Annotated in this window: 58 protein-coding genes (2 of these 58 cut by a window edge); 16 read left to right on the top strand and 42 right to left on the bottom strand. The window is 75.0% G+C overall.

Annotated elements, in window-relative coordinates; genetic code table 11:
- Both IG69_RS0109865 and rlmN read right to left on the bottom strand, forming a co-directional pair.
- A protein-coding gene (locus IG69_RS0109865) for a monooxygenase (protein WP_030527995.1) crosses the window boundary here: on the bottom strand, positions 1-901 show its 5' portion. It extends 281 nt beyond the left edge of the window; only the first 901 of its 1,182 coding nucleotides appear in the window; it begins with the start codon at positions 899-901; its stop codon lies off the left edge, out of view.
- 32 nt (positions 902-933) lie between these two features.
- Positions 934-2,136 carry a 23S rRNA (adenine(2503)-C(2))-methyltransferase RlmN gene (gene rlmN / locus IG69_RS0109860; RefSeq protein WP_030527994.1) on the bottom strand — a complete coding sequence of 401 codons (1,203 nt, stop codon included), beginning with the start codon at positions 2,134-2,136 and terminating at the stop codon, positions 934-936.
- A gap of 175 nt (positions 2,137-2,311) precedes the next feature.
- Here rlmN and IG69_RS0109855 point away from each other — a divergent pair, with 175 nt between their 5' ends.
- Entirely contained in the window at positions 2,312-3,148 is an 837-nt protein-coding gene (locus IG69_RS0109855) for a hypothetical protein (protein ID WP_030527993.1), read from the top strand.
- Between the two features lie 23 nt (positions 3,149-3,171).
- Here the strand turns inward: IG69_RS0109855 and IG69_RS0109850 are convergent, their stop codons facing one another.
- The 3 genes from IG69_RS0109850 to pyrH all read right to left on the bottom strand — a co-directional run bounded on the left by IG69_RS0109850 (position 3,172) and on the right by pyrH (position 5,406).
- Positions 3,172-4,038 carry a phosphatidate cytidylyltransferase gene (locus tag IG69_RS0109850; RefSeq protein WP_030527992.1) on the bottom strand — a complete coding sequence of 289 codons (867 nt, stop codon included), beginning with the start codon at positions 4,036-4,038 and terminating at the stop codon, positions 3,172-3,174.
- A 7-nt stretch (positions 4,039-4,045) separates the two neighbouring features.
- Positions 4,046-4,603 (bottom strand): ribosome recycling factor, encoded by a 558-nt coding sequence (frr, locus tag IG69_RS0109845; protein ID WP_030527991.1) that lies wholly within the window; start codon positions 4,601-4,603, stop codon positions 4,046-4,048.
- A gap of 86 nt (positions 4,604-4,689) precedes the next feature.
- Positions 4,690-5,406: a UMP kinase gene (gene pyrH, locus IG69_RS0109840; protein ID WP_030527990.1), complete on the bottom strand. Its 717-nt coding sequence runs from the start codon at positions 5,404-5,406 to the stop codon at positions 4,690-4,692.
- 189 nt (positions 5,407-5,595) lie between these two features.
- Between pyrH and IG69_RS0109835 the strand changes: the two genes are divergently transcribed.
- Complete coding sequence (locus tag IG69_RS0109835; protein WP_030527989.1) at positions 5,596-6,084, top strand: phosphoribosyltransferase; 489 nt, start codon at positions 5,596-5,598, stop codon at positions 6,082-6,084.
- A gap of 3 nt (positions 6,085-6,087) precedes the next feature.
- On the top strand, positions 6,088-6,621 hold the full coding sequence (locus IG69_RS0109830; RefSeq protein ID WP_030527988.1) for an NUDIX domain-containing protein: 534 nt from the start codon (positions 6,088-6,090) through the stop codon (positions 6,619-6,621).
- A 19-nt stretch (positions 6,622-6,640) separates the two neighbouring features.
- Here the strand turns inward: IG69_RS0109830 and IG69_RS0109825 are convergent, their stop codons facing one another.
- Complete coding sequence (locus IG69_RS0109825; RefSeq protein ID WP_030527987.1) at positions 6,641-6,820, bottom strand: hypothetical protein; 180 nt, start codon at positions 6,818-6,820, stop codon at positions 6,641-6,643.
- 89 nt (positions 6,821-6,909) lie between these two features.
- On the opposite strand from IG69_RS0109825, the gene IG69_RS0109820 reads away from it, so the two are divergent.
- A complete protein-coding gene (locus IG69_RS0109820) occupies positions 6,910-7,290 on the top strand; it encodes a nuclear transport factor 2 family protein (RefSeq protein WP_030527986.1) in 381 nt (126 codons plus the stop codon).
- Between the two features lie 63 nt (positions 7,291-7,353).
- Here IG69_RS0109820 and tsf read toward each other — a convergent pair whose 3' ends face one another.
- Positions 7,354-8,184: a translation elongation factor Ts gene (gene tsf, locus IG69_RS0109815; RefSeq protein ID WP_030527985.1), complete on the bottom strand. Its 831-nt coding sequence runs from the start codon at positions 8,182-8,184 to the stop codon at positions 7,354-7,356.
- Between the two features lie 45 nt (positions 8,185-8,229).
- Complete coding sequence (gene rpsB / locus IG69_RS0109810) at positions 8,230-9,129, bottom strand: 30S ribosomal protein S2 (protein ID WP_030527984.1); 900 nt, start codon at positions 9,127-9,129, stop codon at positions 8,230-8,232.
- A gap of 295 nt (positions 9,130-9,424) precedes the next feature.
- Between rpsB and IG69_RS0109805 the strand changes: the two genes are divergently transcribed.
- The 3 genes from IG69_RS0109805 (at position 9,425) to IG69_RS0109795 (ending at position 12,586) form a co-directional block, all read left to right on the top strand.
- Positions 9,425-10,678, top strand: coding sequence for an MFS transporter (locus tag IG69_RS0109805; RefSeq protein WP_030527983.1), 1,254 nt, complete (start codon positions 9,425-9,427; stop codon positions 10,676-10,678).
- A 10-nt stretch (positions 10,679-10,688) separates the two neighbouring features.
- Positions 10,689-11,855, top strand: coding sequence for a pyridoxal phosphate-dependent aminotransferase (locus tag IG69_RS0109800; RefSeq protein WP_030527982.1), 1,167 nt, complete (start codon positions 10,689-10,691; stop codon positions 11,853-11,855).
- 104 nt (positions 11,856-11,959) lie between these two features.
- Positions 11,960-12,586: a murein hydrolase activator EnvC family protein gene (locus IG69_RS0109795; RefSeq protein ID WP_084696710.1), complete on the top strand. Its 627-nt coding sequence runs from the start codon at positions 11,960-11,962 to the stop codon at positions 12,584-12,586.
- Here the strand turns inward: IG69_RS0109795 and IG69_RS20150 are convergent.
- From IG69_RS20150 to IG69_RS0109770, 5 genes are all read right to left on the bottom strand, one after another.
- Positions 12,573-13,841 (bottom strand): hypothetical protein, encoded by a 1,269-nt coding sequence (locus tag IG69_RS20150; RefSeq protein WP_036829654.1) that lies wholly within the window; start codon positions 13,839-13,841, stop codon positions 12,573-12,575. The genes IG69_RS0109795 and IG69_RS20150 overlap by 14 nt on opposite strands.
- Complete coding sequence (locus IG69_RS0109785) at positions 13,834-14,745, bottom strand: tyrosine recombinase XerC (protein WP_030527980.1); 912 nt, start codon at positions 14,743-14,745, stop codon at positions 13,834-13,836. Before IG69_RS0109785 ends, IG69_RS20150 begins: the two co-directional genes overlap by 8 nt.
- A gap of 88 nt (positions 14,746-14,833) precedes the next feature.
- On the bottom strand, positions 14,834-15,970 hold the full coding sequence (dprA, locus tag IG69_RS0109780; RefSeq protein WP_036829653.1) for a DNA-processing protein DprA: 1,137 nt from the start codon (positions 15,968-15,970) through the stop codon (positions 14,834-14,836).
- Positions 15,967-17,508, bottom strand: a complete 1,542-nt coding sequence (locus tag IG69_RS0109775; RefSeq protein WP_030527978.1) for a YifB family Mg chelatase-like AAA ATPase — start codon at positions 17,506-17,508, stop codon at positions 15,967-15,969. Before IG69_RS0109775 ends, dprA begins: the two co-directional genes overlap by 4 nt.
- Positions 17,505-17,909: a YraN family protein gene (locus tag IG69_RS0109770; RefSeq protein WP_051750406.1), complete on the bottom strand. Its 405-nt coding sequence runs from the start codon at positions 17,907-17,909 to the stop codon at positions 17,505-17,507. The genes IG69_RS0109775 and IG69_RS0109770 overlap by 4 nt, the downstream gene beginning before the upstream one ends.
- A 180-nt stretch (positions 17,910-18,089) precedes the next feature.
- Here IG69_RS0109770 and IG69_RS0109765 point away from each other — a divergent pair, with 180 nt between their 5' ends.
- On the top strand, positions 18,090-19,472 hold the full coding sequence (locus IG69_RS0109765) for an NAD-dependent succinate-semialdehyde dehydrogenase (protein ID WP_030527976.1): 1,383 nt from the start codon (positions 18,090-18,092) through the stop codon (positions 19,470-19,472).
- Positions 19,473-19,488: 16 nt separating this feature from the next.
- On the opposite strand, the gene IG69_RS0109760 is transcribed toward IG69_RS0109765, so the two are convergent.
- Genes IG69_RS0109760 through rplS form a run of 5 tightly spaced genes read right to left on the bottom strand, consistent with a single transcriptional unit; the run spans position 19,489 to position 22,094 of the window.
- Positions 19,489-19,803: a DUF2469 domain-containing protein gene (locus IG69_RS0109760; protein WP_030527975.1), complete on the bottom strand. Its 315-nt coding sequence runs from the start codon at positions 19,801-19,803 to the stop codon at positions 19,489-19,491.
- A complete protein-coding gene (locus tag IG69_RS0109755; protein ID WP_036829650.1) occupies positions 19,800-20,540 on the bottom strand; it encodes a ribonuclease HII in 741 nt (246 codons plus the stop codon). The genes IG69_RS0109760 and IG69_RS0109755 overlap by 4 nt, the downstream gene beginning before the upstream one ends.
- On the bottom strand, positions 20,537-21,301 hold the full coding sequence (gene lepB / locus IG69_RS0109750; RefSeq protein ID WP_242525814.1) for a signal peptidase I: 765 nt from the start codon (positions 21,299-21,301) through the stop codon (positions 20,537-20,539). The genes IG69_RS0109755 and lepB (IG69_RS0109750) overlap by 4 nt, the downstream gene beginning before the upstream one ends.
- Positions 21,298-21,678, bottom strand: coding sequence for a S26 family signal peptidase (locus tag IG69_RS0109745; protein ID WP_030527972.1), 381 nt, complete (start codon positions 21,676-21,678; stop codon positions 21,298-21,300). Before IG69_RS0109745 ends, lepB (IG69_RS0109750) begins: the two co-directional genes overlap by 4 nt.
- Before the next feature lie 56 nt (positions 21,679-21,734).
- Complete coding sequence (gene rplS / locus IG69_RS0109740; RefSeq protein ID WP_030527971.1) at positions 21,735-22,094, bottom strand: 50S ribosomal protein L19; 360 nt, start codon at positions 22,092-22,094, stop codon at positions 21,735-21,737.
- A gap of 226 nt (positions 22,095-22,320) precedes the next feature.
- Between rplS and IG69_RS0109735 the strand changes: the two genes are divergently transcribed.
- Positions 22,321-23,079: an ABC transporter permease gene (locus IG69_RS0109735; protein ID WP_030527970.1), complete on the top strand. Its 759-nt coding sequence runs from the start codon at positions 22,321-22,323 to the stop codon at positions 23,077-23,079.
- A gap of 99 nt (positions 23,080-23,178) precedes the next feature.
- On the opposite strand, the gene trmD is transcribed toward IG69_RS0109735, so the two are convergent.
- From trmD to IG69_RS0109710, 5 genes are all read right to left on the bottom strand, one after another.
- Entirely contained in the window at positions 23,179-24,393 is a 1,215-nt protein-coding gene (gene trmD, locus IG69_RS0109730) for a tRNA (guanosine(37)-N1)-methyltransferase TrmD (protein ID WP_030527969.1), read from the bottom strand.
- A 5-nt stretch (positions 24,394-24,398) separates the two neighbouring features.
- On the bottom strand, positions 24,399-24,938 hold the full coding sequence (gene rimM / locus IG69_RS0109725; RefSeq protein WP_030527968.1) for a ribosome maturation factor RimM: 540 nt from the start codon (positions 24,936-24,938) through the stop codon (positions 24,399-24,401).
- A 94-nt stretch (positions 24,939-25,032) separates the two neighbouring features.
- Positions 25,033-25,275 carry an RNA-binding protein gene (locus IG69_RS0109720; protein WP_030527967.1) on the bottom strand — a complete coding sequence of 81 codons (243 nt, stop codon included), beginning with the start codon at positions 25,273-25,275 and terminating at the stop codon, positions 25,033-25,035.
- A gap of 2 nt (positions 25,276-25,277) precedes the next feature.
- Positions 25,278-25,742, bottom strand: coding sequence for a 30S ribosomal protein S16 (gene rpsP / locus IG69_RS0109715; protein ID WP_030527966.1), 465 nt, complete (start codon positions 25,740-25,742; stop codon positions 25,278-25,280).
- A gap of 172 nt (positions 25,743-25,914) precedes the next feature.
- Complete coding sequence (locus IG69_RS0109710; RefSeq protein ID WP_030527965.1) at positions 25,915-26,376, bottom strand: RrF2 family transcriptional regulator; 462 nt, start codon at positions 26,374-26,376, stop codon at positions 25,915-25,917.
- A 122-nt stretch (positions 26,377-26,498) separates the two neighbouring features.
- Here IG69_RS0109710 and IG69_RS0109705 point away from each other — a divergent pair, with 122 nt between their 5' ends.
- Positions 26,499-27,452 (top strand): sulfite exporter TauE/SafE family protein, encoded by a 954-nt coding sequence (locus IG69_RS0109705; protein ID WP_051750405.1) that lies wholly within the window; start codon positions 26,499-26,501, stop codon positions 27,450-27,452.
- A gap of 7 nt (positions 27,453-27,459) precedes the next feature.
- On the opposite strand, the gene IG69_RS0109700 is transcribed toward IG69_RS0109705, so the two are convergent.
- Positions 27,460-28,545 (bottom strand): amidohydrolase family protein, encoded by a 1,086-nt coding sequence (locus IG69_RS0109700; RefSeq protein ID WP_030527963.1) that lies wholly within the window; start codon positions 28,543-28,545, stop codon positions 27,460-27,462.
- Positions 28,546-28,630: 85 nt separating this feature from the next.
- On the opposite strand from IG69_RS0109700, the gene IG69_RS0109695 reads away from it, so the two are divergent.
- Both IG69_RS0109695 and IG69_RS0109690 read left to right on the top strand, forming a co-directional pair.
- Complete coding sequence (locus IG69_RS0109695) at positions 28,631-29,203, top strand: winged helix-turn-helix domain-containing protein (protein WP_030527962.1); 573 nt, start codon at positions 28,631-28,633, stop codon at positions 29,201-29,203.
- A 2-nt stretch (positions 29,204-29,205) separates the two neighbouring features.
- Positions 29,206-30,489: an MFS transporter gene (locus IG69_RS0109690; protein WP_030527961.1), complete on the top strand. Its 1,284-nt coding sequence runs from the start codon at positions 29,206-29,208 to the stop codon at positions 30,487-30,489.
- On the opposite strand, the gene IG69_RS0109685 is transcribed toward IG69_RS0109690, so the two are convergent.
- From IG69_RS0109685 to IG69_RS0109665, 5 genes are read right to left on the bottom strand one after another with little or no spacing between them, the layout of a single operon-like run.
- On the bottom strand, positions 30,479-31,294 hold the full coding sequence (locus IG69_RS0109685; protein ID WP_030527960.1) for an alpha/beta fold hydrolase: 816 nt from the start codon (positions 31,292-31,294) through the stop codon (positions 30,479-30,481). The genes IG69_RS0109690 and IG69_RS0109685 overlap by 11 nt on opposite strands.
- Positions 31,291-32,889 carry a signal recognition particle protein gene (ffh, locus tag IG69_RS0109680; protein WP_030527959.1) on the bottom strand — a complete coding sequence of 533 codons (1,599 nt, stop codon included), beginning with the start codon at positions 32,887-32,889 and terminating at the stop codon, positions 31,291-31,293. The genes IG69_RS0109685 and ffh overlap by 4 nt, the downstream gene beginning before the upstream one ends.
- A 56-nt stretch (positions 32,890-32,945) precedes the next feature.
- Positions 32,946-35,342: a [protein-PII] uridylyltransferase gene (locus IG69_RS0109675; protein WP_030527958.1), complete on the bottom strand. Its 2,397-nt coding sequence runs from the start codon at positions 35,340-35,342 to the stop codon at positions 32,946-32,948.
- Between the two features lie 3 nt (positions 35,343-35,345).
- Entirely contained in the window at positions 35,346-35,684 is a 339-nt protein-coding gene (locus IG69_RS0109670) for a P-II family nitrogen regulator (protein ID WP_030527957.1), read from the bottom strand.
- On the bottom strand, positions 35,684-37,081 hold the full coding sequence (locus IG69_RS0109665; RefSeq protein ID WP_030527956.1) for an ammonium transporter: 1,398 nt from the start codon (positions 37,079-37,081) through the stop codon (positions 35,684-35,686). The genes IG69_RS0109670 and IG69_RS0109665 overlap by 1 nt, the downstream gene beginning before the upstream one ends.
- Before the next feature lie 141 nt (positions 37,082-37,222).
- Here IG69_RS0109665 and IG69_RS0109660 point away from each other — a divergent pair, with 141 nt between their 5' ends.
- Positions 37,223-37,609, top strand: a complete 387-nt coding sequence (locus IG69_RS0109660) for a thiol-disulfide oxidoreductase DCC family protein (RefSeq protein ID WP_211250989.1) — start codon at positions 37,223-37,225, stop codon at positions 37,607-37,609.
- 31 nt (positions 37,610-37,640) lie between these two features.
- On the opposite strand, the gene ftsY is transcribed toward IG69_RS0109660, so the two are convergent.
- From ftsY to IG69_RS20145, 3 genes are all read right to left on the bottom strand, one after another.
- Positions 37,641-38,843 (bottom strand): signal recognition particle-docking protein FtsY, encoded by a 1,203-nt coding sequence (gene ftsY, locus IG69_RS0109655; RefSeq protein WP_051750404.1) that lies wholly within the window; start codon positions 38,841-38,843, stop codon positions 37,641-37,643.
- Positions 38,844-38,898: 55 nt separating this feature from the next.
- Entirely contained in the window at positions 38,899-40,851 is a 1,953-nt protein-coding gene (locus tag IG69_RS0109650) for a M13 family metallopeptidase (protein WP_030527953.1), read from the bottom strand.
- Between the two features lie 79 nt (positions 40,852-40,930).
- On the bottom strand, positions 40,931-41,134 hold the full coding sequence (locus IG69_RS20145; RefSeq protein WP_036829647.1) for a hypothetical protein: 204 nt from the start codon (positions 41,132-41,134) through the stop codon (positions 40,931-40,933).
- Between the two features lie 74 nt (positions 41,135-41,208).
- Between IG69_RS20145 and lepB (IG69_RS0109640) the strand changes: the two genes are divergently transcribed.
- Together lepB (IG69_RS0109640) and IG69_RS0109635 are read left to right on the top strand one after the other, a co-directional pair.
- Entirely contained in the window at positions 41,209-41,925 is a 717-nt protein-coding gene (gene lepB, locus IG69_RS0109640) for a signal peptidase I (protein ID WP_030527952.1), read from the top strand.
- Positions 41,926-42,108: 183 nt separating this feature from the next.
- Positions 42,109-43,140, top strand: coding sequence for an NAD-dependent epimerase/dehydratase family protein (locus tag IG69_RS0109635; RefSeq protein ID WP_030527951.1), 1,032 nt, complete (start codon positions 42,109-42,111; stop codon positions 43,138-43,140).
- 230 nt (positions 43,141-43,370) lie between these two features.
- Here the strand turns inward: IG69_RS0109635 and smc are convergent, their stop codons facing one another.
- The 3 genes from smc to IG69_RS0109615 form a co-directional block, all read right to left on the bottom strand.
- Positions 43,371-46,943, bottom strand: coding sequence for a chromosome segregation protein SMC (gene smc / locus IG69_RS0109625; RefSeq protein WP_030527950.1), 3,573 nt, complete (start codon positions 46,941-46,943; stop codon positions 43,371-43,373).
- A 295-nt stretch (positions 46,944-47,238) separates the two neighbouring features.
- Positions 47,239-47,553 (bottom strand): chorismate mutase, encoded by a 315-nt coding sequence (locus tag IG69_RS0109620; protein ID WP_030527949.1) that lies wholly within the window; start codon positions 47,551-47,553, stop codon positions 47,239-47,241.
- A gap of 39 nt (positions 47,554-47,592) precedes the next feature.
- On the bottom strand, positions 47,593-47,907 hold the full coding sequence (locus IG69_RS0109615; RefSeq protein ID WP_051750403.1) for an acylphosphatase: 315 nt from the start codon (positions 47,905-47,907) through the stop codon (positions 47,593-47,595).
- A 93-nt stretch (positions 47,908-48,000) separates the two neighbouring features.
- Between IG69_RS0109615 and IG69_RS0109610 the strand changes: the two genes are divergently transcribed.
- A complete protein-coding gene (locus tag IG69_RS0109610) occupies positions 48,001-49,944 on the top strand; it encodes an acyltransferase family protein (RefSeq protein WP_051750402.1) in 1,944 nt (647 codons plus the stop codon).
- Here the strand turns inward: IG69_RS0109610 and mutM are convergent.
- The 7 genes from mutM to IG69_RS0109575 form a co-directional block, all read right to left on the bottom strand.
- Positions 49,922-50,791, bottom strand: coding sequence for a bifunctional DNA-formamidopyrimidine glycosylase/DNA-(apurinic or apyrimidinic site) lyase (mutM, locus tag IG69_RS0109605; RefSeq protein ID WP_030527946.1), 870 nt, complete (start codon positions 50,789-50,791; stop codon positions 49,922-49,924). The two genes, IG69_RS0109610 and mutM, sit on opposite strands and share 23 nt — an antisense overlap.
- Positions 50,784-51,548 (bottom strand): ribonuclease III, encoded by a 765-nt coding sequence (rnc, locus tag IG69_RS0109600; RefSeq protein ID WP_036829643.1) that lies wholly within the window; start codon positions 51,546-51,548, stop codon positions 50,784-50,786. The genes mutM and rnc overlap by 8 nt, the downstream gene beginning before the upstream one ends.
- Before the next feature lie 11 nt (positions 51,549-51,559).
- A complete protein-coding gene (gene rpmF, locus IG69_RS0109595; RefSeq protein ID WP_030527944.1) occupies positions 51,560-51,754 on the bottom strand; it encodes a 50S ribosomal protein L32 in 195 nt (64 codons plus the stop codon).
- Position 51,755: 1 nt separating this feature from the next.
- Positions 51,756-52,334 (bottom strand): YceD family protein, encoded by a 579-nt coding sequence (locus IG69_RS0109590; protein ID WP_030527943.1) that lies wholly within the window; start codon positions 52,332-52,334, stop codon positions 51,756-51,758.
- Positions 52,335-52,435: 101 nt separating this feature from the next.
- Positions 52,436-54,556: an acyltransferase family protein gene (locus IG69_RS0109585; RefSeq protein WP_051750401.1), complete on the bottom strand. Its 2,121-nt coding sequence runs from the start codon at positions 54,554-54,556 to the stop codon at positions 52,436-52,438.
- Positions 54,546-55,049, bottom strand: coding sequence for a pantetheine-phosphate adenylyltransferase (coaD, locus tag IG69_RS0109580; protein WP_030527941.1), 504 nt, complete (start codon positions 55,047-55,049; stop codon positions 54,546-54,548). The genes IG69_RS0109585 and coaD overlap by 11 nt, the downstream gene beginning before the upstream one ends.
- Positions 55,050-55,084: 35 nt before the next feature.
- Positions 55,085-55,360, bottom strand: partial view of a hemerythrin domain-containing protein gene (locus IG69_RS0109575; protein WP_030527940.1) — the final stretch only. 354 nt of this gene lie beyond the right edge of the window; only the last 276 of its 630 coding nucleotides appear in the window; the start codon falls outside the window, past its right edge; its stop codon occupies positions 55,085-55,087.

Raw genomic sequence — 55,360 nt, 5'->3', positions numbered from 1 at the left:
GGTGCATGTGCCCGGCGACGGCCCGGATCGTGCCCTTCTCCCGGACCGTGCGGGTGCAGCTCTGGACCGGGCCGGGCACGACCGGGCCGCAGAGCAGGTGCAGCAGGTCGGCGGTCGCCGGGCGCTCCTCGAAGCGGCGCGAGACGTCGGCCACCGAGACGACGCGCGCGCACAGCCCGGCCGTGCGGTTCTCGCGGCACGGCAGCTCGACCGGGGCCGGCAGGAGCATCGTGTCGAGGGCCTTCTTCCGGCTGCCCGCCGCCTCCGAGACGCGCAGCCGGACCGTGCTGCGGTCGGTGCCGGAGCCGGCCAGGAGGTTGTAGTGCATCTGGACGACGAGCCGGCCACCCGCCCGCAGCGGGATGCCGATGTCGTCGGCCATCACCCGCTCGCCACCTCCGGGCGCCCAGGCGCCGACCCAGTCGGCGTCGTCGAGATTGACCCCGATGCCCTGGATCCCGCTGCCGCCGAAGCAGGTCCAGCCGTCCCCCGGGTCGGCGGAGTCGAGCTGCTCGGCCTGCGCGATGCCCTCCGGCTCGACCCGCGACACGATGACGTGGTGCACCAGCGCCGCGTTGTCGGGGCGGATGTCGACACCGCTCACGAGCTGGTCCGTGCCCAGGTGGGGGTCCAGGAGGAAGCAGCGGTAGTCGTCGGTGGCGGTGGGGGTCGGCGCCGTCGGGGTGTAGGCGCCGGGCAGCCGGACCTCGACGAAGCGCTCCCCGGCGCGCAGCGGCACGTCCGGCGGTCGCGACACCGTGGCGGAGGGCGCCGTCGTCGCGGCGGCGTGGGCCGCCTCGTGCGAGCTCTTCGCCCGCAGGTTGTCGGGCAGCGGCGCGGACGAGCAGCCCGCCAGCCCCACGGCCAGCACGGCGGCCAGGGAGAGCAGGCGTCGTCGCATGACCGGAGCGTAGTGCCGGCGCCCCTCGTCGGTCAGGCGGTGGAGGCGGCCAGCTGCCCGCAGGCGCCGTCGATCTCGGAGCCGCGGGTGTCACGGACCGTCGTCGGGATGCCGTGCGCCCGCAGCCGCTCGACGAACTGCTGCTCGACCCCGCGCCGCGACGCCGTCCACTTCGAGCCGGGCGTCGGGTTGAGCGGGATCGGGTTGACGTGCACCCAGCCCCGGCCGCGGGCGGCGAGCTTCTCGCCGAGGAGGTCGGCCCGCCACGCCTGGTCGTTGATGTCGCGGATCAGCGCGTACTCGATGCTCACGCGCCGCCCGGTGACCTCGTAGTAGCGGTACGCGGCGTCGATGGCCTCGTCGACCTTGAAGCGCGTGTTGATCGGCACGAGCTCGTCGCGCAGCTCGTCGTCCGGAGCGTGCAGCGACAGGGCGAGCGTCACCGGGATGCCCTCGGCCGCGAGCCGGTCGATGCCCGGCACGAGGCCGACCGTCGACATCGTGATGCCCCGGGCCGAGATGCCCAGGCCCGAGGGCGCCGGCTCGGTGAGGCGCCGGATCGCGCCGATCGCCGCCTTGTAGTTGGCCAGCGCCTCGCCCATCCCCATGAAGACGATGTTGCTGACGCGCGCCGGGCCGCCGGCGGGCGCCTCGTCGGAGCCCTCGGCCTCGTCGCCGAGACCGGCCCCCTCGGTGCCCGCGCCCACCTCGGGCAGCCCGCCGTGGCGCAGCATCCGGGCCGCGGCGACGACCTGCTCGACGATCTCGGCCGTCGACATGTTGCGGGTCAGGCCCTCCTGCCCGGTCGCGCAGAACGGGCAGTTCATCCCGCAGCCGGCCTGGCTGGAGATGCAGACCGTCACCCGGTTCGGGTAGCGCATGAGGACCGACTCGACGAGCGCGCCGTCGAAGAGCTTCCAGACCTGCTTGACGGTGGCGCCCTGGTCGGCCGTGATGTGGCGGACCGGCTGGAGCAGCGGCGGCAGGAGGTCGCGGACGAGGTCGTCGCGGACGGCCTTGGGCAGGTCGGTCATCTCGTCCGGGGAGTCGACGAGCCGCTCGAAGTAGTGCGTCGAGAGCTGGTTGGCGCGGAAGGCCGGGTGGCCGAGGGCCGTGGCGGCCTCGCGGCGCTCCTCGACCGTGAGGTCGGCGAGGTGACGCGGCGGCTTGCCCCGGCGGGGCGCGACGAGGGTCAGCTGGCCGGGGGCGGGGCGCGGGGCGGGGGTCTCGGACATGGTCCCCCGATTCTCGCAGGCCGAGCGCGGCCCGGGCGAACCGCGGCCGGAGGCGCTGCGCGCCGCTCCCCACCTCAAGATTCTTCGGTTCGCCCACACCGGGACCTGTCATCCCTTTACTCTCTCTTTAACTTCGCTCCGCAGGGGGAGCGAGGATGCAGGGAAAGGCAGGGCCATGGGCCTGTTCGACCGCTGGCGCTCGCTCGCAGGGGGCGCCGCCACCGTCCCGGGAACGACCTCCCCCGTCCGGCACCCGCTCGCGCCGGTGCCGGACCTCGACTCCGACCCCGCGCTCGACGCCGAGGTGCGGGCGCACCTCGAGCGCCTCACCGCCGCCGCCGAGACCGACATCGACTCGATGTCGCCCGAGCGGTTCGACGCCGCGCTCACCTCCCGCCTCGTCGCGCGGGACCGGCTGCACGCGACCGGCCTGGGCTTCCAGTACGTCATGCCCTTCACCGAGCACGTCGACGAGGTGCTGACCCTCGACCTCCCGTTGAGCGTCGTCACCCTCCCCGAGTCCCGCGTGGTGGCGACGCGTCGCCACCTGTGGTCGCTCATGGAGATCGCTCGCGCCAACCTCCTCGAGGGGCTGCAGACCGCCGACGCCGAGCGCATCCGCCTCGGCCGTCCGCGCCACTCGGTCTCCGCGATCGTCGGCGACTCGCCGTACACCTCCTCCTTCGCCCGCTTCCTCCCCGAGGTGATCGAGCGCTGGCTGCCCGGCGCCGACCTCTCCGGCGGGGCCGTCTTCGCGATGCCGCACCGCAACGCCCTCGTGCTGCAGCCGTGCTCGACGCCGGCGGAGGCCCGTGCCGCCCTCGAGCTCGTCCCCGCGCACGCCGCCGAGATGTACGCCGACGGCGCGGGTCCGGTGACGCCGCACGTCTACCACTGGTACCACCGCGAGATCACGTGCCTCACCGAGGAGCTGCCCGACGGCACGCTCGCGGTGGGGTCGACGCCGGTGCTCGACGCGATGCTCACGCGCGGCCGCCGCCGCGCGGGCTGACCCGCCGCGGTCGGGCTCCCGGGTCAGGACACCGGGACGAGGAAGAACAGCAGGGCCCAGGCGATGGGCGCGACCGCGACGAGGGAGTCGAGGCGGTCCATCAGGCCGCCGTGGCCCGGGAGCATCGTCCCCATGTCCTTGATGCCGAGGTCGCGCTTGATGCTCGACTCGATGAGGTCGCCGGTCGTCGCCGCCCCGGCGGCCACCGCCCCGAGGAGCGCGCCGCCCCACCACGGCCCGTCGAGGAGCAGCGGCAGGGACACGGCGCCGACGAGCGCGCACGTGGCGACCGACCCCGCGAAGCCCTCCCAGGACTTCTTCGGGCTGAGCGAGGGCGCCATTGGGTGCTTGCCGAGGACCACCCCGACGGCGTAGCCGCCGATGTCGGAGAACACCGTGACGAGCACGAAGACGATGATGCGCTGGCGGCCGTCGGGCTCGGCCAGCATGAGCGAGGCGAAGCCCCCGAGGAAGACGGGGTAGAAGGTGACGAGCGCCGAGGCCGACAGGTCCCGGGCCGCGCCGTCGAGGCCGTCGGCGACGCGCCACACGACGAGCCCGACGAGCGTCAGGCCGAAGGTGACGACGAGCGCCTCGGCGCCGCGCAGGTACGCCGACGAGATCATCCCGACGGCCCCGAGCAGCAGCGGCGGCAGCGGGACGTGGAAGCCGCGGGTCGCGACAGCCCGCCGCACCTCCCAGGCGCCCCGGCAGATGGCGACGACCACGACGACGAGGAAGGCCCGCGGGTCGAGCACGAGGCTCGCGATGACGACGGCGCCGAGCAGCAGCCCGACCCCGATCGCGGCCCGCAGGTCGCGCCCGGCCCTGGGCTTCGTCGGGGCGTCCGCGGTGTCGGTGGGCGCGGCGGCGTCGGTGGCGTCGGTCATGGGGTGGTCAGACGTCGAGGAGCTCGGCTTCCTTGCCCTTGAGCAGCTCGTCGATCTGCTCGACGTGCCGCTTGGTGACCGCCTCGAGCTCCTTCTCGGCGCGGGCGCCCTCGTCCTCGCCGACCTCGCCGTCCTTGACGAGCTTCTCGAGGGAGGTCTTCGCGCTGCGCCGGATGTTGCGGACCGACACGCGGGCCTCCTCGGCCTCGCTGTGCGCCATCTTCACGTACTCGCGACGGCGCTCCTCGGTCAGCTGCGGCATCGTGCAGCGGATGATGTTGCCGTCGTTGCTCGGGTTGACGCCGAGGTCGGCCTGCTGGATCGCCTTCTCGATGGCGTGCATCGAGGACTTGTCGAAGGGGCTGATGATGATCGTGCGCGCCTCGGGCGTCTGGAACGACGCGAGCTGCTGCAGCGGGGTCGGGGCGCCGTAGTAGTCGACGGTGATCTTCTGGAACATGCCGGGGTGCGCCCTGCCGGTCCGGATGCCGGCGAAGCTCTCCTTGGCGACCTCGACGGCCTTCTCCATCTTCTCCTCGGCCTCGAACAAGGTCTCGTCGATCACGGCAGGCATCTCCTTCGGTTCGCGTCGCGGGTGCGGCGCTGCGGGTCCAGTGTGTCAAAGGCCCGGCAGCACCGGGCCGGGGTCGGTCAGCCGGCGTGGACGAGGGTGCCGATGGCCTCGCCGCGCAGGGCGCGCGTCACGTTGCCGTCGCCCTCCATGCCGAACACGACCATCGGGAGGCGGTTGTCCATGCAGAGGCTGAAGGCGGCGGCGTCGACGACCTTGAGGCCGGTGCGCAGCGCCTCGCCGAAGGTCACCTCGTCGAGCTTGCGGGCGTCCGGGTTCTCGCGGGGGTCGCTGTCGTAGACGCCGTCGACGCCGTTCTTGCTCATGAGGACCGCGTCGCACTGGCACTCGAGCGCACGCTGGGCGCTCACCGTGTCGGTGGAGAAGTACGGCATGCCGGCGCCGGCGCCGAAGATGACGACCCGGCCCTTCTCGAGGTGGCGGATCGCGCGGCGCGGGATGTAGGGCTCGGCGACCTGACCCATCGTGATGGCGCTCTGCACGCGGGTGTCGACGCCCTCCTTCTCGAGGAAGTCCTGGAGCGCGAGGCAGTTCATGACGGTGCCGAGCATGCCGATGTAGTCGGCGCGGGCGCGGTCCATGCCCTTCTGCTGCAGCTCGGCGCCGCGGAAGAAGTTGCCGCCGCCGACGACGATGGCGACCTCGATGCCCTCGCGGACCGCCGCCGCGATCTGGCGGGCCACCCCCCGGACGACGTCGGGGTCGACGCCGACCTGCCCGCCACCGAACACCTCGCCGGAGAGCTTGAGCAGCACCCGGCGCGCGCGACCCGGCATCCCGGGTGCGGCCGGGGCCTCGGTGGTGGCAGGCGTGGTCACGGGGCCTCCTCGGCGGGTGGTGCACAGCGGTCGCCCGATCCTTTCACAGCACGCGCGGCCGGACCGAACCGTGAGGGAGGAGCGGCTGTCCGGGAGTGCGGGCGGACGTGGCTCCCGGACCGGGTGCAGGGCTGCCACGATGGGGCGGTGGACGACGCGCGCGAGGTGCTGACCTGGGAGTTGTTCGACGAGGCCGTCTGGTCGCTGGCCGAGGAGGTCGCCGCCGAGGGCGTCCCGGACATGATCCTGTCGATCGCCCGGGGCGGGCTGCTCATCGGCGGGGCCCTCGGGTACGCGCTCGGGGTGAAGAACACGTACACGATGAACGTCGAGTTCTACACCGGGGTCGACGAGCGCCTGGAGGTGCCGCGCATCCTCCCACCGGCGCCCGACTTCGTCGACCTCCACGACGCGACGGTCCTCGTCGCCGACGACGTCGCGGACACCGGCCTGACCCTGCGCTCGGTGGAGGAGTTCTGCGCCGGGAAGGTCGGCCGGGTGCGGACCGCCACCATCTACGCCAAGCCCCGCTCGGTCGTCCGGCCCGACCACGTCTGGCGCGACACCGACCGCTGGATCACCTTCCCGTGGAGCGACCGCCCACCGGTCACCGGCCGCGGCGTCGTGGAGGCCTGAGCCGTGTGGCCGGTCACCGCGTCGCGGACCGTCTACGCCAACGCCTGGATCGAGGTCGTCGAGGACGACGTCGTCCGCCCCGACGGTGAGCCGGGGATCTACGGCGTCGTGCGCCTGCGCCAGCCCGCGGTCTTCGTCGTCGCCCTGACCGAGGCGGACGAGGTCGTCCTCGTCACCGTCGACCGTCACACGACCGGCCCGTCGGTCGAGGTCCCGGCGGGCGGCTCCGACGGGCCCGACACGCTGGCCGGGGCGCGCCGCGAGCTCGCCGAGGAGACCGGGCTGCAGGCCGAGCACTGGCGCGAGGTCGGGCGGATGGACGCGCTCAACGGCATCTGCGTCGCGCCGGAGGTCGTCTACCTCGCGACCGGCCTCTCCCCCGCCGAGGGCGCCGAGCCGGAGGCCGAAGGCATCAGCGCGGTGCGCACGGTGCCGTGGCGCGCGGTGATGACGATGGTCGCCGACGGGCGCATCCGCGACGGCGAGACGGTGGCGGCGCTGATGTTCGCCGCGATCGCCCTGGGGCGCGTCGGCTGACGAGCAGATCCTGACGGCGTCAGAGGACGCCGGCGTTGCGGAGCATGAACTCCGTGTCGGTGTCGCGCCCGCCGCGCGGGTCGCGGGCCGGCTGCGTCTCCTGGGTCGTCACCATCTCCTCCGGCCGCACCCGGGGCAGGTCGACGTGCACCCGGCGCTCGAGGTCGTGCCGGTCGGTGTGCTGCTGCGCTGCGTCCATGGCGGGCCTCCCGCCCTCATCGTCGCACGCGTGGCCGACGACGTCACGCCTCCCGCACCGCTGTCGGTGGCCCGCCCTACGGTCCCGGCATGACCGTCGACCCCGCCGCCGTCGTCCGCCGCTACTGGGCCTGCGCCGAGGCCCGCGACTGGGAGGGCTTCGCCGCCACGCTCTCCCCCGACGTCGTCTACCGCGTCCCGCAGACCGGTGAGGTCGTCCGCGGCCGCGAGGCCTACGTGCGCTTCAACCGGAAGTTCCCCGGCGACTGGCACCTCGTGCTCGACCGCGTGCTCACCGACGAGCGCGGCGCCATGACCCGCACGACCTTCTCCGTCGACGGCGCGACGATGACCGGGCTGTGCCTGTTCGTCCTGGACGCCGAGAGCCTGGTCACCGAGGTCGAGGACTGGTGGCCGGAGCCGTACGAACGCCCGGCCGAGCGGGCGCACCTCACCGAGCTCGAGGACTGACACGACGCCGCCCCCGGGAGGACCCGGGGGCGGCGTGCGTGGTGCGCTCGGTGAGCGACCGGGTCAGGACCCGATGCGGAAGCGCGCGAAGCCGGTGGCCGACGCGCCGGCCTCGTCGAGGACCTTGGCGACGGTCTTCTTGGCGTCCTTGGCGAACGGCTGCTCGAGGAGCACCTGCTCCTTGAAGAAGCCGTTGACCCGACCCTCGACGATCTTCGGGAGGGCGGCCTCGGGCTTGCCCTCCTCCTTCGCGGTCGCCTCGGCGACGCGACGCTCGTTCTCGACCGTCTCGGCGTCGATCTCGTCGCGGGTGAGGACGGTCGGCGCGAACGCGGCGACGTGCATCGCGACGTCGCGGGCGGTCGTGGTGTCGCCGCCCTGCGTGGCGACGAGGACACCGATCTGCGCGGGCAGGTCGGGGCTCGTCTTGTGCAGGTAGGAGACGACGTGCTCGCCCTCGAGGCGCGCGACCCGCTTGACCTCGATCTTCTCGCCGATGGTGGCGTTGGCGTCGTCGAGGAGCTGCTTGACCGTCGTGCCGTCCTCCAGGGTGGAGTCCAGCAGCTGGTCCGCGTCCGCGGCCTTGGTGGCCACGGCCTGCGCGAGCACCTGGTCCGCGAGGGCGATGAAGCGCTCGCCCTTGGCGACGAAGTCGGTCTCGCAGAGGACCTCGACGAGGGTGCCCTGGCCGCCCTCGGCCTGCGCGGTGACCAGACCGTTGGAGGTCGTGCGGCCCTCGCGCTTGGTGACGCCCTTCTGGCCCTTGACGCGGAGGATCTCCTCGGCCTTGGCCATGTCGCCGTCGGCCTCGTCGAGAGCCTTCTTGACGTCCATCATGCCGGCCGCGGTCTTCTCGCGGAGCGCCTTGATGTCAGCGGCGGTGTAGTTCGCCATGGTTTCCTGTCTCGCTCGTTGGGGTGAGGGGAATGAGCCTGTGGCTCAGGCCTGCTCGGCCGGGGCGGCCTCGGCGGCCGGGGTCTCCTCGGCGGTGGCCTCGGCAGCCTCGGGGGCGGTCGCGGCGGTGGTCTCGCCGGCCTCCGGGGCCACGGCCTCGGCGGCCTGGTCGGCGTCGCCGGAGAGCAGCTCGCGCTCCCACTCGGCCAGCGGCTCCTCGCCCTGGGCCTGCTCGCCCGTGGCGGCCTGGCCACCGGAACGCGCGATGAGGCCGTCGGCGACGGCGTCGGCGATGACGCGGGTCAGGAGGGTGACCGAGCGGATGGCGTCGTCGTTGCCCGGGATCTTGTAGTCGACCTCGTCGGGGTCGCAGTTGGTGTCGAGGATCGCGATGACCGGCAGGCCGAGCTTGCGCGCCTCGTCGACCGCGAGGTGCTCCTTCTTGGTGTCGACGATCCAGACGGCCGAGGGGACCTTGGACATCGAGCGGATGCCGCCGAGGGTCTTCTCGAGCTTGTCCTTCTCGCGCTTCATCATGAGGAGCTCCTTCTTCGTGCGGCCCGAGCCGGCCACGTCGTCGAAGTTGATCTCCTCGAGCTCCTTGAGGCGCGTGAGGCGCTTGGAGATCGTCTGGAAGTTGGTGAGCATGCCACCGAGCCAGCGGTGGTTGACGTACGGCATGCCGACGCGGGTCGCCTGCTCGGCGACCGGCTCCTGCGCCTGGCGCTTGGTGCCGACGAAGAGGATGGTGCCGCCGTGGGCGACGGTCTCGCGGACGAACTCGTACGCGTTGTTGATGTACGTCACCGACTGCTGCAGGTCGATGATGTAGATGCCGTTGCGCTCGGTCATGATGAAGCGCTTCATCTTCGGGTTCCAGCGACGGGTCTGGTGCCCGAAGTGGACGCCGCTCTCGAGGAGCTGGCGCATGGTGACGACGGCCATCGTCGTTCTCCTTGGTGTGTGTGGTTGTCAGTTGCGTCGGTGGGCTCCGAGCCCCGAGGGGTGGACCCACCTGCCTGGCGTCCCGACGCACCCCGGGCGGACCCGACCTCGTGAGGTCGCGGGCCGCCACTGCCGTGGTGCGTCCCCGGCCGGCGGACCGGCGCGGGAGGAGGACGCGCGAGATGTGGCTCCCGCACGCGGACGCACGGAGGCCATCGGACATGCTACGGCGCGCAGGGGTCCGGCACGAAATCGGTGGGCGGCCCCGCGGGAGCCGAGGTAGCGTCGCGACCTCGTGGGCCGCCTCCTCGACGTCGTCGCCCCGCCCCGGATGGGCGGGGCGTTCCGATGGAACCTCGCGTCGTCGTGGGTCGCCCAGGTCGGCGACGGCATCGCCCTCGCGGCCGGGCCGCTGCTCGTCGCCTCGCAGACCCGCTCCCCCGTGCTCATCGCGATGGCCGCCGTCGTCCAGAAGCTGCCCGGCCTCGTGCTCGGCCTGTACGCCGGGGCGGTCGCCGACCGGGTCGACCGCCGGCGCGTCGTCCTCACCGCCAACGCCGGGCGCATCGCCGTCCTCCTGGCGCTCGTCGTCGCGCTGCTCACCGACACGCTCTCGGTCGGGCTGCTCCTCGGCCTGCTCCTGCTCGTCGGGACGGCCGAGGTGTTCGCCGACACCGGGTGGCGGGCCATCCTGCCGATGATCGTGCGGCCCGCGGACCTCGGCCTGGCCAACGCCCGTCAGATGTCGGGCTTCCTCGTCGGCGACCAGCTGATCGGGCCGGCCGTCGGGGCGGCGCTCTTCGCGCTGGGGTCGGCGGTGCCGTTCGGGGTGCACGTCCTGGCGCTCCTGCTGTCGGTCGGGCTCTTCACCCGGGTCCGCCTGCCCGTCGTCGAGCGCACCGCCCCCGACCAGCACGTGGGCCGCGACATCCTCGACGGCCTCCGCTGGATCGCGCACAACGCCCCGGTGCGGACGCTGACGCTCGTCATCCTCGTCTTCAACGTCACGTGGGGTGCGCCGTGGGGCGTCCTCGTCTTCTGGGCGCAGGAGCGGCTCGGGGTCGGCGCCGTCGGGTTCGGCCTGCTCACGACGGCCTCGGCGACCGGAGGCATCGTCGCCGTCCTCTCCTACGGGTGGCTCGAGCGGCACGTGCCGCTGGCCCGGCTCATGAAGGCCTGCCTCGCGCTCGAGGTGCTCACCCACCTCGCCCTCGCGATGACGACCGTCTGGGCCGTGGCCCTCGCGGTCATGGTCGTCTTCGGCGGCTACGCCTTCGTCTGGGGGTCCCTGTCGTCGGCCGTGCGCCAGCGCGCGACGCCGCAGGACTACCAGGGACGGGTCGGCAGCGTCTACTGGGTCGGCCTCGTCGGCGGGCTGCTCGTCGGGCAGCTGCTCGGCGGCGTCATCGCCGAGCGGTTCGGAGCGGCGGCGCCGTTCTGGTTCGCCTTCGCCGGGGCCGGCCTGACCCTCGTGCTCGTCTGGCGCCAGCTGGACCACATCGCGCACGCCGACGCCGGGACCACCCCGCCCGACGGCGCCCCCGCGTAGCCTGCGGGCCATGCCCTCGATCCCCGGCCACCCCGCGCTGACCGAGTTCGGGACGACGATCTTCGCGACGATGACGCAGCTGGCCCTCGAGAAGGACGCCGTCAACCTCGGGCAGGGCTTCCCCGACACCGACGGGCCGCCCGAGGTCCTCGAGGCGGCCGTCGAGGCCATCCGGTCCGGGCGCAACCAGTACCCGCCGGGGCCGGGCGTGCCGGAGCTGCGTACGGCGGTCGCCGCGCACCAGCAGCGCTTCCACGGCCTGGAGGTCGACCCCGCGCGCGAGGTGCTCGTGACCGTCGGGGCGACCGAGGCCATCGCCGCGGCCGTGCTGGCGCTCGTGCGGCCCGGCGACGAGGTCGTGACCTTCGAGCCCTACTACGACTCCTACGCGGCGACCATCGCCCTGGCCGGTGGGGTGCGGCGCACCTCGCTGCTGCGCTTCCCCGACTTCGCCGTCGACGAGGAGTCGCTGCGGGCCGCGTTCTCGGACCGGACCCGGATGGTCCTGCTCAACACGCCGCACAACCCGACGGGCAAGGTGTTCACCCGCGCGGAGCTCGAGCTCGTCGCGCGGCTGGCCGTCGAGCACGACGCCTGGGTGGTGGCCGACGAGGTGTACGAGCACCTGCTCTTCGACGGCCGGCGGCACCTGCCCATCGCGGCGCTGCCGGGGATGCGCGAGCGGACTCTGACGATCTCGTCGGGCGGCAAGACCTTCGCGACGACCGGGTGGAAGGTCGGCTGGCTCACCGGGCCGGCCGAGGCCGTGGCCGCGGCGCGCGGGGTCAAGCAGTACCTGACCTTCGTCGGCTCCGGCCCGTTCCAGCCGGCCGTCGCCGTCGGGCTCGGGCTGCCGGACGCGGTCTTCACCGACCTCGCGACGTCGATGGAGGCCAAGCGCGACCGGCTCGTCGCGGGGCTGCGTGCGGCCGGCTTCGAGGTGCCCGTCCCCGAGGGCGGGTACTTCGTCCTCGCCGACGCCGCGCCGCTCGGGGTGCGCGACGCCGAGGCGTTCTGCCTCGAGCTGCCCGACCTCGTCGGGGTCGTCGGGGTCCCGGCCTCCGCGTTCCACGACGACATCGACGCCGCGCGCACCCTGGTGCGGTTCGCCTTCTGCAAGCGCGACGAGGTGCTCGACGAGGCCTGCCGTCGCCTCGCCGGCCTGCGTCGGACCTGACCGCTCGCCCCTCCTCCGTCCACAGGGCGCCGGTGGCCGCCGTGTCGTCCACAGATGCTCCGGGCCCCCTGGCCCCGGCCCGGCGCGCGGTCGAGGCTCGACCCATGACGACGACCGGCACCGTGGGAGCGCTCCTCGTGGCGGCGGGCCTCGCCCTCGCGGTCGGCGCGTCGGTCAGGGGTGGGGCTCCGGGGTCCGTCGCGTCCGGCCCGTCGGCTGCGGCGGCGACGGCGACGGGCCCGCCGGCCGCGAGCGCGGTCCCCGGCGCGCCGGGCGCCGACTCCCCGGTCGGTCATGCTCGGTGGCGCTGGCCGGCCACGCCCGTGCCCGGGGTCGTGCGCCGCTTCGCGCCGCCGGCGTCGGCCTACGGTCCGGGCCACCGCGGGCTCGACCTCGGGGTCGCGGGCGCGACCCCGGTGCTGGCGGTCGAGGCGGGGAGGGTGACGCACGCCGGCGTCGTCGCCGGCCGGGGCACGGTGACCCTGCGGCACCACGACGGGCTGGAGAGCACGTACGAGCCGGTCGTCCCCGAGGTGCACGTCGGCGACGAGGTCGCGGCCGGCGGGCGGCTGGGGCTGCTCGGACCGGTGTCCGCCCACTGCGGTCGGCGTGCGTGCCTCCACCTCGGAGCCCGACGTGAGGGCGCCTACCTCGACCCGCTCCCGCTCCTCGTCGGAGGCGGCCACGTCCGGCTGCTGCCCCTCGGGGCGACGGGGGTCAGCGTGCGGTGACAGGCGGCGCCGCGGCGCCGGCGGCCGGTACGACCGCCGCCGCCAGGGGCCCATGGCCGGCCGGTGCCGCTGCGGACGGGGCGTCGGGGCGCGCCAGCCACCAGGCGGCGGCGAGGAGGACGACGAGGGCGATCGCCAGGAAGAGCGCCAGCCGGCGACGGGGCGCCGGCGCCTCGCCCCTTCCGTGGGCCGCCCGCCGGGCACGTGTCCTCGACCGGCCTGCATCTGCCTCGGGTGGTCCGCCGTCGGCCGGTGCTGCGGCCGGTGCGTCGGCCCCACGCAGCCCCGCGCGCCCGGGACGCCGCACGGAGAACCCGCGGCGGGACCGGCCGTGGAGGTCGCTGCGGCGCACGACCGCAGCGGTCGCGGTGGCGTCGGTGTCGCTGTCGGTACCGCCGACCGGCCCGGGCGCGCCCGGGTGGCCGTCCGGCGAGGACGCCGAGGAGACAGCCCGCTCGGCGAGGTCGTGGGCCGGGGAGGGCTCGGGTGCGGGCTCGTCGTCGAGGTCCTCGGGCAGCGAGTCGTCCCACCACGAGCGTCGCGGGGCGGGCCGCTCTTCGTCCGGCTCGCCCGCCGTCGCCGGCACGGGCGCGGACGCGGGCGGCGCGACCGGCCCGACGGGCACGTCGTCCTCGACCGGGGGCGGGGTGTCGTCCCACCACCGGCTGGGCGCGTCGGCGGCGGGGACGGCCGGGGCCGGAGCGGCGTCGGCCACGACGGTCACGGCGGGCTCGGGCTCGGGCTCGGGCTCGGGCTCGGGCTCGGGCTCGGGTTCGGGCTCGGGCTCGGGCTCGGGCTCGGGCTCGGGGGCAGCGAACCACGCCGGGACCGCCGCCGTCGGGGCCTGCGTGGCGGCGGGGAGCACCGAGGCGGGGAGCGCCGAGGAGTCCTCGAGGTCGAGGCCGAGGCGGTCGTCGACGGCTCGCAGGTGGGCGCCACGCGCCGCGACCTGAGCGGCGGTGCCCGCGGCAAGCACGTGGGCGTCCGGGTGGGGCCCGGTCGACGGCTCGGGGGTCGATGGCTCGGCCGACGACGGCTCGTCCTCGTCGGCCCCGAGCGCCGTGAGGTCTGCGGGGCTGTCGGTGCGCCGGAAGCGGCGGGCGAGCCGGCTGCGCTTCGGGGCCGCCTCGGCCTCGGCCAGCGCCTCCTCGAGGCTGATCTCCGTGAGGTCCTTCGGCTCCAGGTAGAGGCGCCGGACCTCGGAGATCCACTCCGGGTACGCGGTGTCCCCCACGACGCCGGGCACCTCAGGCACGGGGGTGGGCCTGCGCGAAGGACCGCTTGAGGCGGTCGACGGACACGTGCGTGTAGATCTGGGTCGTCGCGAGCGAGGCGTGGCCGAGCAGCTCCTGGACCATCCGCAGGTCCGCCCCGCCCTCGAGCAGGTGGGTCGCGGCGCTGTGACGGAGCCCGTGCGGCCCCAGGTCGGGCGCGTCGGGGACGTGGGCCAGCAGGCGGTGCACCGCGTCGCGGACCTGCCGCGGGTCGACGCGTCGGCCGCGACGACCCAGCAGGAGCGCGGGCCCGCTGCCGCCGACCACCAGGCGTGGGCGGCCCCGCTCGAGCCACTCGGTGACGGCGTCGCGCGCCGGGGTGCCGAACGGCACCCGCCGCTCCTTGTCGCCCTTGCCGACGACACGCGCGACGCAGGCGTCGAGGTCGACGTCGTCGACGTCGAGCCCGGTCAGCTCGCTCACCCGGATCCCGGTGGCGTACAGCAGCTCCAGGGCCGCGCGGTCGCGCAGGTGGACGGGGTCGTCGTCGTCGGCCGCGGTCGCCGCGACCTCGAGCAGGGCGCCGGCCGACCGCTGTGTGAGCACCGGGGGCAGCGTGCGGTGACGGCGGGGGGCCGCGAGCCGGAGCGAGGGATCCTGCTCGACGCGTCCCGTGCGCTCGCACCAGCGGAAGAAGGTGCGCAGGGAGGCGGAGGTGCGGGCGAGCGTGGAGCGGGCGGCTCCGGAGCGGGCGACGGAGCCGAGCCACCCACGCAGGTCCGCGAGGGTGACCGACCGGAGACCGGCGTCGTCCTCGACCCCGGCCGCGCCGAGGAAGGCCGAGACGTCGCGCGTGTACGCGCGGACGGTGTTCTCGGAGCGGCCGCGCTCGGCACGCAGATGACGCTCGAACGCGGACAGCACCTCTGGCTCGGGGGCGGTCACGCCCACACGGTGTCATCGGGCCTCCCGCCACGCAACGGGAACCGCCGCAACATCAACCGTTCGTCCACGCAGGCGCCCGGGCACGTCGTCATCCGGTCCGCGGGACCGCCGCGCCGGCCGCGGTCTTGCGCCAGCGGCCGTCCGCCTGCTCCAGCAACCCCAGGACCTCGAGCACCGCGAGCGCGGCCGGGAGCCGCACCGGGTCGGTGCCCGAGAGCGCGGCGAGGCGCTCGGGTAGGAACCACCGTCGCAGCGGCGCCGCCGCCCAGACGGCGTACTCGGTCGGGTCGAGCGAGTCGGTGGGCCGAGGTTCGGCCCGGCGGGGCGCCCCGAGGTCCTCGCCGATGCGCCCGGCGAGCTCGACCACGTCCGCGACGTCGGTGACCAGCACGGCCCCGGTCTCGCGGACGAGCTCGTGGCAGCCGGCGGACGTCGGGCTGGTCACGGGGCCGGGGACCGCCCCGACGGGCCGCAGGAGGTCACGGGCCTCGCGCGCCGTCGAGAGGGAGCCCGACCGCAGCCCGGCCTCCACGACGACCGTGGCCCGCGCGAGCCCGGCGATGACCCGGTTGCGGGCGAGGAAGCGGCCCCGCAGCGGCTCGGCCCCGGGCGGCACCTCGCCGACCACGGCGGCCGTCGCGGCGACCGCGCCGATGAGGCGCTCGTGCGCCCGCGGGTAGGCGCGGTCGAGCCCGCACGCGAGCACGGCGACGGTGTCCCCCTCGGCGGCGAGCGCCCCGCGGTGGGCCGCCGCGTCGATGCCGAAGGCCGCGCCGCTGACCACGGTCCACCCGCGGCCGGCGAGGCCCTCGCCGAGCTCGGCGGCCACCCGGAGCCCGTACGCGGTCGCCGTGCGGGAGCCGACGACCGCCACGGACCGCTCGGTGAGGGCGCCGACGTCCACGCTCCCCCGCACGTACAGGCAGTACGGCGGGGACGAGAGCCGGTCCAGGGCGGTCGGCCACTCCGGGTCGCCCGGGACGAGGACCCGGAGGCCGGCCGCCGCGACCGCGGCCGCCAGCCCGGGCAGGTCCAGCGCCGGCACGCGGACGTAGACCTCCCCGCCGCCCTCGGCCCGTCGCTCGCGGATCGCGGCGAGCGCCGCCACCCCGCCCTGCTCCGCGACCGCGCGCACGGTGGGTCCGTGCTTGGGCTCGACGAGGTAGGACAGCGCCACCCGAGCCCAGCGCTCGTCGCGCTCGAGCGGCGACACGCCCCCGGTCATGCCGCCGTCCCCTCGGCGCGGCGCAGCTGGAGCCCGAGGGCGACCTCCTCGCGCCCGGGGGTGGTGCGTCCCGCGAGGTCGGCGGCGGACCACGCCACCCGGAGCACCCGGTCGTACCCGCGCAGGCTCAGCCCGCCGGTGTCGAGCGCGCGGTCGATGACGGCGGTGACCGACGGGGCGAGGCGGTAGGGCGGGCGGCGCAGGACGTGGCCGGGCGCGAGACCGTTGACGCTCCAGCCGGCTCCGCGCCAGCGCTCGGCCTGGGCACCGCGCGCGGCGAGGACCCGGGCCGCGACGACCGCGCTGGGCTCCCCCGTCTCGTCGCCGAACGCCGCGGGGCGCACCGGCGGCACGTGGACGCGCAGGTCGACCCGGTCCAGCAACGGGCCGGACAGCTTGGTCGTGTACGCGCGCAGGTCGTGGGCGCTGCACCGGCACTCGGTGCCCTTGCCGAAGGCCATCCCGCACGGGCAGGGGTTGGCGGCGAGGACCAGCAGAAAGCGCGCCGGGTAGCGCACGAGGGCCTTGGCCCGGGCGATGACGACCTCCCCGCTCTCGAGCGGCTGCCGCAGCGTCTGGAGCACCGAGGACTTGAACTCAGGCGCCTCGTCGAGGAAGAGGACGCCGTGGTGCGCGCGCGACACCGCGCCGGGCAGGACGATCCCGGAGCCCCCACCGGCGAGGGCGGCGGTGGAGGTGCTGTGGTGCGGCGCGACGAAGGGCGGGGTCCGTTCCAGGCGCGCCACCTCGCCGACCGGGGCGACGAGGCTGCGCACCGCGTGCACCTCGAGCGCCTCCTCGCGCCCCAGCCGGGGCAGGACGGTGACGAGGCGCTCGGCGAGCATCGTCTTGCCGACCCCCGGCGGTCCCGTCATCAGCAGGTGGTGCCCGCCGGTGGCCGCGAGCTCGAGCGCGACGCGCGCCTCCGGCTGGCCGACGACGTCGGCGAGGTCGGGCCGCCGGTCGGGCTCGTTGTCGGTGTCGCTCGCCCGCTCGGCGACCGGCAGCCCGCCGGGGGCCGGCTCGCGGTACCAGCGGACGACCTCCTCGAGGGTGCGGGCGCCGTGGACGACGAGCCGGTCGACGAGCTGGGCCTCGGCGACGTTCTCGACGGGGACGACGACGTGGCGCGCCCCGCGGCGGGCGGCCTCGAGCAGGGCCGGCAGCACACCGCGCACCCCGCGCAGCCGACCGTCGAGCGAGAGCTCGCCGAGGTGCACGACCGGCTCCACCGCCCCGCGCGGGAGCACCCCCGACGCGGCGAGCACGGCCACGGCGATGCCGAGGTCGAAGCCCGAGCCCCGCTTGGGCACCGACGCCGGGGACAGGTTGACCGTGACACGGTGCGGCGGGACCGGGAAGCCGGCCGTCGCGGCCGCCGCCCGCACCCGGTCGGGCGCCTGGGCACAGGCGGTGTCGGGGAGGCCGCCAACCGTGAAGCCCGGCAGGCCAGCCGCGACGTGGGCCTCGACGTCGACGAGGGTGCCGTCGAGCCCGCTCAGGGCGACCGCCCGGGTGCGCCCGAGCCCGAAGGTCACGACCCCACCCCGACGACGTGCCGCACCCGGGGCGCCTCCCCCGGGCGGCACAGCACGCCGACGACGTCGATCCGGACCCGCTCGGCGCCGGGGTGGGCCCGGGCGTACACGGCCGCGAGCCGCCGCAGGCGCAGCGCCTTGGCCACGGTCACCGCCTCGACCGGGTCGCCGAACTCGGTGCCGCGCCGGGTCTTGACCTCGCAGATGACGAGGCAGCGCCCGTCGAGCGCGACGAGGTCGACCTCGCCGTGCTCGCAGCGCCAGTTGCGCTCGAGCACGCGCATCCCCCGCTCCTCGAGGAAGCGCGCAGCGAGGTCCTCCCCGTAGCGGCCGAGCCCGCGGCGGGGGTCGGGCGGAGGGGTGGGCGGAGGGGTGGGCGGTGGGGAGTCGGGCGTCGTCATGCGGCCAGCCAAGCCCGGCCGGTCGGCCTCACGACAGCCCCCCGTGGACATCTGTGGACGACGACCGCGCGGCGGCGCGCCTGTGGACGACCGCGCCGACCCGGCCGTCCGGACGGGGACGGGTGTCGCCGGCGCGTGCCAGCATCGGGTCCTCCCCGCCCGCGAGACCAGGAGCAGCCCGTGACCGCCTACCGCGTCGTCGACCCCACGCGCAACGAGCTCCTCGCCGAGCACCCCACGGCGACCGACGCCGAGGTCGAGGCCGCGCTCGGCCGCTCGCACACCGCGCAGCGCGCCTGGCGGGCCGTCCCGGTGCAGGAGCGGGCGGCCGTCGTCCGCCGCGCCGGGGAGCTGTTCGCCGAGCGACGCGACGCCCTCGCCGCGCTCGTCACCCGCGAGATGGGCAAGCGCACGGGCGAGGCGAGGGGCGAGCTCTCGCTCGTGGCCGACATCTGCGCCTACTACGCCGACGACGGCCCGGCGATGCTCGCCGACGAGCTGCTGAACCCGCGCCGTGGTGGTCGCGCCCACCTGCGCCACGAGCCGGTCGGCCCGCTGCTCGGGGTCATGCCGTGGAACTTCCCCTACTACCAGGCGGTCCGGCTGGCCGCGCCCAACCTCGTCGCGGGCAACACCATCCTCCTCAAGCCAGCCCCGCAGTGTCCCGAGTCCGCCCTCGCCGCCGCGCAGGTGTGGCACGACGCAGGTCTGCCCGACGGGTGCTACGAGGTGCTGCTCGCCACCGACGAGCAGGTCGCCGACCTCGTCGCCGACCCGCGGGTCGCCGGGGTCTCGGTCACCGGCAGCGAGCGCGCCGGCTCGGCCGTCGCCGCGCAGGCCGGGCGCCACCTCACGAAGGTCGTCCTCGAGCTCGGCGGCTCCGACCCCTTCGTCGTCCTCGCCGACGCCGACCTGGACCGTGCCGTCAAGCACGCCGTCCTGGGCCGGATGCAGAACTGCGGCCAGGCGTGCAACGCCGCCAAGCGGATCCTCATCGTCGACGCCGTCCACGACGCGTTCCTCGAGCGCTTCGCCGCCGCCGTCGCCGCCCTGCGCCCCGGCGACCCCACCGACCCGGGGACGACGCTCGCCCCGATGGCCTCGGAGGCCGCGGCCACCACCCTCGTCGAGCAGGTGCAGGACGCCCTCGACCGGGGCGCCACCGCGGTCGTCGGCGGCGCCGAGCGGCCCGACCGCCCCGGTGCGTGGGTCACGCCGACGGTCCTCACCGGCGTCACACCGGGGATGCGCGCCTTCGACGAGGAGCTCTTCGGCCCGGTCGCCGTCGTCCACCGGGTCGCCGACGCCGATGCCGCGGTCGAGCTCGCCAACGCGTCACCCTTCGGCCTCGGCGGGGCGGTCTTCGGCACCGACCGGGACGCCGTGGCCGACGTCGTCGCGCGCCTGGAGACCGGCATGGTGTGGGTCAACTCGATGCAGGGGTCCATGGCCGACCTGCCCTTCGGCGGCACCAAGCGCTCCGGCGTCGGGCGCGAGCTCGGGACGCTCGGCATCCGCGAGTTCGTCAACACCAAGCTCGTCCACGAGCCCGGCGCCCGGTGACCCGCGGCGGGAGGGCCTAGAACTCGCCCTTCGGGAGCTCGAGCTCGGACTTCGCGAGCTCCTCGACGTTGACGTCCTTGAAGGTGACGACGCGGACGGTCTTCGCGAAGCGCGCCGGCCGGTAGATGTCCCAGACCCACGCGTCGTGCATCGTCACGTCGAAGAAGACCTCGCCGCCGTCGGAGCGCACCTTCACGTCGACGCTGTTGCAGAGGTAGAAGCGCCGCTCGGTCTCGACGACGTGGCTGAAGAGCCCGACGACGTCGCGGTACTCGCGGTAGAGCGCCAGCTCGGCTTCGCTCTCGTACTTCTCGAGGTCCTCCGAGCTCATCGCTCCCCCACGCTCGTCAGCTTCGTCCCGGTCACCGGGCCATCATCGTCCATCGTGCCGGGCAGCCGCCACGAGCGTCGGTGCCACACCGAGGGACCGTGCGCGCGCAGGGCCTCGAGGTGGTCCGGGGCGGCGTAGCCCTTGTTGCCCACCCAGCCGTACGCGGCGTGCTCGCCGTCCTCGGCGCCGAGGTCGACCATGATGCGGTCGCGCGTCACCTTGGCGAGGACGGAGGCCGCCGCGACCGACGAGCAGCGCAGGTCGGCCTTGACCATCGTCGTGACCGGCGGGGTCGCGACGGGCGCGTCGTGCCCGAAGGCGAACAGCCCGACGTCCTCGGGGGCGGTGAGCCAGTCGTGGTTGCCGTCGAGGATGACGAGGTCGGGACGCACGCCGCACTGCGCGAGCGCCCGCGTCCCGGCCAGCCGCAGGGCCGCGATGATGCCGACCTCGTCGATCTCGGCCGCGCTCGCGTGCCCGACGGCGTGGCACAGGGCCCACCGCTCGATGCGCGGGACCATCGCCTCGCGGACGTGCGGCTGGAGCAGCTTGGAGTCGCGCACGCCCTGCGGGGCGCTGCGGCAGGTCTCGTCGATGACGACGACCCCGACCGTGACCGGACCCGCGAGCGCGCCGCGGCCGACCTCGTCCATCCCGGCGAGGATGCGGTGCCCGTCGCGCTGCAGCTGCCGCTCGACCCGCAGGCTGGGCTTCGTCGAGGAGGGGGCGGGGCTCACGAGCCGGACGGACGGGCGGGGACGCCCGAGAAGGCCTCGGGGAAGTCGGAGAGCCAGTCCAGGCGCGAGAACGGCCAGACGATGCCGACGGCGCGACCGGTGATCCGGCTGATCGGCACCGAGCCGTCGCTGCCGTCACCGGCGTCGTCGTGGTAGCGCGAGTCCTCGCTGTCGGAGCGGTGGTCGCCCATGACCCAGACGTGGCCCGCGGGCACCGTGATGTCGAAGGTGATCGAGCTGGCGACGTCCCCCGGCTTGAGGTACGGCTCGTCGACGGCCTTGCCGTTGATGCTCAGCTGCCGCTGCGCCGTGCAGCAGACGACGCGGTCGCCCGGTAGGCCGATGACGCGCTTGATGAGGTGGTCCTCGGACTCGCTGGGCAGCAGCCCGACGAAGACGAGCGCGTCGTGGATGGTCCCGGACACCCCGGTGCGGGGCGTGGTCGGGGTCTCGCCGAGCCAGCCGCCCGGGTCCTCGAAGACGACGACGTCACCGCGCTCGAGGTCGAAGGGGCCCGGGGTCAGCTTGGAGACGACGACGCGGTCCCCGACGAGGAGCGTGTCCTCCATCGAGCCGGAGGGGATGAAGAAGGCCTGGAGCAGCCACGTCTTGACGACGAAGGAGAGCACCATCGCCATGACGAGGACGAGGGCGACCTCCTTGACGGCCGCGCCGAGCAGCCCGGCCGTCGAGCGGTGCTGCTCGGGCTGCTGGGTCGGGGGCACCGGGTTCTCGCCGCGCGTGGTCTCGGGGGCGGTCACGGGAGACCCGGACCGGGGATCGTGCCGACGGAGCCCATCCGGTCCAGCGGCCAGAACCGCCACAGGACGGTGCCCACGACGTCGGAGCCGGTGCCGGCGAGGTCGGTCGACGGCGCGAGCCGCAGCGCCCCGTCGGTCTCGACGAGCCCGAGCTCACCGGCGTCGACGTGGTGGTCGGTCTTGAGGACGAGCACACGGTCTCCTGGCTCGAGGGTGGGGGCGTAGCCGGCGGTCGGGACGTGGTAGCTCTCGAGGAGCAGACCGCGCACGAGGGCACCGACGAGGACGGCGACGACGAGGACGCCGAGCACCCCGGGACGCCACGACCCGGTGCGCGCCGTGGCGGGCACCGGGTCGGTGGCGGTCGGGGCAGTCACTCGCCCGAGGGTAGTCCTCGTGGATGTGCGCCGCGCCCGGGTGGTCGGCTCGCGTCTCAGGCGTTGGCCGGGGTCTCGCGCTTCTCGCGGATCTTGGCGGCCTTGCCGCGCAGCTCGCGCAGGTAGTAGAGCTTCGCGCGACGGACGTCACCGCGGGTGACGACCTCGATCTTGTCGATGATCGGGGTGTGGAGCGGGAAGGTCCGCTCGACGCCGACACCGAAGGAGACCTTGCGGACGGTGAAGGTCTCGCCGACGCCGCCGCCGTGGCGACGGATGACGACGCCCTTGTAGACCTGGATGCGCGAGCGGGTGCCCTCGACGACCTTCACGTGGACGTTGACCGTGTCACCGGCGCGGAAGTCCGGGATGTCGGCCTTGAGCGACGCGCGGTCGAGCTCGTCGAAACGCTGCATGGTGGATCCGTTCTCGCGGGCTGCCACAGGTCATCCGCGTGCTGTCGGTACTGCTTCTCGCTGACGGGAACGTCACCACCCGGCCGCATGCCGCTGCTCGGACCGGGGTCCGGGGCACTCCCCCTGTGGCGGGGGCCGACGGTGTGGGGTGACGCAGCGGTCCAGTCTGCCAGAGGACGACGGGTCCGGAGAAATCCGCCGAGTCGCGCGGCCCTAGGCTTCCGGGGTGACGATCGACCCCGGCCTGCCCGTCGCCCTCGCCGTCGTCCTGCTCCTCGCCGTGACGGTGGGGGGCTACGTCGTCGGCCGCCTGCCCCGGCCGGCGTCCCCGGTGCTCGCGATGGCCCGGGCGATCGGCCAGCTCGGGGTCGCCGCGCTCGTCATCACCGCCGTCGTGCGCTCCCTCGCCCTGTCGGTCGTCCTGCTCTGCGTGATGTTCACGATCGCCGTCGTGACGACCGTGCGACGGGTCGAGGCCACGCGCGCCTGGCCGTGGGCGACCGTCGCGATGCTCGCCGGCCTCCTGCCCGTGGTCGTCGTCGTGCTCGCGACGCGGACGGTCCCGCCGACGGGGCTGGCGCTCGTGCCGGTCGTCGGCATCATCGCCGGCAACACGATGAACGGGCACACCCTGACCTGCCGGCGGGCCTTCGCCGCGCTGCGCGAGGAGCACGGGCAGTACGAGGCGGGGCTGTCGCTCGGGTTGACCCGCGCCCAGGCGGTCGAGGAGGTCGTGCACCGGCGCATCCCCGAGGCGCTCGTCCCGGGGCTCGACCAGGTCCGCACCGCCGGCGTCGTCACCCTGCCGGGCGCGTTCATCGGCGTCCTCCTCGGCGGCGGCACCCCGGCGCAGGCCGCCGCGGCGCAGGTGCTCGTCCTCGTCGGCATCATGGCGGCGCAGACGGTGACCGCCGTCGTCGCCGAGCGGCTCATCGGCCGGGCGCTGCTCCTGCCGGACGACCTGCGGGCGGCGCTGCGCCCCTGACGGGCTCGAGACCCCGGTTCGTCCACGAAACCCCGGCTCGGAGGTCTTGTCTCGTGGACATTTCGGGGTGACCCCGAAATGTCGGGACGCGCGGGCAGGTCAGCGGCGGCGCTTCGTGAGGTCGACGGTTCCGGGAAAGGAGCCCTCGCCGGGCAGCAGCCGGTAGCCCGCGCGCTTGTAGCGCCGGATGTTCGCCTCGCTGACCCGGCCGGTGTTGATCCAGTACGTCGAGACCGACTGCGGCGCACCGGCCTCCGCGAGCGCGAGCAGGTCGCGCCCGAGGCCGCGGCCCTGGAGGTCCGGGGAGACCATGAGCCGGCCTGTCTCCCAGACCGTCGGGTCATCGGGGCGCACGCGGCCGCGGACCGAGCCGACGAGCCGGCCGGACCCGTCGAGCGAGGGCACCCGCACCACCCAGGTCGTCCACTCGCCGAGGCCCCGCGCCACGTCCTCGAGGGTCTCCTCGAGCGGCGGGATGTGCCACGAGCCCGAGATGCGCCCCTCCTGCATCCAGCAGGCGCGCTGGAGGACGAGCAGCTCGGGGGCGTCGGCCGGGACGGCGGGGCGCACGTCGAGGTCGTCGAGGCCGCCGACGGCCGCGGCGGGGGCGGCGAGGTCCGGACGCCGCGCGACCGTGCGGGCGACCCGCTGCTCGTGGCGCCAGCGGGCGATGGCCGCGTGGTCGCCCGAGAGCAGCACGGGCGGCACCTCGCGGGTCGTGCCACCGTCCTGCCAGAGCGCGGGCCGGGTGTAGACGGGGTACTCGAGCAGGCCACCCTCGTGCGACTCCTCGACGAGCGACTCGGCGTTGCCGACGACGCCCGGCAGCAGCCGCGCGACGGCCTCGACGACCGCGAGCACCGCCACCTCTCCCCCGTTGAGCACGTAGTCACCGAGCGAGACGACGGTGACGCGCATCCGTTCCGCCGCGTGCTCGTAGACGCGCTCGTCGAGCCCCTCGTAGCGGCCGCAAGCGAAGGCCAGCCACGGCTCGGCCGCGAGCTCGTGGGCCATCGCCTGCGTGAAGGGCACGCCGCCCGGCCCCGGAACGAGCAGGTGCGGCACGGGGGCGGCGTCGCTCGCCCCGGTGGTCACGACGTGCTCGAGCGCCCCGGCCCACGGCTCGGGCTTCATGACCATCCCGGCGCCGCCGCCGAACGGGCTGTCGTCGACGGTGCGGTGCCGGTCGTGGGCGAAGTCGCGCAGGTCGTGGACGTGCAGGTCCAGCAGCCCGTCGCGCCGCGCCTTCCCGATGAGCGAGAGGTCGAGCGGCGCGAGGTACTCCGGGAAGATCGAGACGACGTCGAGGCGCACCGGGGTCAGTCCTCGAGGTCGAACAGGCCGCCCGGCGCGTCGACGACGACGCGGCCGCCCGCGACGTCGACCTCGGGCACGAGCGCCGCGACGAACGGCACCTCGCCGGTGCGCCCGTCGTCCAGGCGCACCGCGAGCCGGTCCTGGGCGGCGCCGATGACGAGCCCGGTCACCTCGCCGATCCGCTCGCCGGCCGGCGTGTGGACCGCGAGCCCGACGAGCTCGGCCTCGGTGAAGAGGTCCTCGTCGTCCTCGTCGGCGATCTCGGGGGCGTCCGCGTCGAGGACGAGCCGGGTGCCGCGCAGGCCCTCGGCGCCGGTGCGGTCGGGGACCTCCTCGAAGGCCACCAGCCAGATGCCGTTGTGCACGCGGGTCGAGCGCACGGTGAGGGCCCGCGGGACCCCCGAGCCGGACTCGGCCTCGGTCGCGAGCACGGCGCCGACCGCGAGGCGCAGCTCGGGCTCGTCGGTGTGCAGGCGGACGGTGACCTCGCCGCGCAGGCCGTGCGGCTTGCCGATCCGGGCGACGACGGTGGACTCGCTCACGCGGACATCCTCTCGGGGGACGGAGGGAACGGGGGGAACGACGGACGGCGGGGCACCCCGGTGTGGGGCGCCCCGCCGTCACGGGTGACGCGGGTCAGCGGACCCGGTCGGTGTCGACGATGTCGATGCGGACCGGCTTGCCGCCGGCGAGGGCACCGAGGACGGTGCGCAGCGCGCTGGCGGTGCGGCCGGAGCGACCGATGACGCGGCCGAGGTCGTCGGGGTGCACGCGCACCTCGAGGACCTCGCCACGGCGCAGGTCACGACGACGGACCTGCACCTCGTCCTTGTGGTCGACGATGCCGGTCACGAGGTGCTCGAGAGCCTCCTCGAGCACGGTCAGGCCTTGTCGGCGGACGCGTCGGCGTCGGCGTCCGTGGACTCCGCCGCGGCGGCGCTGCCCTCGGTGTCGGCGGCGACAGGGGCGTCGTCGGCCTTCTTCGCGGCGGCCTTCTTGCGCGGGGTGGTGGCGGCGCCACCGTCGGCCTCGGCCTTGCCCGCGGCGGCGACGGCGGCCTCGTAGATGTCCTTCTTCGAGGTCTTCGGCTCGGCGACCTTGAGGGTGCCGTCCTTGTAGTGCTTGAGGAGGGCCGCGACGGCCTCGGTCGGCTGGGCGCCCTGGGCGACCCAGTAGTCCGCGCGCTCCATGTCGATCTCGATGAGCGACGGCTCCTGGTTGGGGTCGTACTTGCCGATCTCCTCGATCGCCCGGCCGTCGCGCTTGGTGCGCGAGTCCATGACGACGACGCGGTAGATGGCGGTGCGGATCTTGCCCATCCGCTTGAGACGAATCTTGACGGCCACGGTGGCGGTCCCACTTTCGGTTCGTGGACGCGGCGAGACCGCACGATCTGCGTGCGGGGAGCCGACGCCCGGTGTGTAGGCGTCCGGTCCAGGGCCACACGGGAGGGGCGGGCCCGGACGGGTACAGCGGCCCAGTCTGCCAGAGCGCGCGCCCGCGGCCGAATCGGCCCGGTCAGCGGCTCTCCCACGCGTCGGGCAGCTCGGCCATGGCGCGCACGTGCTCGGGCAGGCGACCCTCGAGCACCTGCTCCAGCGTCGTCTCGTCGAGGACCCGGCGCAGGGCGGCCCGCGCCGCCACCCACACCGTCGCGAGGTGCTCGGCCGACCCTTCGTAGTGGGTCTCGTGCGGCCGCTGCCCCCGGACCTCCGCGAGCGGGCCGTCGACGGTGCGCAGGACCTCCCCCAGCGTGATCTCGGCCGGGGGGCGGGCGAGGAGGTAGCCGCCCGAGCTGCCGCGCCGGCTCGAGACGAACCCCGCGCGGCGCAGGTCGCCGAGGATCGCCTCGAGGAACTTGGCCGGGACGCCGGCCCGCCGCGCGAGCTCGTCGGAGGGGTGGGCCCGGTCCGCCGTCGGGTCCTCGGCGAGCACGAGGAGGGCACGGACGGCGTAGTCGGCGCGGGCGGAGATGTCCACGCCGTCATCCTTCCACCCGGGCGCCACCGGTCCGGGTTCCGGGAAACCCTTGCGCGCCGTGCCCCCTCATCCCTATATTCCCTACTTGTCCGCTAGGTTTCATCTATTCGCAGGGGGTCGCCGTGCGGCGTCTCGTTCTCCTCGCCCTCGTCGGTCTGGGCGCCCAGCTCGTCGACGGGTCGCTCGGCATGGCGTACGGGGTCACCTCGACGACCCTGCTGCTCGCCATCGGCACCAACCCCGCGGCCGCGTCCGCGACCGTCCACCTCGCCGAGATCGGCACGACGCTCGCCTCCGGCGCCTCGCACTGGAAGTTCGGCAACGTCGACTGGCGGGTCGTGCTGAAGATCGGCATCCCGGGCGCGGTCGGCGCCTTCGCCGGCGCGACCTTCCTCTCCAGCCTCGACACCTCCGTCGCGGCGCCGGTCATGTCGCTCATCCTCCTGACCCTCGGCGTCTACGTGCTCGTCCGCTTCACCGTCAAGGGCCTGCGCAAGGACCGCCTCGGCCACCCGCTGCGCTCGCGCTTCCTCGCGCCGCTCGGCCTCGTCGCCGGCTTCGTCGACTCCACCGGCGGCGGCGGCTGGGGCCCGGTCGGCACGCCGGCCATTCTCGCGAGCGGCCGCCTCGAGCCGCGCAAGGTCGTCGGCTCGGTCGACACGAGCGAGTTCCTCGTCTCGGTGGCGGCGAGCCTCGGCTTCCTCCTCGCCCTGGGGTCGGAGGACATCGACTTCGCCTGGGTGCTCGCCCTGCTCGCGGGTGGTCTCGTCGCGGCGCCCATCGCGGCGTGGCTCGTGCGGCACGTGCCGCCGCGCGTCCTCGGCTCGGCCGTCGGCGGCGTCATCGTCCTCACCAACACCCGGACGATCCTCAAGAGCGACTGGGTCGACGCGTCCGAGGGCACCCGCTGGGCGGTCTACGCCGTCCTCTACCTCGTGTGGGCCGCAGCCGTCGCCTGGTCGCTGCGGGCGCACCGCGCCGAGCGGGCCGAGGAGGCGCGGCTGGACCGCGAGCTCGACCGCGACCTGGCCGTCCTCGAGGACGCCACCGACCCCGAGGCCGCCCCGCGCGGCTGAGGCTCGCTCAGCCGACGACGGACCCGCGGAGCACGACGGCCACGGGGTGCCCGAGCACCCCGACGTCGGCCCGCGGGTCCTCGGCGTAGACGACGAGGTCGGCCTCGGCCCCCTCCTCCAGCCCGGGCCTGCCGAGCCAGGCGCGGGCCGACCAGGTCGCGGCGTCGACGGCGTCGAGCGCCGAGAACCCGCAGCGGGTCAGCCGCTCGACCTCCTGGCCGGCCAGACCGTGGGGCAGGGAGCCGCCCGCGTCGGTGCCGACGTAGACCGGCACCCCGGCCTCGTGCGCCGCCGCGACCGTCTCGTAGCGGCGGGCGTGGAGGTCGAGCATGTGCCGGTGGTAGTCGGGGAACTTCTCGCGGGCCGGCGCGGCGATCTGCGGGAAGGTGTCGATGTTGACGAGCGTCGGCACGATGGCGATGCCCTGCCGGGCGAACGCGTCGATGCTCTCGGGCACAAGCCCGGTCGCGTGCTCGATGCAGTCGGTGCCCGCGGCGGCGAAGTCGTGCAGGCTCTGCTCGCCGAAGCAGTGCGCCGTGACCCGAGCGCCCTCCTCGTGGGCCGCGGCCACCGCCTCGGTGAGGACGTCGACCGGCCAGCACGGCGTGAGGTCGCCGGCCCCGCGGTCGATCCAGTCGCCGACGAGCTTGACCCACCCGTCGCCGGCGCGCGCCTCGAGCCGCACCCGGTCGACGAGCTCGTCGGGCTCGACCTCCCACGCGAAGTTGCGGATGTAGCGGCGCGTGCGGGCGATGTGCCGCCCCGCCCGGATGATCCGCGGCAGGTCGGCGCGGTCGTCGACCCAGCGGGTGTCGCTCGGCGAGCCGGCGTCCCGGATGAGGAGCGTGCCGGCGTCGCGGTCGGTCGTGGCCTGCGCCTCCGCGGTCGCGGCGTCCGTCGCGCCGGTGGCGACGAGGCCGACGTGGCAGTGCGCGTCGACGAGGCCGGGCAGCACCCATCCCACGATCGTCGTGACGTCGTGGTCCCCCACGGGGCGCTCGAAGGTCAGCCGGCCGCCGAGGACCCACGCCTCGGGCCGCTCCTCCTCCCGGCCGACGAGGACGGGTCCCGTGAGGTGCAGCACCGTTGTCATGCGCCGACCCTAGCCAACGGCCCTCGTCCGTTGACGTGAGAGAACTCTCTCGATACGGTCCTCTCAGATCAGGGAGGAGGCCGGGATGGCCAACGCGTACGACGACCTCGAGCTCGACGCCCGCGGGATGCGGGCCCTCGCACACCCGGTGCGCGTCCGCCTCCTCGGCGAGCTGCAGCGTCACGGCCCCTCGACGGCGACCCGCCTCTCCCCCGTCGTCGGCGCGACGCCGTCGGTCACGAGCTGGCACCTGCGCCACCTCGCCGAGCACGGGATGGTCCGCGACGCCGCGGTGCCGGGGTCCGGGCGCGAGCGCTGGTGGGAGGCCGCGAGCCGGGGCTACCGGCTGTCCGCCGACGGCCCGGGTGCGCTCGAGGCCGGCCGGGCCCTCGCCCGCGTCGTCGAGGAGGTCGAGGGCGACGTCGTCGGCGACTGGCACCGCGACACCGAGCCCGACCTGCCCCCCGCGTGGCAGGAGGTCGCTGGGCGCTCGAGCACCCGCGTGCTCGTCACCCGCGAGGAGCTGCTCGCGCTCGAGGCCGCGTGGGAGGAGCTGCTCGCGCCCTACGTCCACCGCAAGACCGACCCCGCCTCCACCCCCGCCGGCGCGCGCCTCGTCCACGTCCTGCGGCACGTGATGCCCGAGCGCGACGGCTGAGCGTGGCCGGCGCCCCGCCCCTCGCACCGACCGCCCCGCTCTGGCGCGGCCGGCGGTTCGCCACCGCCTGGGGCGCACAGACGGTGTCCGAGCTCGGCGACCGCGTCTCGGAGCTGGCCGTCCCCCTCGTCGCCGTCACCGTCCTCGACGAGAGCGCCTCGCGGGTCGCCCTGCTCACGGCGGTCGTCTGGCTGCCCAACCTCCTGGCGCTGCTCGTCGGCACCTGGGTCGACCGGCGACCCCGGCCGCGCGCGCTGCTCGTCACCGCCGACCTCGCCCGCGCGCTCGTCGTCCTCACCGTCCCGGTCGCCGCAGCGCTCGGGGCGCTCACCTTCGGCCACCTGCTCGCCGTCGCCCTGCTGCTCGGGGCGTGGTCGACCCTCTTCCGCTCCGCGTGGCAGCCGTTCTTCGTCGCGCTCGTGCCCCGCGAGCGCTACGTCGAGGCCAACGGGCACTTCGCCGCGACCCGCTCGGTCTCGTTCGTCGCCGGCCCCGCGCTCGGTGGCAGCCTCGTCCAGCTGCTCACCGCCCCGTACGCGCTCGTCGTCGACGGGCTCTCGTTCCTCGCCTCCGCGGGCCTGCTGCGCAGCGCCGACGTGCCCGACCGCGAGCCCGCCCCGGACGACGGCTCGTCGCTGCGCCGGCGCGTCGCCGACGGGGTGCGGTACGTCTGGTGCGACCCGATCCTCGCGCCGCTGCTGCGCTGCGTGTCGTGGGTCAACCTCTTCACCTTCGTCGTGCAGGCCCTGCTCGTCGTCTTCGCCAGCCGCGAGCTCGGGCTCTCCGCCGGCACGATCGGCCTGGCCCTCGGGCTCGGCGCCTCGGGTGGGCTGCTCGGCGCGGTGGTCGCCGGACGGGTCTCGAGGCGTCTGGGCATCGGGCGCACCGGCGTCGTCGGGCTGCTGCTCTTCACGGTGCCGACGTCCGCGCTCGTCCTCGCCGACGGGTCGGACCTCGCGAAGGCGTCGGTGCTCGCGGCCGTCGAGGCGGTGACCGGCTTCGGCGTGATGCTCTTCGACGTCAACGTCAACGCGGTGACGGTGGCGTCCATCCCGGACGCCGTCCGCGCCCGGGTCCAGGGCGCGTTCACGACCGTCAACTACGGGGTGCGCCCCCTCGGGGCGCTGCTCGGCGGCGCGCTCGCGGGGCTCGTCGGGACGGGGCCGGCGATCGCGCTCGCGGCCCTCGTCGCGGCGCTGGCAGTGCTCTGGCTCGTCGGCAGCCCGGTGCTGCGCGTCCGGGCCATCGACGACGTGCCGGACCCGGACCCCGCCGTCAGGGGCTGACCGAGCGGACGACGCGGCGCAGCGTCTCGACGACGACCTGCGGCGCGTCGGTGTGCACCCAGTGGGCGGCGCCCTTGACGGTCACGAGGCGCACGCGCGGGAAGTGCGCGCGCATCCCCGGCACGTCGTCGGGACGCACGTACCCGGACTCGGAGCCGGCCAGCCAGACGACGGGACCGTCCCACACCGCGTCCCCGAGGTCCGGGAAGTCCGCGATGAGCGAGGCGCTCCCCCGCTCGGCGTCGGCGCGCACGAGCGCGAGGTTGGCCTGCCACGACCAGTCGCTGCCGTGCCGCCGCAGGTTCTGCAGGAGGAAGGCCTTGACGCCGGGGTCGGGCTCGCGGAAGCGCGCCTCGGCGTCCGCACGGCTGGTCAGCTCGGCCAGCGGCAGGGCGTGCATCTCGTCGATGTAGCCCCGGAACCGGTCGAGGTCGCCGTAGCCCTTCGGGGCGATGTCGACGACGACGAGGCTCCCGAGCAGCTCGGGGTGCCGCAGCGCGAGGACCATCGCGACCTTGCCGCCGAGGCTGTGGCCGACGACGACCCAGCGCTCCCCCGGCGCGGCCTCGGCGAGGGTCGCCGCCACGGCCGCCGCGTAGCCCTCGTAGGAGAACTCCTCGCTCCACGGCGAGCGCCCGTGGTCGGGCAGGTCGACGAGCAGGCAGCGTGCGCCCGTGCCGTCGGGGCCGGCGAGGGCCTTGGCGATCTGGGTCCAGTTGCGGCCCTGGCCGAAGAGCCCGTGGAGGAACGCGACCCGCGGGCCGTCGGTGCCGACCGCGAGCGTGTTCAGGCCGGGGGTGGTCACTTCCCGAGGAACCTGTCGAAGCCCTTCGGCAGGTTGGCCGGGTCGAAGGCGGCGGGGTCGAGGTCGCCGCCGCCGCTGCCGAAGCTCGCGCCCGAGGGCGGGGCCTGGGCGGCCTTCTGCGCCGCCGCGCGCTCCTCGGCCGCCCGCTTGGCCGGGTTGCCCGACTTGGACTTCTTGCGCTGCGGCGCCTGCTGGCGGCCGCGCTTGCCGGGGCCGGAGCCCATCCCGGGCATGCCGGGGATGCCGCCGCCCTTGGCGAGCTGCTTCATCATCTTCTGCGCCTCGCCGAAGCGCTCGAGCAGCTGGTTGACCTCGGAGGTCGTGACGCCCGAGCCCTTCGCGATGCGGGCGCGGCGCGAGCCGTTGATCTGCTTGGGGTGGTTGCGCTCGAACGGGGTCATCGAGCGGACCATCGCCTCGACCCGGTCGAACTCGCGCTCGTCGAAGGCGTCGAGCTGGGCCTTCATCTGGCCCATGCCCGGCATCATGCCGAGGATCGACTTGAGGGACCCCATCTTCTTGATGGCGGCCATCTGCTGGAGGAAGTCGTCGAACGTGAAGTCCTCGGCCGCGAGGAACTTGCGCTCCATCTCGGCGGCCTGGGTGCGGTCGAACGCCTTCTCGGCCTGCTCGATGAGGGTGAGGACGTCACCCATGTCGAGGATGCGCGAGGCCATCCGGTCGGGGTGGAAGACCTCGAAGTCCTTGGTGTTCTCGCCGGTCGAGGCGAACATGATCGGCCGGCCGGTGACCGACGCGACCGAGAGCGCCGCGCCACCGCGGGCGTCGCCGTCGAGCTTGGAGAGGACGACCCCGGTGAAGTCGACGCCCTCGAGGAAGGCCTCGGCGGTCTCGACGGCCGCCTGGCCGATCATCGCGTCGATGACGAAGAGGACCTCGTCGGGCTGGATCGCCGCGCGGATGTCGGCGGCCTGCTGCATGAGGTCGGCGTCGACCGCGAGGCGGCCCGCGGTGTCGACGATGACGACGTCGTGCTGGCGGGCGCGGGCCTCGGCGATGCCGTCGCGCGAGACGCGGACCGGGTCGCCGTGCGAGCGGGTGCCCTCGATGTCGCCGCCGACGACGTCGTGGCCGGCGATGTTGCCGCGCTCGGGCGCGTAGACCGGCACGCCGGCGCGCTGGCCGACGACCTCGAGCTGGGTGACGGCGTTCGGGCGCTGGAGGTCGGCCGCGACGAGCATCGGGGTGTGCCCCTGCTCCTTGAGCCAGAAGGCGAGCTTGCCCGCGAGGGTCGTCTTGCCCGAGCCCTGGAGGCCGGCGAGCATGATGACGGTCGGCGGCTGCTTGGCGAAGCGGATGCTGCGCGTCTCGCCGCCGAGGATGCCGACGAGCTCCTCGTTGACGATCTTGACGACCTGCTGCGCCGGGTTGAGCGCCTCGCTGACCTCGGCCCCGAGGGCGCGCTCGCGCACGCTGCCGGTGAAGGCCTTGACGACCGGCAGGGCGACGTCGGCGTCGAGGAGCGCGAGGCGGATGTCGCGCACCGTCCTGTTGACGTCGGACTCGCTGAGGCGGCCCTTGGTCCGCAGGTTGCGGAAGGTCTCGGTCAGGCGGTCGGACAGGCTCGTGAACACCGGCACAGCCTAACGACTGGTGGACGCCCCGCCGGACCGAGACCGTCCGGGGCGCCTCAGGCCGGCCCGACCCCGTCGCACGTGTCGATGACGAGGCTGACCGCCTGGGCCACCCGGGCCGGCGGCAGCGGCAGCCCGTCGGCGCCGGTGAGGTAGAAGGTGTCGAGCGTCTGCCCGGCGTAGGTCGCGATGTGCGCCGAGCGGACCGACATCCCCGCGCCGGCGAGCGCCGCCCCGAGCTCGTGGAGCAGCCCCGGCCGGTCCTGCGCCCGCACCTCGAGCACGGTCGCCTCGGTGCTGGCCCCGGGCACGACGAGCGCCCGCGCCTGGCCCGGCGAGCCGATGCCCGACTCCCGCGAGGGCCGGGGCAGGTGGGCGCGGCGGCGGTCGAGCGTCTGCAGCGGCGCGCGGTCGCCACGGCCGAGCCGGGCGAGGCCGCGGACGATGCGCTCGGGGTCCGGGACGGCGCCCGACGGGGACTCGACGTGCCACTCGTCGATGGCGATGCCGTCGACCGTGCGCAGGATGGCCGTGCGCACCGTGTGGCCCTCGGCGGCGAGCAGCCCCGCGGTGTCGGCGAACAGCCCGACCCGGTCGAGGTCGACGATGTCGAGGCGGTGCGACCCGCCGCCCGAGACGACGGTGACCCTCGGCTCACCGGCGCGCACCGCGGCCGCGACCTCGGGGGCGAGCGCGCCCGGCCCGGACGGCGTCTCGGGCCCCGCGGAGGCCGGCACCGGCTGCGGCGCGTCGAGGCGCGCCCGGACGGCGTTCGCCAGCTGGTCCAAGAGCGTCGAGCGCCAGTCGGTCCACGCGAGCGGGCCGGCGGCCGAGGCGTCGGCCTCCGAGAGCGCGAGCAGCAGCTCGAGCACCTCGCGGTCGCCGCCGACGGCCTCGACGGCGGCGTCGACGGTGGCGGGGTCCTGGTGGTCGCGACGGGTCGCGAGCTCGATGAGCGTCAGGTGCTCGCGCACGAGCGTGACGAGGACCTCGACGTCGCGCGGCGGGAACCCCCACCGGGTCGCGACGGTGCGCGTCGTCTCGGCGCCGGTCACCGAGTGGTCGTGCGCGCCGCGGACCTTGCCGATGTCGTGGAGCAGCGCGGCGACGAGGAGCAGATCCGGGCGCGAGGTGCGGCGCACGAGCCCGGCCGCGCGGACGACGGTCTCGACGAGGTGCCGGTCGACCGTGTGGCGGTGCACGGCGTTGCGCTGCGGGCGCGAGCGGACGGCGGCCCACTCGGGCAGCCACTGCTCGACGACGCCGACCTGGTCCAGCCCCTCCCAGACGGTGACGAGCCCGGGGCCGGAGGCGAGGAGGTCGCCGAGCAGGTCGCGCGCGGCCTGCGGCCACGGCACCGGGAGCGCGGGCACGTGGGAGGCGAGGTTCTCGAGGGTCGTCGGGGCGACCGGCAGGCCGGCCCGCGCGGCGACGACCCCGGCGCGCAGCGCCATCCCGTCGTCGGTCTCGGCGAGGCGCGAGGAGCCGAGGACGACCTCGCCGTCGCTCGCGAAGTAGCCGTGCCCGAGCGGCGTCATCTGCGGGCGGCGCGGGCCGACCCGCAGCGTGCGGGCGCGCTGCGACTGCCCGGCGCGGCGCACGGTGCCGTCGAGCGCGTAGGCGATGAGCCGGCCGGCACCGGAGACGGCGGTCAGCAGGTCGTCGGCGTCCGGGAAGCCGAGCAGCGCGGCGACGGCGTCGTGGTCCTCGCGCCCGAGCCGGTCGCGGCCCCGGCCGGTCACGACGTGGACCGCGTCGCGGACGTCGAGGAGCAGCTCGTGGGCGCGGTCGACGCCCCCGTGCGGGCGGTCGGCGAGCCACGCCTCGGCGAGCGCGGCGAGGACGGTCATGTCGCGCAGGCCGCCGTGGGCCTCCTTGAGCTCGGGCTCGATCGACTGCGCGAGGTCGCCCTGGCGGGCGTGCCGGGAGCCGAGCGCCTCGACGAGCTGCGGCAGGCGCTTGCGGGCGTTGCCGCGCCAGTCGTGGGCGACGGTGGAGCGGGCGGCGGTCACGAGCTCGGCGTCCCCCGCCACCGCGGCGAGGTCGAGCATCCCGACGGCCGCGGTGAGGTCGGCGGCCGCCACCTGGCGGCACTGCGTGACCGTGCGCACGCTGTGGTCCAGGCGCACCCCGGCGTCCCAGATCGGGTACCAGACCCGGTCGGCAAGGGCGGTCAGCTCCTTGGCGGGCAGGGAGCGCTCGGAGTGCAGGAGGACGAGGTCGTAGTCGGACAGGGGCCCGGCGTCACCGCGCCCGAGGCTGCCGACGGCGGCCAGGGCCACCCCCTCGAGGCGCACCCCGCCGGTCGCGGTGCGCCAGACCTCGGCCAGCCACGCCCGGTTGAACGTGGACAGGGCCTCCCGGCGCGCCCGGCCGGCACCGGCGACGGCGAAGTCGCGGGTGCCGGCCAGGTCGAGCCTCCGGGAGCCGATGTCGCTCGAGGAGGTGGCCATCGCTCAGATCGCCTCGACCCCGCGCTCCCCGGTGCGGACCCGGGCGACCTCCTCGACGGGCGTCACCCAGACCTTCCCGTCACCGATGCGGCCGGTCTGCGCGGCCTTGAGGACGACGTCGACGACCGAGCTGGCGTCCATGTCGTCGACGAGGACCTCGAGGCGGGTCTTCGGGACGAAGTCCACGGTGTACTCCGCGCCGCGGTAGACCTCGCTGTGCCCGCGCTGGCGGCCGTAGCCCTGGGCCTCGCTGATGGTCATGCCCTGGATGCCGAAGGCCTCGAGGGCCTCCTTCACCTCGTCGAGCTGGTGCGGCTTGATGATGGCGGTGACGAGCTTCATCACTTGGCTCCTTCGAGGTCGAGGCTCTCGCTGCTGCGGGTGGCGGGGGCGGGGGTGGCCCCGCCGAGGCGGCCGCCGCGGGTCGCGAGCTCGTAGGCGGACTCGGCGTGCTCGGCCTGGTCGATGCCGGCGACCTCGACGTCCTCCGGGATGCGCCAGCCCATCGTCGCCTTGAGGGCCAGGGCGATGACGAGGGTGACGACACCCGAGACGACGAGCGAGGCGAGCGCGACGAGGACCTGGACGACGGTCTGCTGCACGCCACCACCGTAGAAGAGGCCGGTGCTCGTGGAGAGCAGTCCCGCGCCGATGGTGCCCCAGAGGCCGGCGACGAGGTGGACGCCGACGACGTCGAGCGAGTCGTCGAAGCCGAACTTGAACTTGAGGCCGACCGCGTAGGCCGACAGGGCGCCGGCGACGAGGCCGAGGACGATCGAGCCGAGGGGCGAGAGGGCACCACAGGCCGGGGTGATGGCGACGAGGCCGGCGACGACACCGGACGCGGCGCCGACGGAGGTGGCGTGGCCGTCGCGGATCTTCTCCAGGAGCAGCCAGCCCATCATCGCCGCGCAGGTCGCGACGGTCGTGTTGACCCAGACGAGGGCCGCGGTGCCGTCGGGGGCGAGCTCGGAGCCCGCGTTGAACCCGAACCAGCCGAACCACAGCAGGCCGGCGCCGATCATCACGAGCGGGACGTTGTGCGGGCGCATCGGCACCTTGCCGAAGCCGACCCGGACCCCGACGACCAGGGCGAGGACGAGGCCCGCCATGCCGGCGTTGATGTGGACGACCGTGCCGCCGGCGAAGTCGATCGGCGCGAAGTTCGCGACCCCGTCGGTGGAGCCGAAGACGAGCGACGAGAGGCTCGTCTCGGCGCCGGACAGCAGGCCGCCGCCCCACACCATGTGGGCGATCGGGAAGTAGGCGAAGGTCACCCAGAGGCCCGAGAACACCATCCAGGTCGAGAACTTCACGCGGTCGGCCACCGCGCCGCTGATGAGGGCGACGGTGATGACGGCGAAGGTCAGCTGGAAGCCCACGAACGCGAGCTCGGGGATGTTCCCGTAGCCCTCGTAGCCGAACGGGTTGATGACCGCGTCGGTGTTCGCGAGGCCGAACTTCTCGAACGGGTTGGCGATGATGCCGCCCACGTTCTCGGAGCCGAAGGACATCGAGTAGCCCCAGAGGACGTAGACGATGCCGACGACGCCCATGGCGCCGAACGACATCATCATCATGTTGAGGACCGACTTGGACCGGGTCAGGCCGCCGTAGAACAGCGCGAGGCCGGGCGTGGTCATGAGGAGGACGAGGGAGGCGCAGAGGATGAGGAACCCCGCCGACGCGTAGTCGACGGTCTCCGCAGCGTCTGCCAGCGGGAGGAGTGTCGTGCTCATGGACCAGTACTGTCACGGCCCCGGGTTTCACGACCTGCCGCGTCCTGTTACGCCGGTGTTGCGGGATCGGCGTCCGTGTAAGGAACGCGTTTCGCCGTCCGGCCGGTCCCGCATCGTGAGACCCGGTGCGACGATGGAGGGGTGCCCGCCCCCGTGACGCCCCGGCTCCCGGTCCTGCTCTTCGACGGCGACTGCGCCTTCTGCAGCTCGTCGGTGCGGCTGCTCCTGCGCCTGCGCCGCTCCCCCGCCGACTACGCCGTGGAGCCGTGGCAGCAGGTCGACCTCGGGCCGCTCGGGGTCACCGAGCAGGCGTGCACCGAGGCCGTCCAGTGGGTCGCGGCCGACGGCCGGGTGTCGTCGGCGCAGGACGCCGTCGCGCGGGCGCTGCTCGCGTCACGGCCGTGGGTGCGCCCGCTCGGGGCCCTCGTCCTCGTTCCGGGGGTGCGCCAGGTGGCGCGGGCGATCTACTTCTGGGTGGCGCGCAACCGGCACCGGCTGCCCGGCGGGACGCCGGCCTGCTCGGTCTGAGCGGGGCCGGGCGCCGCGCCGGGCGGCGGCGTCAGTCGATGATCGCGTCGACGAAGGCCTCGGCGTCGAACGGCGCGAGGTCGTCCGGGCCCTCGCCGAGCCCGACGAGCTTGACCGGCACCCCGAGCGCGCGCTGGACGGCGACGACGATGCCGCCCTTGGCGGTGCCGTCGAGCTTGGTCAGCACGATGCCGGTGATGCCGACGACCTGCGCGAAGACCTCGGCCTGCTTCATGCCGTTCTGGCCGGTCGTCGCGTCGAGGACGAGGAGGACCTCGTCGACGGGGCTCTGCTTCTCGATGACGCGCTTGACCTTGCCGAGCTCGTCCATGAGGCCGGTCTTGTTCTGGAGGCGGCCCGCGGTGTCGACGATCACGACGTCGGCCTCGAGCTCCGCGGCGGCCTTGACGGCGTCGAAGGCGACCGACGCGGGGTCGGCGCCGTCGCGGTCGGAGCGCACGGTCGGGACACCGACCCGCCCGCCCCACGTCTCGAGCTGGTCGGCGGCGGCGGCGCGGAAGGTGTCGGCGGCGCCGAGGACGACGTCCTTGTCCTCGGCGACGAGCACGCGGGCCAGCTTGCCGACGGTCGTCGTCTTGCCGGTGCCGTTGACGCCGACGACGAGGATGCAGGCCGGGCGGTCGCCGACGCGCTCGTCGGCGAGCGAGCGGTCCATCGACGGGTCGACGAGGGCGAGCAGCTCCTCGCGCAGCAGGCGGCGGACGGCGGCCTCGTCGGCCACGCCCTCGACGGCGACGCGGGTCCGCAGGGCGTCGACGAGCTCGGTCGTCGCGGCGACCCCGAGGTCGGCGGCGAGGAGGGTGTCCTCGACCTCCTCCCACGCGGCGTCGTCGAGCTTGCCGCCCGCGAGCAGCGCGAGCAGGCCGCGGCCGATCGCCGTGTTGGAGCGCGCGAGGCGCGCCCGGAGGCGGTGCAGCCGGCCGGCCGGGGCCTCCGGGGTCTCGACCGTCGGGACGGTCGTGGTGGGCGCCGGCGCCGGGGCGGGCGGCTCCTCCTCGACGACCTCGCCGGGGTGCTCGATCGTCCCGATCGCGCCGTCCGGGGCGAGGTCGGCGTCGGCCGGCCCGGGCGTGCCCGGGGCGTCGCCGCGCTCGGGCGCCTCGAGGTCGCGCTCGGCGCCGCCGCGTCCGCGGACGAGCCCGAGGACCACGCCCCCGACGACGACGAGGACGGCGACGGCGATGCCGACGTAGGTGAGGATCGAGTCAGTCACCCGGCCATCCTGTCAAGGCGACCGGCGCAGCCCAAACCGGACGGGCGGGCCCGCGTCAGAAGATGCTGACCCGCTCCGCCTCCGGCAGGTACATGCCGTCGCCCGGCTGCGTCCCGAAGGCCTCGTGGAAGGCCGTGAGGTTGCGCGCGGCGTTCGCGCGCAGGTCCATCGGGCTGTGCGGGTCGACGGCGAGCAGGCGCTCGGCCTCGGCGGCCCGCGCCATCCCGCGCCAGACCTGGGCCCAGCCGAGGAAGAAGCGCTGGTCGCCGGTGAAGCCGTCGAGCTCGGGCGCCTCCTGCCCGCCGAGCGAGATCCGGTAGGCGGCGTGGCCGATGGTCAGGCCGCCGAGGTCGCCGATGTTCTCGCCGACGGTCAGCGCACCGTTGACCGGCGTGCCGGGGGCGTCGCGGGTCTCGAGGACGGAGAACTGTCCGATGAGCGCGTCCGCGAGCGCCTGGAACCGCTCGCGGTCCTCGGCGGTCCACCAGTCGCGCAGCTCGCCGCGGCCGTCGAACTGCGAGCCGGAGTCGTCGAAGCCGTGCCCGATCTCGTGGCCGATGACCGCGCCGATGCCGCCGTAGTTGACCGCGTCGTCGGCGTCGACGTCGAAGAACGGGGGCTGGAGGATCGCCGCGGGGAAGACGATCTCGTTCATCCCCGGGTTGTAGTACGCGTTGACGGTCTGCGGGGTCATGAACCACTCGGTGCGGTCGACCGGGCCGCCGAGCTTGGCGAGGTTGCGCGCGACCTCGAAGGCGCTGGCCCGCTTGACGTTGCCGAGCAGGTCGCCGGCCTCGACCTGGAGCGCGGTGTAGTCGCGCCAGCGGTCGGGGTAGCCGATCTTCGGGGTGAACGCCTCGAGCTTGGCCAGGGCCTCGGCCCGCGTCGCCGGCCCCATCCACGGGACGGCGGACAGGCTCTGCCGGAACGCCTCGACGACGTTGTCGACGAGCTCGAGCATCCGCGCCTTGGCGTGCGGCGGGAAGTGGCGCTCGACGTAGAGCTGCCCGACGGCCTCGCCGAGCGCGTCCTCGACGAGGGAGACGGCGCGCTTCCAGCGGTCGCGCAGCCGCGGGACGCCCGAGAGGGTGCGCCCGTAGAAGTCGAAGTTCTCCTCGACGAAGGCCGAGGACAGGTACGGAGCGTGCGCGTGGACGACGTGCCACGCGAGCCAGTCGCGCCACGCCTCCACCGGCTCGTGCCGGAGCGCCTCGCCGAGCGCGGTGAGGTAGCCGGGCTGGCGCACGACGACCGCGGAGAAGGTGCGGGCCGGGGCCTGCATCCCCGCGAGGAAGGCGTCCCAGTCGATGCCGGGGGCGAGCGCGTCGAGGCCGGCGCGGTCGAGCAGCGTGTAGGTCTTGACCGGGTCGCGGTTGGTCACCTTGTCCCAGTGGTGGGACGCGAGGTGGGTCTCGAGCGCGACGACGCGCTCGGCGGCCCCCTGCGCGCCGAGGTACCCGGCGAGCTCGAGCATCCGCGCGACGTGCGGGGTGTAGGCCTCGAGCACGGCGGCGTGCTGGGGCTCGCGGTAGTAGGACTCGTCGGGCAGGCCCAGGCCGGCCTGCTCGAGGTAGACGACGTAGCGGTCGGGGTCGCGGTCGTCGGTGTTGACGAAGGGGACGACGGGGCCGAAGACGCCCTCGCGGGCGAGCTCGCCGAGCAGGCCCATGAGGCCGGAGGCGTCGCGGAGGGCCGCGACCCGCTCGAGGTCGGCGAGCACGGGGCCGGCGCCGAGGGCCTCGACCCGCTCCTCGTCCATGAAGCTCGAGTAGAGGTCGCCGACCTTGGCCGCGACCGTGCCGGGCGCGGGCGACCCGGCGGCCGTCTCCTCGATGATCGTCCGGACGTGCTTCTCGGCGGCCTCGCGCAGCGCGTCGAAGGTGCCGTAGCGCCCGCGGTCCTCGGGGATGGTCGTGCGCGCCAACCAGCTGCCGTTGGTGAACGCGAACAGGTCGTCCTGCGGGCGGACCGTCTGGTCGACGGCCGACATGTCGATGCCGGACCTCATCGGGGCGGCTCCTTCGCTCTCGGGGTCGTCTCATTCGACCACACCCCGCGGACACCCGGAGCCGGGTGGCGCCGTGCGCTCAGGCGGCGACGGTCTCGCGCTCCGGCCGGCCGTCGTCCGGGGCCGTCCGGCGGTCGCCGCGCTCGCGCAGGCCCGCGACGGCCGCGGTCCCGCGCTCCGTCAGCACCTCGCGGCCGGCCCGACGGGCGGGGACGGCCACCATCCCGAGGACGGCGACGGCGAGGGCGACGAGGAGGAGCAGGGTGACGACGACCGCGAGCATGCGTCCATTCTCGGGACCCGGTGCGCACGTGGCCAAATCGACACCTGTCACGGGCCGCAACTAGGGTGGCGCGGGTGACCGACCCCGGTGTCGCGACGGCCGAGCCGCCCACCACCCGACGTCGGCGTCGGCTGCCGTGGTTCACCGAGGTCCTCGTCGCCGTGGTGGCGATCGCCCTCGTCCAGGCCTTCCTCGTCAAGCCCTTCGGCGTGCCGTCGCAGTCGATGGAGAACACCCTGCGGATCGGTGACCGCATCCTCGTCGACCGCCTCGACCACTCGGTCGATCGGGGTGACGTCGTCGTCTTCGGGCACGGCGCGACGTGGCAGGACCGTCGGCTGCCGCCGGCCTCGAACCCGCTCGCCCGCGTCGCGCGCGCGGCCGGCGACGTCGTCGGCATCGGCCCGAGCAACACCTCCTACACGGTCAAGCGGGTCGTCGGGCTGCCCGGCGACCGCGTCGCCTGCTGCTCGGTCGACGGCCGGGTGACGGTCGACGACGTCGCCCTCGACGAGCCCTACGTCCACGACGACCTGCCGTTCGTCCGCGGCAGCCTCGACTGCGCGAGCACCCCACGCTCTCAGCGCTGCTTCCCCCAGGTGACCGTGCCCGAGGAGAACCTCCTGGTGCTCGGCGACCACCGCTCGCAGTCGGCCGACTCCGTCCTCGGCTGCCGGGGCTCGACGTCGGGAGGCGGCGAGTGCGCCCGCTTCGTCCCCGTCGAGCGCGTCGTCGGGCCGGTGGTCCTGCGCTTCTGGCCCCTCGGCTCCGTCGGCCCGCTCCCCCGCTGACCGACTCCGCCCCACCTGTCCCACCCGTCACGACATTTCGGGGTCACCCCGAAATGTCCACGAGACACGAGCTACGAACCGGGGTCTCGTGGACGAACCGGGGTGTCGGCGATCGCCACGACGCGCTCCGCCCTGCGCGAACAGCCCTTCCGGGCGACCCGTCGGGCGTGGTCGGGTGGCCGGATGCGACTCCTCGTCCTCGGTGGCACCGCCTTCCTCGGCCGTGAGCTGGCCCGCGCCGGCCTCGCGCGCGGGCACGACGTCACCTGCGTGGCACGCGGCCGCTCCGGGGCTCCGGCGGACGGCGCGAGGCTCGTCCGGGTCGACCGCGACGACCCGGACGCCGGGCTCGGCGGGGTCGAGCACGAGGACTGGGACGCGGTGCTCGACGTCGCCCGCGACCCCGGCCAGGTGCGACGGGCCGTGGCCGCCCTCGCCGGCCGGGCCGGTCACTGGGGGTTCGTGTCGACCGGCAACGTCTACGCCGACCACTCCGTCCCGGGCGCCGACGAGTCCACGCCGCTGCTCGCCCCGCGCGACGTCGGCGGCGACGACCCCGACGCCTACGGCGGCGCCAAGGTCGCGTGCGAGCAGGCCGTCCTCGACGGCCTCGGCCCGTCCCGGACGCTCGTGGCACGCGCGGGCCTCATCGGCGGGCCGGGTGACTCCTCGGGGCGCACCGGGTGGTGGCCCTGGCGCTTCGCGCACCCCGCCGCGCCGGGGCGGGTCCTCGTGCCCGCCGCCCTCGGCGACCCGGTCCAGGTCCTCGACGTCCGCGACCTCGCCGCCTGGATGGTCCGCTGCGCCGAGTCCGGCACGAGCGGCGTCGTCGACGCGGTCGGCCCGACGACGACCTTGGGGCGGCTGCTCGAGGCATCCCGTGCGGCGGCCGGCGGTGATGCCGAGCTCGTCGCGGCGGATCCGGCGTGGCTCGCCGAGCAGGGCGTCGACGCGTGGATGGGCCCGCGCTCGCTCCCGCTCTGGCTGCCGTTCGCCGAGTACGGCGGCTTCGCCTCGCGCACCGGCGAGGCCGCTCGCGCGCTCGGCCTGACCCACCGTCCCCTCCTCGAGACGCTGCGCGACACCCTCGCGTGGGAGGAGGCGCGCCCGGCCGACCAACCGCGACGCACCGGTCTCGACGACGCCGACGAGCGCGCCCTCCTCGCGGCCTGGGCGCAGGGGCCGGGTTCGTCCAGCGCGCGCGGATCCCGATAGCCGAGTAGCGTCCCGGTCACTTCGACCGAGAGGAACACCATGAAGAAGGTTGCTCGTATCGTCGCCGTCTCGCTCATCGCGGGGGGAACGCTCCTGTCCACCACGCTGCCGGCGAACGCGTTCGTCAAGTGCGGACCGTGCTTCGGGTGCTGCGTGGCGCAGAAGTAGGACACCGCCGGGCGACCCGGCACGGAGGGGCCGGGCGCCGGGGGTGCCCGGCCCTTCCCGGGTCAGGCGGAGGCGGCGACGTCGCGGATGCGCTGGCTGACGACCGTCGTCACGCCGTCGCCGCGCATCGAGACGCCGTAGAGCGCGTCGGCGACCTCCATCGTGCGCTTCTGGTGCGTGATGACGATGAGCTGGCTGGAGTCGCGCAGCTCCTCGAAGAGGGTGATGAGCCGGCCGAGGTTGGTGTCGTCGAGCGCGGCCTCGACCTCGTCCATGATGTAGAACGGGCTCGGGCGGGCCTTGAAGATCGCGACGAGCAGCGCCACCGCGACGAGCGAGCGCTCGCCGCCGGACAGCAGCGAGAGCCGCTTGACCTTCTTGCCGGGCGGGCGCGCCTCGACCTCGATGCCGGTCGTCAGCATGTTGTCGGGGTCGGTGAGGACCAGCCGCCCCTCGCCGCCGGGGAACAGCCGCTGGAAGACGCGCTCGAACTGCTCCTTGGTGTCGAAGAAGGCCTCGGTGAAGACCTGCTCCACGCGCTCGTCGACCTCCTTGACGATGTCGAGCAGGTCGCGCTTGGAGCGCTTGAGGTCCTCGAGCTGGGTCGTGAGGAAGGTGTGCCGCTCCTCGAGCGCCGCGAACTCCTCGAGCGCGAGCGGGTTGACCCGACCGAGCGCCGAGAGGGCGCGCTCGGCCTTGCGCAGCCGCTTCTCCTGCTCCTCGCGGACGTAGGGCTGCGGCTCGGGCAGCGCGTCGGGGTCCTCCCCCGGCGCGGCGACGTGCGGGACCGGCTGGTGCGGCCCGAACTCCTCGACGAGCACGTCGGGGTCGACGCCGAGCTCCTCGACGGCCCTGGCCTGGAGCTGCTCGATGCGCGCCAGCTGCCGGGCGCGGGCCATCTCGTCGCGGTGCGCGGCGTCGGTGAGGTCGCGCAGCTCGTCCTGGACGGTCCCGAGCCGCTCCCGCAGCCCGGCCACGGTGCGGTCGCGCTCGACCCGCTCGGCCTCGGCGGCGTCGCGCAGCGTCCCGGCCCGGGTGAGCGCGGCGGCGACCTCCTCGACGGCCCACGTGGCGGCCTCGTGGACGGCGGCGGCGACCCCGGCCTCGCGGCGGCGCTTCTCGCGCCGCTCGCGCAGCCGCTCGCGGGCGGCGATCTCGTTGCGGGCGGCGCCCTCGAGGGAGTCGGCGCGCCCGGCGAGCGAGCGGGCCCGCTCCTCCTTGGTGCGCAGGGCGAGGCGGACCTCGGTCTCGGCGGTGCGGGCCCGGCTGGCCTCGAGCTCGAGGCGGTCGCGCTCGTCGGCCGAGGGGTCGGCGTCGTCGGCGGCCGGCTCGGCCTCCGCCTCGGCGAGGCGCTGGGCGAGGGCGTCCAGCTCGGCGCGGTCGGCCTCGAGCCGCTCGCTGGCACCGGCGATGGCCTTCTCGGCGCGCTCGGCCTCGGCCCCGGCGGTGCGCATCGCGGCCCCGAGTCCGCCGAGGCGCTCGGCGACGGCGGCCATCCGGGCGTCGGACTCGTGGAGGGCCTCGAGCGCGGCGTCGACGGCGGTCTCGGCGGCGGTCGCCTTCTCGCGGGCGGCGGCCAGCGCGAAGCGCGTCCGCTCGGCCCGCGCCGTGGCCTCGTCGAGGGCGGCCCGGGTCTCGTCGACGGCGGCCTGGACCTCGAGGAGGCTCTCGCCGGCGCTGCTGCCGCCGCGGGCCCAGCCGGGTCCGAAGACGTCGCCGACGGCGGTCACGGCGGTGACGCCCGGGTGGCGGGCGACGAGGGCGACCGCGTGGGCGGCGGTCGGGACGAGGGCGACCCGCTCGAGCACCTGGTGCACGGCGGGCAGGACGGTGTCCGGGGCGGTGACGACGTCGCGCGCCCAGACGGCGTCGGCGTCCAGCGCCGGCCACGACGCCGGGTCCTGCGGCGCGGCGGTCTCGCCGACGAGCAGCGCGGCCCGGCCACCGTCGGTGTCGCGCAGCGAGGCGAGCGCGGCCGCGGCGGCGTCCGCCGACCCGACGGCGAGCGCCTCGGACGCCCACCCGAGCGCGGCGGCGACCGCGGCCTCGTGTCCCTTGGCGACCTGGACGAGCGCCGCGACCGCGCCGATGACGGCGTGCGCGTCGTCGGCGGCCTCGAGCAGCGTGGCGGCGCCGTCCTTGCGGCGCAGGCTCAGCTCGAGCGCCTCGAGGCGGGCCTGGGCGGTCGAGCGGTCGCGCTCGGCCTCGCGCTCCTCCTGCTGGAGCCGCTCGACCTCGGCCTCGACCTCGGCGAGCCGCTCGGCGGCCGCCTCGTACGTCGTGTCGAGGCCCTCCTCGCCCTCCTCCTCGTGGGCGATACCGCCCTCGAGCGAGGCGAACTCGCGCTCGGCGTCGGCGGCGCGCTGGCGGGCCTCGGTGACGAGGGCCTGGAGCCGGCCGATCTCGGCCTCCCCCGCCTCGATGCGGCTGCGCCGGGCGCCGACCTGGCCGGCGAGCTTGGCCAGCCCCTCGCGACGGTCGGCCGCGGCCCGGGCCAGGCGGGCGAGGCGCTGCTGCTCGGCGGTGAAGGCCTTCTCGGCGTCCTCGCGGGCGGCGACGGCGTCCTGGAGGGCCTGGGTCGTCTCGGCGATCTCGGCCTGGAGCAGCTCCTCGGCCTCGCGGGCGCGGGCGGCCTGCGCGCGCAGCTCCTCGGGGTCGCGGCCGGAGGTGCTCTCGTGCACCTCGTCCTGCGAGAGCAGGCGGACCCGCTCGGCCGCGACCGAGCCGGTGGACTCGAGCCGGTCGCGCAGGCTCTGGAGCCGCACGACCCGCTCCTGCGCCCGGCCGAGCTCGGGCGCGGCGTCGGCGGCCTGGCGCTCGACCTCGGTCAGCCGGCCGCGGACCGTCGCGAGGGCGTCCTCCACGGCGGTGCGCCGCTCGAGGAGAGCGGTCTCGTCGGCCACCTCCCGCTCGACGATGCCGGTCAGCTGGACGAGGTCGTCGGCGAGCAGGCGCAGGCGGGCGTCGCGGACGTCGGCCTGGACGACCGCGGCCCGGCGCGCGGCCTCGGCCTGGCGACCGAGCGGCCCGAGCTGGCGGCGTATCTCGCCGGTCAGGTCCTGGACGCGGGTGAGGTTGCCCTCCATCTGCCCGAGCTTGCGCAGCGCCCGTTCCTTGCGGCGGCGGTGCTTGAGGACGCCGGCGGCCTCCTCGATGAACCCGCGGCGCTCCTCCGGGGTCGCCCGCAGCACGGTGTCGAGCTGGCCCTGGCCGACGATGACGTGCATCTCGCGGCCGAGACCGGAGTCCGAGAGGAGCTCCTGGACGTCGAGCAGGCGGCATCCCGTGCCGTTGATCGCGTACTCGGAGCCGCCGCCTCGGAACATCGTCCGGGTGATCGTCACCTCGGTGTAGTCGATGGGCAGGGCGCCGTCGGTGTTGTCGATCGTCAGGCTGACCTCGGCGCGCCCGAGCGGGGCGCGGCCGGCGGTGCCGGCGAAGATGACGTCCTCCATCTTGCCGCCGCGCAGGCTCTTGGCGCCCTGCTCGCCCATGACCCAGGCGAGCGCGTCGACGACGTTGGACTTGCCGGAGCCGTTGGGGCCGACGACGCAGGTGATGCCGGGCTCGAGGCGCATCGTCGTCGCCGAGGCGAAGGACTTGAACCCCTTGAGGGTCAGCGTCTTGAGGTACATCGGCGGGTCGTCTCTCGCAGGGGTCGGGCGGCCCCGGCCGCGGCCGGGTCGCGGGCGATGCTACCGGGGTCGCGGCGCGGTGGCGGGACGCGGCATCCCCCCGGAGGTGCCTGTGGCCCCTGGTGCCGCTGAGGCTGCTGTGCCTCGTGGGACGTCCGCGGGGCTCGTGCCCGGATCCCATGCATCCCACGCGTATCGGGTCACCCGATACGCGTGCGCTCTACCCGGGAACGGTTGTCGGGTGAAGCGCACCGGTATCGGGTCACCCGATACGCGTGTGGTCCGGGGACCGGGATCAGGAGCCGGCGCCCGCGATGTGCTCGTGGTGGTGGATGACCTCGGCGATGATGAAGTTGAGGAACGCCTCGGCGAACTGCGGGTCCAGCCCCGACTCGTCGGCGAGCGCGCGCAGGCGCGCCACCTGGCGCTCCTCGCGGCCGGGGTCGGCGGCGGGCAGCCCCGCGGCGGCCTTGAGCTCGCCGACGGCCTGGGTGCACTTGAACCGCTCGGCGAGCAGGTGCACGAGCGCGGCGTCGATGTTGTCGATGCTCGAGCGCAGCCGCGCGAGGTCCGGGGGGATGTCGCTCACGGCACCATCGTAGGAACCCACGCCCGGGCCGGCGCGCGGCGTCCGGAGCGCGAACGGGGCTCAGCGCTCGCGGAACCCGCTCTCCCCCTTGGCCGCCGCCCACAGCGGCGCGGACACGAGAGCCACGTGGCCCGGCCGGCCGGTCGTCGACGGCTCCTCCCCGAGCATCCCGTGGAGGGCCTCGACGGCGGCGCGCGGCCCTTCGGCGACGACCTCGACCCGTCCGTCGGCGGTGTTGCGCGCCCAGCCGACGAGCCCGAGCTCGAGCGCCCGGGCCCGGGTCCACCAGCGGAAGCCGACCCCCTGCACGCGGCCGCGGACGAACACCGTCGCCCGCTCGCGGTCCCCGCGCCCGTCCTGCCGCTCCTCGTCCACGCGCCGATCGTAGGCAGCGCCCGCGACGGGCGTCACAGGCGCCCCACAGCGCGCCTCCGTCACGGCGGCCCCCCGCGTCACTACCGTTCCAGCATGGACCCGGTCGCACCCGCGGCGCCCGACGGGCTCGGTGGCGTCACCACCGCGACCCGCCCGGTCGACGACGCCTCCCGGCCGGGCCACCGCCTCGCCGGTCTCGACGGGCTGCGCGCCCTCGCCGTCGTCGCGGTCGTCGTCTTCCACCTCGACCCCGGCTGGCTGCCCGGCGGGTTCCTCGGCGTCGACGTCTTCTTCGTCCTGTCCGGGTTCCTCATCACGACGCTCCTCCTGCGCGAGCGCGCGAGCACCGGCCGGGTCGACCTGCGGGGCTTCTGGACCCGCCGCGCCCGCCGCCTGTTGCCGGCGCTGCTCGTCCTCGTGCCGTCGGCGGTGCTGCTGGCCCGCGTCGCCGAGGGCGACCTGCTCGTCGGCGTCGGTCGCCAGGTGCTCGGGGCGCTGACCTTCACCTCGAACTGGCTCGAGGTCGCGGCCGGCACCGACTACTTCGCGGCGACCTCCCCGACGCTGCTCGCCAACCTCTGGTCCCTCGCGGTCGAGGAGCAGTTCTACCTGCTGTGGCCGCTCGCGCTCCTCCACCTGCTGCGGGCGGTCCGCCGGCCGGAGGCGCGGGCCGCCACCGCGCTCGGGCTCGCCGTCGCCTCCTCGCTGCTCATGGCCCTGCGCCTGGACCCGGACGCCCCCACGCGCGTCTACTACGGCACCGACACCCACGCGACGGGTCTGATGGTCGGCGCCGCCCTCGCGCTGGCGCTCGCCGCCCCCGGGCGCGCGGGCACGCGGACCGCCCTCTGGGAGCGCCACCGCCGCACGGTCGGCGCCGTCGCGCTCGCCGTCCTCGGCGGCCTGCTCGTCCTCGCCGACGAGCAGTCGTCGCTGACCTTCCGCGGCGGCATCCTCCTCGCCTCCCTCGCGACGGCCGGCGTCGTCCTCGTCGTGGTCGAGCGGCCCGGCCGGCTGCGCGCCCTGCTCGACCTGCCCGCGCTCCGCTGGGTCGGCTCGCGCAGCTACGGCATCTACCTGTGGCACTGGCCCGTCGTCCTCGTCGTGGGGCAGGACATCCCCGTCGCGCCGGGCGGGCTCGACTACGTGCTGACCCGCGGCTGGGCCGTGCTCGTCACGGTCGCGGCCGCGGACCTCTCCTACCGCTTCGTCGAGACCCCGGTCCGGCGCCTCGGCTTCGGCGGGGCCTTCCGGGCCCTGGCCCGCCGGATGCGTCGCGCCGGGACCCGCCGGGCCCGCACGGTGTGGGCCGTCCTCGCCGTCGCGGCCGTCGCGACGACCGCGGTGATGGCGACCGCCCCCGACCGCACCGCCACGGAGCAGATGATCGAGGCCAACGAGGCGGCCCTGGCCCGCGAGGCCGCCGCCACGAGCGCCGCGCCGACTCCCTCGGCCACCAGCTCCCCCGTACCGGCCGAGACCGCGGGCACCCGGCCCACCGCCGCCGACTGGAGCATGCCCACGGGCGCGGAGGTCGACGCGTTCGGCGACTCGATGCTCGTCGGCGCCAAGCAGGCGATGGAGTACTACTTCCCGAAGATCCGCATCGACGCCCGCTCCAACCGCCGCTGGAGCGAGGCGCCGCGGCTCGTCGGGGCGCGTGGCGACGGGCTGCGCCGGGTCGTCGTCCTCGCCTTCGGCACGAACTTCGGCACCGACGCGCGGTCCATCGAGCGGACCCTGCGCGAGATCGGGCCGGACCGGATGGTCGTCGTCCTCACCGTGCACGGCCGCTACGCCCGGGCCGAGACCGACAACGAGCAGCTGCGCGAGGTCGTCGCGGCGCACGACAACGTCGTCGTCGCGGACTGGGACCGGGCGCTGGCCGACACGAGCGGGATGCTCCAGTCGGACGGCATCCACCCGAGCATCCGCGGGGCGCACCTCTACAGCTCGACCGTCCGGACCGCGATGGCGCAGCTGTCGGAGCGCAAGACCGGGAAGCCGGTGCGGCTCAAGCCGATCCCGCTGCCCTGACCCTGCGGGGGCGCGGCTGGCAGCGCGGGCACGAGAACGAGCTGCGGTTCATGAACTGCTCGCGGCGGATGGGGGTGCCGCAGCGTCGGCACGGGCGGCCGGCCTGGCCGTAGGCGGCCAGCGAGCGGTCGAAGTAGCCCGAGGCGCCGTTGACGTTGACGTAGAGGGCGTCGAAGCTCGTCCCGCCCTGGCCCAGCGCCTCGGTCATCACGTCGGTCGCGTGGTCGAGGAGGGCACCGATGCGCGGCTTGGTCAGGGCCGACGCCGGCCGCTCGCCGTGCACCTGCGCGCGCCAGAGGGACTCGTCGGCGTAGATGTTGCCGATGCCGGAGACGACGGTCTGGTCGAGCAGGACGCGCTTGACCGCGCTGTCCTTGGCCTTGATGCGCCGGATCGTCGCGGCCCGGTCGAACGCCGGCTCCAGGGGGTCGGGCGCGATGTGGGCGATGCTGCGCGGCACGCCGGCGTCGTCGAGGTCGGCGAGCGCGAGACCGCCGAAGGTGCGCTGATCGACGAAGCGCAGCTCGGGTCCGCCGTCCTCGAAGGTGAACCGGCCGTGCAGGTGCTTCTCGTCGGGCGCGGCGGCGTCCTCGACGAGCAGCTGGCCGCTCATCCCGAGGTGGAGGATGAGACCGACGGAGTCCTCGAGGTCCCACCAGAGGTACTTGCCGCGGCGGCGGACGGCGGCGACCCGGCGGCCCTCGAGGCGCTGGGCGAGGTCCTGCGGCCCGGGCAGGTGGCGGCGCGCGACCCGATGTCCCCGCAGCTCGACGGTCGCGAGACGCCGGCCCTCGACGTGTGCGGCGAGGCCGCGGCGGACGACCTCGACCTCGGGGAGCTCAGGCACCGCTCGGGCGGCCCTCGGGCGGCTCGTGGGCGTCGCGGATGGCGGCCCAGCCGTGCGCGGCGGCCTCCTGCTCGGCGACCTTCTTCGTCCGGCCGCAGCCGCGGCCGAGGACCTGGCCGCCGACGACGACCGCGGCCTCGAAGGACTTCGCGTGCTCGGGGCCGTCCTCGGTCACGACGTACTCGGGCGAGCCGAGGCCGTGGCGCGAGCTGATCTCCTGCAGGCTCGTCTTCCAGTCCAGGCCGGCTCCGAGGGTGGCGGACTGGGCGAGCAGCGGGTCGACGAGGCTGTGGACGAGCTCGCCCGCGGCCTCGATGCCGGCCGACTGGTACACGGCGCCGATGACCGCCTCGACGGTGTCGGCGAGGATCGAGTCCTTGTCGCGCCCGCCGGTGCTCTCCTCGCCGCGGCCGAGGAACACGAAGTCGCCGAGGCCGAGCGTGCGCCCGACGTCGGCGAGGGCCCGCATGTTGACCACGGCGGCGCGCAGCTTCGCGAGCTGGCCCTCGGACTCGTCCGGGTTGGTGTCGTAGAGCGTCGTCGTGACGACGAGCCCGAGGACGGAGTCACCGAGGAACTCGAGCCGCTCGTTGTGCGGCAGTCCCCCCATCTCGTACGCGTACGAGCGGTGGGTGAGGGCACGCCGGACCAGCGCCTCGTCGACGGGACCGCCGGTCACCTCCGAGAGGTGACCGACGAGCTCGGCGACGGGGCGCAGGGGCGCGAGTGCATCGGCCGAGGCCGACCCCTTCCCCATGGGGAGGGGGGTCAGCCCTGGTGCTCGGTGCGCTCGGCGGCGCCGAAGTGGCGCCCCTTGTAGGTGCCGCACGACGGGCACGCCATGTGCGGCTGGGTCGGCGCCTTGCACTGCGGGCAGGTGGTCGTCGCGACGACCGTCGCCTTCCAGTTGGCGCGGCGCGAGCGGGTGTTGGAGCGCGACATCTTCCGCTTCGGAACGGCCACGTCAGGTCCTCTTCTCTGTCGGCGTGGACGGGTTCTCGGCCAGGGCCGAGAGCGCCGCCCATCGGGGGTCGATCTCGTCGTGCTGGTGCTCGGGGTCCTCCGCGAGCGGCTGTCCGCACACGGAGCAGAGCCCGGGGCAGTCCGGCCGGCACACCGGCTGGAACGGCAGTGCAGGCACCACCGTGTCCCGGACCACCGGGTCGAGGTCGATGTAGCCGTCCTCGACGCGGTACTCCTCGTCGGCGTCCTCGTCCCCCACCTCGTGGTGGTGGTCGTGGCGATCGGCGTGAACGAACAGCTCCTGGAAGTGACCGTCGAGCGGGACGCTCACCGGGTCCAGGCACCGCACGCAGGCGCCGGTGGCCGTACCGCGCACCGAACCCGTGACGAGCACACCCTCGACGACGGACTCCATCCGCAGCGAGAGGGACAGCGGGCTGCCCTCCTCGACGCGGATGACGTCGGTGCCGAGATCGCTCGGCGCCCCTGCCTCACGCTCGAGCTCGTGCATCGTCCCGGGTCGACGGCCCACGAGCTTGGTGTCGAGCACCAAGGGGGACCGGGGATCGAGACGCGACATGGGCTTTCGGTGGGGTCGGGACGGGTTCGGGTCACGCCGCACGGACGCAGACCGAAGGACAACGGTACCGGCAGGCCCCCCACCTCCCCAAACCGGGGCCGTCAGCGGCGTCCCGGCGGGGCGAGGGCGGCCTCGACAGCGCCCGCGACCTGCGGCGCGAGGGTGCGGGCGTAGGTCGCGGTGACGTGGTCGCCGGCGCGGTGGACGGTGACGTGCCCGACGACCAGCGGGCACTCGCCGCCGGGGCAGATCCACGGAGTGAGGTCGAGGAGCGCGACGCCCTCCCCCGCCCGCGCGACGGCCGGGCGCTGCACCGGCAGGCCGCTCGCCGCGACGGCCGGGCCGGCCGCGAAGGTGCACTGCGCGAGCGCGTCGGGGTGCCAGGCGGCGCAGACGTCGAGGTCGTCCGGCGAGACGGGGCTGTCGCCGACGACGACGACCGGGAGCCCGGCTCGGGCGAGCGCGGCCCAGCGCCGCGCGTAGCCGTCCTCGAGGAGCGGGGCGTCGGTGCGCGAGCCGTCCCAGGCTCCCCGCGCCACGCCGGAGGTGACGAGCACGTCCGGCGGGTCGGCCGCGAGCGCCCGCGCCACGGCGGCGTTCCAGGCGTCGCACTCGGGGTAGGCCCGGCCGGCGTTGGCCGCCGGTGCGGCGCTGAACGCGCAAGCGGACTTGCCGTAGGTGACGACGCGCCAGCCGCGCTCGCCGGCCTGCTCCTGGAGCGCGGGCAGCCACTGCATCGCCTTGGAGTCCCCGACGAGCGCGACGGTGACGGCGCCACGCGGGTCGCCGAAGGTGCAGGCGACCGGCTCCGTGGCGCCGTGGTCGACCTGGCAGCGGTCGACGTCGGCGTCCGGCCGGTCCTCGCCGCTGACGAGCAGGTCGGGCGTGACCCAGCCGGGCTGCACGTCGTCGGCGACGGCGCGGCCCGGCACGACGGTGGATGCCCCGAGCTGCGTGAGCGGCGGCACGCGGCCGTCCGGCGGCGTCGTGACGAACGGGGACGCCAGCGGCAGCAGCGGCAGGGCGGCGAGCACGGCCAGCCCGGACATCCCGAGGCCCGCGGCGACGAGGACGCGCGGCCGACGCCGCAGCCACGTCCCGTGGTGGATCGGCTGCTCGACGAACCGCCACGACACCCACGCCGGCCAGAGCGACCCCAGGGCGAGCGCGACGCGGGCCCATCCGGGCAGCGGACCGCCGGTCAGCCGCTCGGCGCTCCAGTCCCCGAGGACGAGCACCGGCCAGTGCCAGAGGTAGATCGAGTACGACAGGCCGCCGACCCAGACCATCGCCCGGGTGCCGAGGAGCCGGACCGGGCCGGAGCGGCCCCCGCGCCACCCGGCCCAGAGGACGAGCGCGGTCGGCAGCGTCGGCAGGAGCGCCCAGCCGCTCGGCCACTCGATGCCGGTGGGCAGCGCGACGGCGACGACGACGACGGCGGCGAGCCCCAGCCAGCCGAGGGCGTCGGCGGCGCGGCTGCCGCCCGCGGGGCGCTCGCGGCCGGTCAGCCACACGGCGAGCAGGGCACCGACGCCGAGCTCCCAGACGCGGGTCGTCGTCGTGAAGAAGGACGCCTCCGGGCTCGTGTGCGAGGCGACGAGCGACCAGACGAACGACACCCCGGTCAGCGCGCCGAGGGCGATCGCCACGGTGCGGCGGTCGGGGCGCCGGCCGAGCAGGCGGGCCACGACGGCGAGGGTCAGCAGGAGGAGCGGCCAGAGGACGTAGAACTGCTCCTCGACCGCGAGGCTCCAGAAGTGCTGCACCGGCGACGGGCGCACGTCCGAGGAGAGGTAGTCGACCTCGCGGCCGGCGAGGACCCAGTTGACGACGTAGGTCGCGGCGGCGATGACGTCGTGGCCGACCTGCTGGCGGCGCTGCCCGGGGATGACGAGCCACGAGAACAGGCTCGTGACGAGGAGGACGAGCACGGCGGCCGGCAGGAGCCGGCGCACGCGGCGGCCGACGAAGCGCACCCACGAGACCGTTCCCGTGCGGTCGAGCTCGGCGACGAGCAGGCCGGTGATGAGGAAGCCGGAGATGACGAAGAAGATGTCGACGCCGACGAAGCCGGCGTGGACCGGCAGGCCGGCGTGGTAGGCCAGCACGGAGAGCACCGCGACGGCGCGCAGGCCCTCGACGTCGCGCCGGAAGCCCGGGCGCCGCCCCGTCGTGCGCTGCCCGGCGCGGGTCTGCTCCGGGGCGCTCGCCTCAGCGCTCACGCAGCCGCTCGACGAGGGCGTCGCGGACCTCGTCGGGCACGAGGCCGGTCACGTCGCCGCCGTAGCGGACGACCTCCTTGACGAGCGAGCTCGAGACGTGGGCGAGCGAGGGCTCCCCCGGCAGGAACAGGGTCTCGAGGCCGGTGAGGTGGCGGTTCATGCGGGCCATCGGCAGCTCGTAGTCGAAGTCGGTGCCACCGCGCAGGCCCTTGACGAGGACGTCGGCCCCGAGGTCGCGGCAGACGTCGACGAGGAGCCGGTCCGCGAAGGCCTCGACCCGCACCACGTCGGCCAGGTCCCGGTCGGCGAGCGCGTGCTCGACGAGGGCCACCCGCTCGGGGACGGTGAAGGTCCCCTGCTTGGCGGGGTTGTGGAGGATCGCCACGACCACCTCGTCGTGCAGCGCGGCGGCGCGCGCCACGACGTCGAGGTGGCCGTGGGTCACCGGGTCGTAGGAGCCGGGGCAGACGGCCCGGCGGACGCGCTCGCTCACGCGCGCCAACCTAGCAAGGGCCCGGGCGGGGTGGGTCAGTCGCCGTTCTTCGCGGCGTCCTCGACCTCCTCGGCCTTCTCCTTGGCCTCCTCCTTGATGCGGTCGGCCTCCTCGCGGGCCTCCTCGGGGGCGAGGGCGCCCTTGGCGACGGCCTCGTCGATGAGGGCGGCGACCTGCTCCTCGGAGCCGCAGCCCTCCTCGAGGAGCTGGTTGCGGCGGGTCAGCCAGTCGACGCCGAGCCGCTCGCGCACCTCGAGGTCGACCTCCTCGCGCGCCGGGTTGAGGATGGTCTGCTCCTCCTCGTTCGCGTG

This window comes from Phycicoccus jejuensis (assembly GCF_000720925.1).
Classification (GTDB): domain Bacteria; phylum Actinomycetota; class Actinomycetes; order Actinomycetales; family Dermatophilaceae; genus Phycicoccus; species Phycicoccus jejuensis.
This window is presented reverse-complemented; position numbering and strand designations above follow the sequence as displayed.

Coding starts and splice junctions, on each gene's coding strand:
- IG69_RS0109855 (WP_030527993.1), top strand. CDS start 2,312: ATGGGCCTGTTCGACCGCTGGCGCTCGCTCGCAGGGGGCGCCGCCACC.
- dprA (WP_036829653.1), bottom strand. CDS start 15,970: ATGACCGGGGGCGTGTCGCCGCTCGAGCGCGACGAGCGCTGGGCTCGG.
- IG69_RS0109635 (WP_030527951.1), top strand. CDS start 42,109: ATGCGACTCCTCGTCCTCGGTGGCACCGCCTTCCTCGGCCGTGAGCTG.
- IG69_RS0109610 (WP_051750402.1), top strand. CDS start 48,001: ATGGACCCGGTCGCACCCGCGGCGCCCGACGGGCTCGGTGGCGTCACC.
- IG69_RS0109700 (WP_030527963.1), bottom strand. CDS start 28,545: ATGACAACGGTGCTGCACCTCACGGGACCCGTCCTCGTCGGCCGGGAG.
- smc (WP_030527950.1), bottom strand. CDS start 46,943: ATGTACCTCAAGACGCTGACCCTCAAGGGGTTCAAGTCCTTCGCCTCG.
- tsf (WP_030527985.1), bottom strand. CDS start 8,184: ATGGCGAACTACACCGCCGCTGACATCAAGGCGCTCCGCGAGAAGACC.
- IG69_RS0109820 (WP_030527986.1), top strand. CDS start 6,910: ATGACCGTCGACCCCGCCGCCGTCGTCCGCCGCTACTGGGCCTGCGCC.
- IG69_RS0109675 (WP_030527958.1), bottom strand. CDS start 35,342: ATGGCCACCTCCTCGAGCGACATCGGCTCCCGGAGGCTCGACCTGGCC.
- rlmN (WP_030527994.1), bottom strand. CDS start 2,136: ATGTCCGAGACCCCCGCCCCGCGCCCCGCCCCCGGCCAGCTGACCCTC.
- IG69_RS0109795 (WP_084696710.1), top strand. CDS start 11,960: ATGACGACGACCGGCACCGTGGGAGCGCTCCTCGTGGCGGCGGGCCTC.
- IG69_RS0109590 (WP_030527943.1), bottom strand. CDS start 52,334: ATGTCGCGTCTCGATCCCCGGTCCCCCTTGGTGCTCGACACCAAGCTC.
- rplS (WP_030527971.1), bottom strand. CDS start 22,094: ATGCAGCGTTTCGACGAGCTCGACCGCGCGTCGCTCAAGGCCGACATC.
- IG69_RS0109760 (WP_030527975.1), bottom strand. CDS start 19,803: ATGAGCTCGGAGGACCTCGAGAAGTACGAGAGCGAAGCCGAGCTGGCG.
- IG69_RS0109800 (WP_030527982.1), top strand. CDS start 10,689: ATGCCCTCGATCCCCGGCCACCCCGCGCTGACCGAGTTCGGGACGACG.
- IG69_RS0109825 (WP_030527987.1), bottom strand. CDS start 6,820: ATGGACGCAGCGCAGCAGCACACCGACCGGCACGACCTCGAGCGCCGG.
- IG69_RS0109670 (WP_030527957.1), bottom strand. CDS start 35,684: ATGAAGCTCGTCACCGCCATCATCAAGCCGCACCAGCTCGACGAGGTG.
- rnc (WP_036829643.1), bottom strand. CDS start 51,548: ATGGGGAAGGGGTCGGCCTCGGCCGATGCACTCGCGCCCCTGCGCCCC.
- pyrH (WP_030527990.1), bottom strand. CDS start 5,406: ATGCCGGGTCGCGCGCGCCGGGTGCTGCTCAAGCTCTCCGGCGAGGTG.
- rpsB (WP_030527984.1), bottom strand. CDS start 9,129: ATGGCCGTCGTCACCATGCGCCAGCTCCTCGAGAGCGGCGTCCACTTC.
- IG69_RS0109770 (WP_051750406.1), bottom strand. CDS start 17,909: ATGACGACGCCCGACTCCCCACCGCCCACCCCTCCGCCCACCCCTCCG.
- IG69_RS0109695 (WP_030527962.1), top strand. CDS start 28,631: ATGGCCAACGCGTACGACGACCTCGAGCTCGACGCCCGCGGGATGCGG.
- IG69_RS0109665 (WP_030527956.1), bottom strand. CDS start 37,081: ATGAGCACGACACTCCTCCCGCTGGCAGACGCTGCGGAGACCGTCGAC.
- IG69_RS0109650 (WP_030527953.1), bottom strand. CDS start 40,851: ATGAGGTCCGGCATCGACATGTCGGCCGTCGACCAGACGGTCCGCCCG.
- IG69_RS20145 (WP_036829647.1), bottom strand. CDS start 41,134: ATGCTCGCGGTCGTCGTCACCCTGCTCCTCCTCGTCGCCCTCGCCGTC.
- IG69_RS0109850 (WP_030527992.1), bottom strand. CDS start 4,038: ATGACCGACGCCACCGACGCCGCCGCGCCCACCGACACCGCGGACGCC.